This window comes from Nocardiopsis quinghaiensis, assembly GCF_008638365.1.
GTDB lineage: Bacteria > Actinomycetota > Actinomycetes > Streptosporangiales > Streptosporangiaceae > Nocardiopsis > Nocardiopsis quinghaiensis.
Genome location: NZ_VWVU01000033.1, coordinates 1 through 57,381, shown reverse-complemented (window position 1 = coordinate 57,381; position 57,381 = coordinate 1). Strand labels below are relative to the sequence as shown.

Here is a 57,381-nt window from a genome sequence, read left to right as displayed (position 1 = left end):
CCAGCCCGAGGTGCTGCGCCGGTGCTCACGCTTCCTGCCCTACCGCCAGGACGCCGAGGAGGCGTGCCAGGACGCGCTGCTGCGCGTGGCCCGCAAGATCGACAGCTTCAAGGGCGACTCCCTGTTCACCACCTGGTTGTACACGGTGGTGTCCAACTCCGCGCGGCAGACCTACCGCTCGATGAAGCGCCGTTCGGCCGAGTTCCCCACCGAGGCCGAACGTATGCCCCACCAGAGCGATCCCCGCACCACCAGCGTCATCGCCGGTTCCCGTATCGACCTGTTGGAGGCCCTCGACCAGTTGGAGAAGGACCGCCCCAACCTGGTGGCCCCGCTGGTCCTGCGCGACCTGTGCCAGATGGACTACAACGAGATCGCGTCCGAGCTCAACCTGGCCCTGGGCACCGTGAAGTCCCGTATCCACCAGGGACGCAAGCATGTGCGCAAGTCCCTGACCGTGACGTGACATCCGGGGGCGAACTACGCTGGAGCCATCCCCGTCAACACATCCTTTCCAGCGGTGTGCTGTCCCTATCCAGCTCTGAGAGGTTTCGCCAATGGGGCTCCGTGACCCCCTGTACTGGCTGTACGAGCGGCGTATCGAACGTCGGCTGACCAGCCAGGAGATCCCCCGCCACGTCGGAGTGGCCATGGACGGAAACCGGCGCTGGGCCAAGATCAGCGGACTCCGGGCGGCCGAACAGGGCCACCAGGCGGGCGCGAACAAGATCTTCGAGCTGCTGCGCTGGTGCGACGAGGTGGGCGTGCAGGTGGTCACCCTCTGGATGCTGTCCACCGACAACCTCACCCGCGACGAGTCCGAGCTCGGCCCGCTGGTGCGCATCATCGAGCAGACCATCGCCCGGCTGCGCGAGGAGGGGTGGAACACGCGCCCCGTCGGAGCGCTCGACATCCTGCCCGCCTCCACCGCCCGCGAGCTCAAGGAGACGGAGGCGGCCACATCCGGCAACCCGGGCCTGGTTGTCAACGTCGCCGTCGGGTATGGAGGTAGACGTGAGATCGCTGATGCGGTTCGGTCCCTCCTGCACGAGGAGGCGGCCAAGGGCACCGATGTCCAGGAGCTGGCCGAGCGCCTGGACATCGAGGACATCGCACGGCATCTCTACACGCGCGGCCAGCCCGACCCCGACCTGCTCATCCGAACGTCGGGGGAGCAGCGCCTGTCCGGTTTCATGCTGTGGCAGAGCGTGCACTCGGAGTTCTACTTCTGTGAGGTCTTCTGGCCTGCGTTCCGCAGAGTGGACTTCCTGCGCGCACTGCGCTCGTACGGCGCGCGCAACCGCCGCTACGGATCCTGATCCCCGGGTCCTTCCGAAGACCGCCCTCTTAACACGGAGTTCACCGCGTGGAGAGGGAGGTTCCTTGGAAACGGGAGCACGGACGCGTAGCGTCGGAAGTAGCGGGTGGCGTTCGCCCACCCGTTCGGGAGGCCCCGGCTCATTGATCTCCTCCGCCCTCGCGGAACGTCAACGAGGAGGGCCGGACCCGGCCCTCGCGGGTCAGGTCCCGGTCCTCCATGATCCCGTGACAGTAGGGTGCCCCAGTGGTGCCCAAGGGGAGAACGAGTGGCTAGTTCCTCTACCGATCACCGTGACACCCAGTCCTCCGCCGACCCCCACACGGAGGTAGGAGAGGGTGGGCGCGTCCACGTGCTCGACACCAGCGTCCTGCTCGCCGACCCTCAGGCCATGAGCCGGTTCGCCGAACACGAGGTCGTCATCCCCGTGGTGGTGATCACCGAACTGGAGAGCAAGCGTCACCACCCGGAACTCGGATACTTCGCACGCAACGCGCTGCGCCGCCTCGACGACCTTCGGGCCGTCCACGGCCGCCTGGACGTCCCGGTGCGGGTGAACGACCAGGGCGGAACGCTGCGCGTGGAGCTCAACCACAGCGATTCGGGGATCCTGCCGGCGGGCTTCCGGCTCGGCGACAACGACACCCGGATCCTCACGGTGGCCCGCAACCTCCAGGAGGAGGGCGCGAACGTCGTCCTGGTGAGCAAGGACCTGCCGATGCGGATCAAGGCGTCCTCGATCGGCCTGGCCGCCGACGAGTACCGCGCCGAGCTGGCCATCGAGCACGGCTGGACGGGCATGGCCGAACTGGACGTGCCCGCCCACCAGATCGGTGAGCTGTTCACGAACGGCGAGAGCGACATCGAGGAGGCCCGCGAGTTCCCCTGCCACACCGGAATGGTGCTGGTGTCCGAGCGCGGCAAGGCGCTGGGCCGGGTCCAGCCCGACAAGTCGGTGAAGCTGGTGCGCGGTGACCGGGACGTGTTCGGTCTGCACGGCCGCAGCGCCGAGCAGCGCATCGCCCTGGACCTGCTCACCGACCCCGAGGTGGGCATCGTGTCCCTGGGCGGACGCGCGGGCACCGGTAAGTCCGCCCTGGCCCTGTGCGCCGGCCTGGAGGCCGTCCTGGAGCGCCGCCAGTACCGCAAGGTGATGGTGTTCCGGCCGCTGTACGCGGTCGGCGGCCAGGAACTGGGCTACCTGCCCGGGACCGAGAACGACAAGATGACCCCCTGGGGCCAGGCGGTGCACGACACCCTGTCCGCGGTGACCAGCGAGGACGTCATCGAGGAGATCGTGGACCGGGGGATGCTGGAGGTCCTGCCGCTCACGCACATCCGGGGGCGCTCGCTGCACGACGCGTTCGTGATCGTCGACGAGGCCCAGTCCCTGGAGCGCAACGTGCTGCTCACGGTGCTGTCCCGCCTGGGCGAGAACTCGCGGGTGGTGCTCACCCACGACATCGCCCAGCGCGACAACCTGCGCGTGGGCCGCCACGACGGCGTGGTCGCGGTGATCGAGAAGCTCAAGGGCCACCCCCTGTTCGCGCACGTCACCCTGACCCGGTCCGAGCGGTCGCCGATCGCCGCCCTGGTCACCGAGTTGCTGGAGAACTAGCCGCAGAACGGGCCCGCCCCGCGCGCCGGCGCGCGGGGCGGGCCCTTCCGCTGCCCACGGGCCGGCGGGACCGGCGGTTCCGTGCCCTCGACCCGGAGTCCCACGGGGCTCACGGGAGTCGTCGGGGTGCCGGTGGGGAGCGTGTCCCCAGGTGCCGAGCAGGTCGTGGGCCGACTCGTGCGGCTCCCCCGCGAACACCGGGTGAACGAACCGGGCATGAGACCACGGCTGCATATCGAAAGGCTCGCTTCCGGAACCTCCACACCGTTTCCGGTGTCTGTCCACGTGGCATGTCACCGCACACTGAGGAGGCCGCGATGCGGCAGTTCGGACGTCATCGAATCATCGGAGCGGCTCTGGGAGCGCTGCCCCTGGTCCTGTCCACCGGCTGCTCGTTCGACTTCGGTATCGGTGGCCCCGCCGCCGTCGACGCCGACCAGGTCGCCCAACGGTCGAGCGAGATGCTGACCGAGCAGATCGGCCAGGCCCCGGACGGGTTCACCTGCCCCGAGGACCTACCCGCGGAGGTGGACGCCGAGATCCGCTGCGAGCTCACCCACGGCGGCGAGAGCCTCGGCGTGACCGTCACGACGACCTCGGTCGACGGTGACGACGTCCAGTGGGACGTCCAGGTCGACGAGGCCCCGGCCGGCGACACCGCCGCCGAGGAGGACGGCGCGGCCCAGGACGACGCCGAGGAGACCGCCGCCACCGACAACGCCACCGCCGTGGCGAGCGAGGGCCAGGTTTCCGCCGCAGAGGTCGTTGAGCAGTCAACCGCAGCGCTGCAGGCTGCTGGCCGTTCCCCCCAGAACTTCGCCTGCACCGCCTCCCACCTCCGCGCGGAGGTGGGAGCCGAGATGAGTTGCAACTTCTTCGAGGGCAGCGTTCTGCACAACGTCACCATCACGACGACCGCTGTCGACGGCGGCACTGTCACGTGGGACATCCAGGTCGACGAGAAGTCCTCGTAGCGCCGACGGTATCGTCCGGGTTCCCTCCCCCAGGCCGGGAGCGACGGCCGGGGAAGGGCTCGGACGACGGCACTCACCCACCACGGGCGCGCCGCCGTTCTCCAGCGCCAGGGGCACCCGGGGCCGGCGGCCGCGTTACGGGCCCTGACCAACCCCGCGCTCACACTGGCCCACCAGCGGTCGCGGAGGCGGGCGAAAACCTCTGTCGGGATCAGACGGCGGTCCGCGCGGCTCAGCGCATGCCCATCACCAACCGGCCCAGGCGTCGCAGCCGTTCCAGGCTCGCCTCGTAGCGGGCGCCGATCACCAGCAGCAGCACGCCCGCCACGGCGAACGGCAGCCAGTTCGGTACCAGCCGGGTCAGGTCCCACAACGGCGGTCCGAACGCCCGCAGCGACGTCGCCACCAGCACCACCCCGCCCAGGACCAGCGCCGCCTGGAGCCGTCGACGCAGACCCCACACGACCACGGCCAGCCCCAGCACGAGCACGGCGGGCACCCTCCAGACCATGCCTCCCTCCAGGAACACCAGCACCACCGTGGGCAGGAGCAGCAGCGTCAGTCCGCCGCCGTAGGCGGACCAACTAGACGGTGTCCCGGCCGCCTTGCGGCTCCACTCCCAGCCGATGGCCAGCGCGGCGAGGGCGGGTGGCACCGTGTACGCCTCGGGTACGGCCACGTCCCACGCGGCCAGCACCGTCCACAGCGCGGCGAACATCAGCAGGGCGCCCACCAGCGCGGACCAGCGCCGGTTCGGCCGCACGGCGGTCGCCAGCGCGACCACCCCGACCACCGCCAGCGCCAGCGCGACCAGTTCCAGCCGTGCCCCCGCCGACACGGTGGTGACCAGCGCCGCCACCGCCCACAGGCACGCCGGGACCTCCGCCGCCGGCACCAGGGGACCGCGCAGCCTCGGCGCCGCCGCGGCCACCGCGGCGACCATCGCGATCGGAGCCAGGGCCGCGTACTCCACGGGAGCCCCCAGCAGCAGCGGCAGGGCCAGGGCGAACGCCCCCGTCGCCGCCGTGGCCACCGCCGTGGCGCCGACCGCCGGAACGGGGGTCCGCGCCAGCGCCGCCACCACCGCGCCGACCACCGCGACCGCCATCAGGGCACCGGTGTTCGCGTGCTCCTGCGCGAGTGCCCAGCTCGACCCCAGCACCAGGGTGAGGAGTCCGGTCGCCCCCGCCAGCGGGCCGGCCCACCGGTCCCGGGTCAGAGCCGACCACAGGGCCAGTGCCGAGCCCACCGCGAACGTCCACACCAGTACGACGAGGAACGGCGCGTCCAGGATCAGCGGCAGCGGAACCAGCGCGGGCGGCACGACGAGGGCGGCCGTGTGCGGAGCCCATCGCCGCGCCAGCAGCGCGGCCGCTCCCGCGGCCAGCAGCCCGGACACCAGCACACCGACCGCCGCGGCGACGGACGCCTCCAGAGGTCCGGCCAGGCCGAGGAAGGCGTGTGCGGACTCCACCAGGGCCGACGGAGGGGCCGAGGCCGGGGGATGGGCCCGTGAGAACAGCGCCAGCGCGGGCAGCGTGCGCGGCCCCACCACCAGCGGGACGGAGGCCAGCAGCAGCATGCCGACCACGGTGAACGGCGATATCACCGGAGCCGGACGGGACACCGCCGGGGAGACCGAAGCGCCGGGAGCCGACGTGCCCGAGGACGACGGCGGAGACGGCACCTGCCCGACCACCATCGAGGCCGACGCGACCAGCAGCAGGGCCGCGCCCAGGAACCACCAGGACACCGGGTCGGCCACCGCGTCCAGAGCGAAGGTGGAGGCCAGGGCCACGAGGCCGGTGGGCAGGGTGAGCGCGCCCAGGACCAGTGTCACGGTGCGCACCAGCGGCACCGGTCCTCCGGGCCACCGACCGTTCAGACGGTGCAGCACCAGCGCTTCGGCCAGCGCGGTCGCGGCCACCAGCACGAGCGCGACCAGGGTCGTGTACCACTCGGGCAGTGCCCAGACCAGGCCCAGCACCAGGGTGAGCAGCCCCGAGACCGCCGGGACCCAGCCGGACCCGTGTCGGGCGGCGGGCGCGGCGCACAGCACGAGAACCGTCCCCACCAGCACCGTCCACACCACCGCCACCACGTACGGCAGCCCCAGGACCAGCGGCAGGGGGACCAGCGCGGTCGGCGCGGCGAGTGCGGCGGCGGTCGCCGTCCGGTGCCGGTCGAGCAGCCGGACCAGCGCCACCGCCGCGGCACCGGCCGCGAGCACCCCGACCGCCGTTCCGGCCGCCGCCGCGCCGCCCGCCTGCGCCGACAGCCCCAGGACCGAGTACGCGGGGTCCGACATCGCCGACACCGGCTCCGACCACGGTTCGGTGCGGGCGAGGAGCGGCAGGCCGGGGCTCTGGGCGCGCCCGGCCAGCAACGGGGCGGTCGCCAGCAGGAGCAGCCCGAGGAGGGTGAACAGCGCCCGCGGGCCGGGTACGGAGCGGTCCGCCCGAGCGAAGGGGGCGGGTACCCGGCCGAGCACCAGCGCGGTCGCCCCGGCCGAAAGGCCGGCGACGGCGATCAGCCACCACGCCGGGGGCGGCACCGCCTCCGAGATCACGAGCCCCAGCAGGAAGAACGCCCCGGTCAGCAGGGCCAGCGACCACAGGAGCAGTCCCGCCCCGTACAGCGCCGCCGGGGCCTCCCCGGGTGCGGTACGGCGGTACAGCAGCACGGTGACCAGTGCGGTCACGCCCAGGAACAGCAGCGCTCCCAGGGAGGTGTACTGGTGCGGGAGCGACCACAGCAGACCGGTGGCCAGGGTCAGGGTCCCGGTGGCCGCCGGGACCCAGGCCGTGCGCCGGCGCGGCGGCAGGGCCGTGCCCAGGACCAGCGCGGCGCCGACCAGCAGTGCCCACACGGTCGCCACCACGTGCGGCAGCCCCAGCAGCAGCGGAAACGACAGCAGCGTGGGCGGGACGACCAGGGCAGCGGCGGGCACGAGCACGTCGCGGCGCAGCAGGACCACCACGCCCAGGGACAGGACGGCACCGACCAGGACGGCGGCCAGGTGGAGCGTTCCGTGGGCCTGAGCGGTCATCGGGCCGGACAGTTCCAGCACCCGGAGCGCGGGCTCGGTCACGGTGGAGGGACCGCCGCTCCACGGGGCCGCGGGCACCCGTGGCAGCACGGGCAGGTGCGCGGGCCCGGCGGCCAGCGGCGTCATACCCAGAGCCAGGAGCGCGATGACCGTGGGGGCGCTCGCGGGGGCACGGCTCCCGGCGGCGGTGCCGAGGGGGCGGCGGGCGAGCAGCAGCCCGGTCGCACCCGACAGCAGCAGGGCGGCGGCCAGGGCCCACCGGGTCTGCGGAGCGTCGGATCCGGGGTCGGCGAGGACCAGCGCGGCCGTCAGGAACAGGGTGAGCGCCCACAGCACCGTCGCGGTGACGTGGAGGGTGCGCACGGGGCGGCCCGGTCGGGGCCCACCGAGCCACCTGACCACGAGCAGGTCGCCGAACGCGGTCGCGGCGAGGACGGGCAGCGTCCAGAGCCACACCTCCCCGGGGGGAAGGGAGAACATCAACAGCACCGGAACCGGCTGACACAGCAGGACGGCGATGACGCGCGGGGACCGTAGCGGCACGAACACCGGATAGAGCACCATCAGTGAGCCGATGGCGGCCAGCGCCGCGGCCGTGTAGCCGGGGCCGCCCCCGAGCCGGTCGGACATCAGCAGCCACAGGGCGAGGGCGTCGACGCACAGCAGCGCGGCGGCCAGGCAGCCGAAGGTCTCGGCGGTGGCCCTCAGACCGCGCCGGTGCAGGGGGAGGGCCAGGGCGGCGAAGGCCATGGTGGTGACCCCGAGGACTCCGGCGCGGGCGCCGGTGCCCATGTCGCTCCACGTCCAGATGGCGAAGACCAGTGCGGCGATGCCGACGAGCAGGCCGCCCAGCCCGAGGATGACGTTCTGCGCGGAGCGCCGGGTGACCTCCCCGGTCAGCGGAGCCTTCGGGGGACGCGAGGGCGCCCGCACCGCCTCTTCCCGCTGGTGCTCCGGGGCGGCGCGGGCCGGTTCGGGCGCCGGTCCCTGGGGCCGTTGCTCCGCGACACCGGCCGCCTCGGCGGAGGCGGGGGCGCCGACGGCACCTGCGGCGTCGGCCCGGGTGCCCGCATGGGAGGCGGCCCGTGCCGACTCCTCCCGCAGGAGTCCCATCACGGAGGCGCGTTCGCCGTACAGCTTCTGCTCGCGGTCGTTGAGCAGCGCGATCTCGGAATCGATCCGCCACAGGCGCTGGGCCGTGCCGCCGACGAGGAGGAGTCCGCACCGCGGGCAGTTCCGGAGCTGGACGGGCAGGGGAGCGCGGCAGTCCGGACAGCTGGACCGGAGGCCCTCGGGGAAGGGCGGGGATCCGTGGACGTTCATGGCGCCATCCTCGTCCCTGGTGGAGCCGCGCACATCCGTACGGGTACTCAGGAGCACCGCGTCCGGTGGGACGTGTCCTCCGTGAGGAGCGCCGAGACCCTCTCCGCTCCCCGGAGTGCTTTGGCCATCTCCTGACTCTTCGTGTCGAACGCCAGGTCAAAGCCCCGCATTTCGGATGCATTCCGTGATGTGAGCCAAGGCACAGTAAAACCGGCGTTACTTCATCGTGACGATGGTGCAGTCTGGAACCGCTGCGCACACATCCCCTCCCACGTGATGCGCCCCGTGCCGCGGTCGGTCGAACGGCAGGTCCGTCCCCCCGCGCACACCACCCCGGGCCACGTGGTCAGCAGCGGCGAAGCACAACACACGAAGGCCCGTGGGGCACGTGTGCGTCTACGCGAAAGGGCGATCTTGCCACCCAGTCTGTTCTCACTGCGTCACGCGGGTGCCGTCGGCGCCGCGGCCCTCGTCGCCGGAGGCACGTTCGCGGTCGCCGCGACCTCGTCGAGCGGCGTGGTCGGCCCCGGACAGCTCACCTCCTCCGCGGCGGTACCCGAGCAGTCGGCAGTGCTCCAGAAGCCTGCAGGGGGAGGCGCCGACGACTTCTTCGCCGCGCAGCCCGACCACGGCGACCGGGAGGACCAGCGCGAGGAGAACCGGGTACGGGCCGAGACGGCGGTCGACGCGGCCGTTCGGTCCGCCAGCGGGGAGGGCAGTGAGATCCCCGAACCCGAGCCCGAACCCGAGACCGAGGCCGACTCCTCCGGCGGTTCCGACTCCTCCGGCGACGTATCCACCGCGCCGGCTCCCTCCGGGTCGCCCAAGGAGATCGCCCTCCAGATGGTGCTCGACGAGGGTTGGGGCGAGGACCAGTTCAGCGGCTGCCTCGAACCCCTGTGGGAGAAGGAGAGCAACTGGAACCACACCGCGCAGAACCCCAGCTCGGGCGCCTACGGCATCCCGCAGTCCCTGCCCGGCAGCAAGATGGCCTCCCACGGTGACGACTGGCAGACCAATCCCGCCACCCAGATCGCGTGGGGCATCGACTACATCAAGGGCCGCTACGGCGATCCGTGCGGAGCCTGGTCCCACTCCCAAGCCAACAACTGGTATTAATAAGGCTTTCCCCGCCCATGACCCCCCTCTTGGGAAAGGCAATCGTGCTACTCAACCGAATGTCGCTGCGCAGTACGGCGGCGGTCGGTGCGGCGACCCTCGTCGCGGGTGCGACCTTCGCCGTCTCCGCTTTCGCGGATGACGACGTCGCCCCGGACGTGGCGGCCAGTGCCGCCACACCGGACGCCGAGGAACCCACCGCCGACACCGAAACCGGGGAGGCCGCCGACACCGAGGCCGAGTTCTTCTCCGAGCAGTTGAGCCAGGAGGAGCTCCAGGCTCTGCGCGGCCAGGCTCAGGAACAGCGTGACGCGGCTCGCGGCAACGGAGTCCAGACGACCCAGGTCGAAGGGAGTGACATCGAGGAGGAGAAGGAGGAGGAAGAGGAAGAGCCCCCCGTCTTCTCCGGGGACCCCAAGGGCATCGCCCTCCAGATGGTGCTCGACGAGGGTTGGGGCGAGGACCAGTTCAGCGGCTGCCTCGAACCCCTGTGGGAGAAGGAGAGCAACTGGAACCACACCGCGCAGAACCCCAGCTCGGGCGCCTACGGCATCCCGCAGTCCCTGCCCGGCAGCAAGATGGCCTCCCACGGTGACGACTGGCAGACCAATCCCGCCACCCAGATCGCGTGGGGCATCGACTACATCAAGGGCCGCTACGGCGATCCGTGCGGAGCCTGGTCCCACTCCCAGTCCGTCGGCTGGTACTGATCCCGGCTGGTACTGAACCGGGGTCGTCCACAGCCCCTACCGCCGACGCCCCCCCACGGGGCTGGATGGATACAGGGGCCCACCGGAACCGCCGGCCTCGTGCCGCTCCGCATCACGCCAACGGCCCCCGCGATCCCGCGGGGGCCGTTCTCCGTCGGCGGTGCGCGGCGGACAGGCGCCCGCCCGCGCTCAGAGGTGCGGGGTGAACGTCTCGATGACGTCCTCGTGCAGGTCGTCGTAGTGGTCGGCGTCCCCGCGCGGCACGTTCACACTGACCAGGTAGAACACCCGGCTGCCCTCGTAGTCCATGCTGATCGCGTAGGCCCAGAAACGCCGCTCCGGGGTGGCCCAGGTCTCGTTGGTGAGGTCGGCCTCCACCAGCGCGACGTCCCACCCCTCCCCGAAGTCGTCCTCGTCGAAGTCCTCCAGCTCCAACTGCGTGAAGCCGGTCGTGACGTCGCCGGAGACGCCGGTGCCGCCCCTGGTCTCCTGGAGGTACTCGGCGCTCGTCCCGGTGAACTCCTCCTCGGTCCACCCGGTCACCCACACCTGGCGGTCGCTGCCGGGCGCGACGAACACCGCCAGGGTGTCGTCGATCTGGCTGTCGTCCACCTCCCACCCGGCCGGGTAGTCCACGGTGAACCACTCCGAGTCGAAGGTCTCCAGCTCGTCGTAGGACGGCGGCTCCCCGCTGTCGTCCCCGTCCTCCCCGTAGTCCCCGCCGTCATGGTCCTGTCCGCCGTCGCCCTCCTGGCCGCCGCTGCCGTTCCCGACGTTGGCCTCCTCGCCGTCGGAGGACGCGGTCGGAGGAGCCTGGCTCTCGGACGGGCTGACCGGCGTGGCCGTTCCGCCCGCGGTTTCCTGGTCCGGGAGCAGGAGCACCACGGCCACGACCGTGGCGATGAGCAGCAGAGCCACCGCACCCGCGCCCACACCGAGCAGGACCTTGGTGGTTCCCGAGCCCGGCTGTGCGTTCCCGCCCACGGGAAGCGGACCGTGGCCCGGGGCGGGACCTCCGGGACCACCCGGGCCGCCGTGGCCTCCGGCGTGCACCGGCTGGTGCTGGTAGGACGGCGCCGACCGGTGCCCGGGGCCCTGCGGGAACGGCGCCTCCGGGTTCGGCGGCCCGCCCGGCCCACTCGGTTCGTTCGGCCCCGCCGCTCTGCCGGGGCCGGTGGGTCCCATGTGCCCCGGAGGAGGCCCCTGTGGCAGCGGGGGCCGTGTGACGGGGTGGCCGCCAGGCGGCCCGCCGAACGCGGTACGCCCTCCGCTCGGCGCGTGGTGGACACTCTGCGGACCGCTGCCGAATCCGGGGGCTCCACCGCTCGGACCGCCGCGTTCGCGCAGCAGGGCCAGCGCCCCGTCCACGGTGAGCCGCCGGTCCGGATCGCGTTCCAGCAGTCCCGTGATGACCGGCTTCAACCATCCGGTGTGCGTCATGGGCGGCAGCGGCGCGGAGATCACCGCCGCGATCGCCGCCGTGAGGCTGTCCCGGTGGAACGGGGACGCCCCCTCCACGGCCGCGAGCAGGGTCACGCCGATACTCCACAGGTCGCCCCGGTGATCCGCGGGAGCGCCCTCCAGCCTCTCCGGCGGCATGTACTCGGGGGAGCCGACCAGCGCACCGGTACGGGTGATGCTCGGTCCGCCCTCCACCGTGGCGATGCCGAAGTCGGTGAGGACCACCCGGCCGTCCAGGGACACCATGATGTTGCCGGGCTTGATGTCCCTGTGCAGGACTCCGGCCGCGTTCGCCGCCTGCACCGCCTTGAGCAAGGATTCCGCGATCTCCGCGACGACGTCCACCGGCAGGGCGCCCCGCTCGTCGAGCCGTTCCTGGAGGGACCCGCCCTCGATCAGCTCCATGACCACCCACGGGTTGCCGCCGTACTCGAGGACGTCGTGGACGGTGATCACCGTGGGATGGCTGATCCGCGCCGCCGACCGCGCCTCGCGCCGGACCCGGCCGTGCGCGTCCGCGCGCTCGGAGTCGGTGAGGTGGTCGGGGAGAAGCACCTGCTTGATCGCGACGACGCGGTCCAGGGACGGGTCGAAGGCCTCCCAGACCACGCCCATACCGCCGCGTCCGAGTTCGCGGCGCAGAACGTAGCGGTCCGCGACGACGCGTTCACTGTCGCTGTTGCTCGACATGTACTGCCCTCTCGAAAGGCGGGCTTCTCGGTGCTCTTTCCAAGAATGTCGGATGCCTCCCGTGCGTGGAAGGTTCCCGAAGCGGGGAACGCGCCGCACCCCCGTCCGGCTCCGCCCGGCCCCGACAGGGGAACACCCCGCGCACGTGCGCGGGGTGCCCCGTGACCGCTGTCGGCGACCGGTCGCCCGGACCGCCGTGCCGCCCGGCTACTGGGAGTTGGTCATCCTCAGCACGTCGAGGGCCTCGTCCAGCTGCGCCTCGGTGAGCTTGCCGTCCTCGACGTAGCCGCGCTCGACGACCACCTCGCGGATGGTCTTCTTCTCCTTCAGCGACTGCTTGGCGACCTTGGAGGCCTCCTCGTAGCCGATGTAGCGGTTGAGCGGGGTGACGATCGACGGCGAGGACTCGGCGTAGACGCGGCACTGCTCGGTGTCGGCCTCGATCCCGGCCACGCAGCGGTCCGCGAACACGCGCGAGACGTTGGAGAGCAGGCGGATCGACTCCAGCACGTTGCGGGCGATCATCGGCAGTTGCACGTTCAGCTCGAAGTTGCCGCTCGCGCCGCCGAAGGCCACCGCGGCGTCGTTGCCGACGACCTGCGAGGAGACCTGGAGCATGGCCTCGCACAGGACCGGGTTGACCTTGCCCGGCATGATCGAGGAACCCGGCTGGAGGTCGGGCAGGAGGATCTCGCCCAGGCCCGCGGTCGGACCGGAGCCCATCCAGCGGATGTCGTTGGCGATCTTGGCGAAGCCGATCGCGATGGTCCGCAGCTGGCCGGAGAGCTCGACCAGGGCGTCGCGGGCGCCCTGCGCCTCGAAGTGGTCGCGGGCCTCGGTCAGGGGCAGGCCGGTGTTGGCGGCGACCTCGGCGATGACCCGGGCGGAGAAGCCCTCGGGGGTGTTGATGCCGGTGCCGACGGCGGTGCCGCCCAGCGGCAGCTCGGCCACGCGCGGCAGCACGGCCTCCAGCCGCTCCACGCCGTAGCGCACCTGGGCGGCGTATCCGGCGAACTCCTGGCCCAGGGTGACCGGGGTGGCGTCCATCAGGTGGGTACGGCCGCTCTTGACCACGGAGGCGAACTCGGCCGACTTGCCGGTCAGCTCCTGCTCCAGGTGCCGCAGCGCCGGAACGAGGTCGTTCTGGACGGCCGAGGTGGCGGCGATGTGGATGGAGGAGGGGAACACGTCGTTGGAGGACTGCGACGCGTTGACGTGGTCGTTGGGGTGCACCGGGGAGCCGAGACGCTCGGTGGCCAGCGACGCCACGACCTCGTTGGTGTTCATGTTGCTGGAGGTGCCCGAGCCGGTCTGGAAGACGTCGACCGGGAACTCACTGTTCCACTTGCCCTCGGCGACCTCCAGGGCGGCCTCGCGGACGGCCTTGCCGAGGTCCTCGCCGATGACGCCGAGCTCGGCGTTCACCTTGGCCGCGGCGGCCTTGATCTGGCCGAGGGCGGCGATGTGGGCGCCTTCGAGGCCCTGGCCGGAGATCGGGAAGTTCTCAACGGCACGCTGCGTCTGGGCCCGCCACTTGGCCTCGGCCGGAACCCTGACCTCACCCATCGAGTCGTGCTCGGTACGGAACTCGCTCATCGCAACCCATCTCTCCTGGGAAAACCTGTGAGCTCCAGCCTGCCAGACGCACGGGAGCACACCGCCACCTCACCCGGGCTTGGCGGTGTTGCGCGCGTCATGTTGACAACGCCGCAGGTCGCCGCGGGCCAGGGATCGGGACGGGGCCCGCCACCGCCCCCGTCGGCCGTTCCGCCGACCGGCCCAGCGAACCGCTGGGGCGACGGCTTCCGGATCCGGTGCCGCTCCGCCTCAGGCGCCGATACCGCGGCGGGGCTCCCGGCGTCGCCAGCCCAGGAGGCCGCGGCGCCGGGGCGCGCGCACGCGCACCACACCGAGGAGGGAGAACCCGTCGATCTCCAGCACGGGAGGGCGGGACATGTGCGAGCGGCGGGCGGTGGTGGTGCGCCTGCCCAGGAACGACCAGCCGTTCAGCCGCACCTCGACGCCCTCGGGGACGTCGATCTCCACGCGGCCCAGGACGGCGGTCACGGTCATCCGGTGGTGGTTGCGCATGAGGAGTGCCTCGCGCATGTCCACCTCGACCCTGCCGAGGAGGGCCACGGCCCGCTCACCGGGATAGGCCACCCAGCGTCCCCCGCGCCTGACGTCGCCGAACAGGCCGAGGACCGGTTGCGGATCCAGCCGGATGGGCTGTCGGTCGGGGGGCAGGAGGTCGGCGGTGATTCCGGGCAGCTCGCCGAGGGTGCGCGCCTGGTGCGCGAGGGAGGACCGCTCCTCGAACTCCTCCAGGTCCAGGCGCCCGTCGGCGACGGCGTCGCGCAGTGCCTTCAGAACCCGTTCGCGGTCGGTGTCGGAGGCACGGAGCCGCTCAGGGGACACTTCCTCACTCACACCACCAACCTTAGGCGAAGCCGTGGGACGGATCTCTCCGGACGGGACCGTTCTCCGGCGGGGCGCGGGGCGGGCGGAGCCGGGACCCGCCGGGCCGAAACCCGGTGGAAAATCGTCCTACCGCGTGTCTACCGTGGTCCCATGACCACATCTGACCCCGGGCACCGCCTGCCCGGGAGTGCTTCCATGACCTCCCTCGACACCTCGGCCGTGCCCGCTCTGCTGCTCCGGGGCGTCGTCAAGCGCTTCGGCTCCCTCACCGCCGTCGACGGACTCGACCTGGAGGTTCCCCAAGGGGTCGTCCTCGGGCTCCTCGGGCCCAACGGCGCGGGCAAGTCCACCACCATGAAGATGCTCACCGCCCAGTCCCTGGCCGACGAGGGCGAGATCCGCATCCTCGGCCACGAGATCCCCGCCGAGTCCAAGTGGGCCCGGGCCCGTATGGGGGTCGTCCCCCAGCACGACAACCTCGACGAGGAACTCACCGTCGAGCAGAACCTGCGGATGTTCTCCTACCTCTACCGGGTCCCGCGCCGCCAGCGGGGCGAGGCCATCGCCCGCGCCATGCGGCTGGCCCAGCTCGGCGACCGGGGCGCGACCCTGGTCGACGACCTGTCCGGGGGGATGCGCCGCCGCCTCCTCATCGTCCGTGCCCTGCTGCACCGGCCCGAGCTCGTCCTCATGGACGAGCCCACCGTCGGCCTGGACCCGCAGGTGCGCCAGGACCTGTGGAGCGCCATCTCGGCGCTGCGCGACGAGGGAGTCACCGTCCTGATGTCCACGCACTACATCGAGGAGGCCGAGCGCCTGTCCGACGAGGTGGCGCTCATGGCCAGGGGCAGGGTCGTCGAACGCGGCACGCCCGTCGACCTCGTCGCCAAGTACGCGGGCGCCACCGTGGAGGAGTACCTCCCGGACGAGGAGGGGGTGGACGCCTTAGAGCGCCTCCTCCACGGCCACGGCTTCACCACTCGCCGCACCGGTACCACCGTGTCGGTCCTGCGCGCCGAGGAGCTGCCCCAGTCCCTGCGAGACAGGCTGGACGTACCGCTGCGCAGGGCCAGCAACCTGGAAGACGTGTTCGTGACCCTGACCGGGGAGAGTGTGGAATGACCGTCCAGCAACAGCAGGCCCGGGAGGACGCACGTCCGGAGGTCCACGCCCGCCCCGGCCGGTTCGAGGCCGACGCGGTCATGGGCGTCGTCGCCCGCGAGTGGATCCTGTACGGCCAGTCCTGGCGGGCGACCACCTTCGCCGCGGTGGTCGAGCCGACCCTCTACCTGCTCTGCTTCGGCTTCGGCATGGGCGCCCTCATCGGAACCCTGGCCGGGTACAGCTACATCGACTTCCTCGGCACCGGCATCGTGGCGGTGTCGGTGATGTTCCAGTCGATGATGCCCGCCGTCATCAACACCTTCATCAAGCGCCGCTTCCTGCACACCTACGAGGGCATCCTCGCCACACCCGTGGACGTACGCGAACTCGTCACCGGCGAGGCCCTGTGGCTGGCGATGCGCTCGGGCGTGTACGGGTGCGTCCCGCTGCTGGTCGCGATGGGGTTCGGGCTGCGCCCCGGACCCGGCATGCTGCTGGTGCCGTTCATCGCCTTCCTCGCCGGGTTCGCCTTCGCGCTCTTCGGCATCTGGATCTCCGCCGTGATCACGTCGGTGCGGTCCATGGACTACGTGTTCAGCGGCCTGTTCACCCCGCTGTTCCTGGTGGCGGGCACGTTCTTCCCGCTCACCGAGCTGCCCGGCTGGGTGCAGAACGCGGCCATGGCCAACCCGCTCTACCACGCGGTCGAGCTGATCCGCGGAGTGGTCTTCGGCGGACTCGGCGCCGGTCCGGCGCTCGTCCACGTCGGAGTGCTGCTGGGATTCATCGTCCTGATGTGGTTCCTGGCCGGTTTCCAGATGCGTCGCCGAGTCGTCGGCTAGGGCGCGTCCGGCCGGAGACCCACCGGCCCCGGATCCCTGAGACGCGGACGGCGTGGGAGGCCACCGTCCTCCCACGCCGTCCGCGCGCCGCAGCCGCCCTGCGCGGCTACTCGCCGCCGCTGGGCGACCACCGCAGTTCGAGGCCGCTGCGCCGCCCGTCCTCGGTGACGCTCAGCGCCATACCCAGGGCACCCCACTGGTCGGGGTCGCGCACCTCGGTCCCGGTCAGCACCTGGCGCATGTCGAAGTACCCGGCGACCACCGCGTCGTCCATCTCCTGCATGGTCTGCTGGAAGACCGGGTCGTCGCCCAGACGCCCCGTGGCACTGCTGCCCTGGGACACCACCACGGCGTCGCCGTCGGTGTCCACGCCCGGGGGAGTGGCGTAAGGGTCGGTCATCATGTTCCCGACGAAGTCGCCCAGGACCTGCTCGTCACCGCCGACCGCGCGGTACTGGAACGAGAACTCCTCACCGTCGTAGGAGGAGCCGAAGAAGCTCTGCATGTCGATGCCGGTGACACCGAAAGCGGTCGAGGAACCCAGCAGCCGGGTGAAGCCCTCCGGCAGTCCGGCGCCCATTCCGTTGAACGTGCGCTCCATCTCCTCCAGCTGGCCGCTGTTGGTCACGAAGGGGAGTTCGTCGTTTTCGTAGGCGTCGGCCAGCGCCGTGTCCAGGCCGCTGGCGCCGAGCGCCATGACCGTGTTCTCGGGGAGCGACTCCAGAGCCGCCACGCTCGCGCCCGGGGTCTCGGACAGCCACGCCATACCGGCGCCGTCCACCTCGAAGTCGAAGACGTCCGTCCGCGCCTCCAGGTATTCGCCGTCCACGCGCAGGGTCGCGGTCGCCCGGCCGCTCATCTCACCGGTCTCGGCGGCCATCTCGGACTCGAAGCTCCGGGCGAACTCCTCGACCTCCATCAGCCGCGCGAAGTCCGACCACCCCACGGCGAGGCTGCCGCTGGGCACGTCGGCCATGTCGCCGGAGAAGGTGTCCGAGTCCGCCAGGGGGCCGTGCTCGTCCACCTGCGCCTGACGGTCGTCCAGCGCCGCCCGGGAGTTGGTCAGGAGTGCGAAGCCGTTGACCACCTCGAAGGAGAGTCCGTCCCCGTCGCCGATCGCGTTGAGCCCCTCCTCGGCCAGCTGCTCGTCCTCCACCGCGAGCGCCACCACAGCGGCCACACCGGCCCCGTCCTCTAGCTGGGCCTCACCACTGGAGGGCCACATCGCGAAGCCCACGCGCTGGCCGATCCACTCCGCGACCTCGTCCTGGCTCTGCGGGGTCTCGGGGAAGGTCTCCAGGAACCCCTCGGCGAACAGGTCCCCCATGTCGTCGTCGGGCTGGTCCATCTCCTCGGTGACCTCGTCCGGGAGCCGGTCCACGAACTCCATCAACTCGATCGCCTGGGAGCCGTCGATCGACAGGTCGAGCTTGGCGAAGGCGATCGAGTTCGCCGGAAGCACCTCCTCCGGCTGCGGCCCGCCGAAGTTGACGAGGGAGACGGTGGCCCACACGGTCGTGGCCATCACGACGACCGCCGCGCCCGCGGCGACCGGGATCAGCCAGCGCTTGCGGTGACCGCCGCCGCCACCGGGCGGCACGTGTCCGCCCGGGTGAGGCCCTCCCGGGAACTGGCCGCCGGGTGGGGGACCGCCGGGGAACTGGCCACCCGGTGGTGGGCCACCGGGACCTCCCGGGCCCGGGAAGTGCTGACCGGGGCCCTGCGGCGGGGGGAAGCCCTGGCCGGGCCGCCCGGGCTGCTGGGGCCCCCAATGGGGCTGCTGTGGGGGATCTGGATAGGACATCGGACCTCCGGCCGGGAGTGACTTCGCACGTGATCGCACAACCAATGCCGGGTCTGATGCCGGCGCACCCCGGTGTGGTTCGCGTCCCGTGCCCGCTTTACGGGGGGCGGTCGGGAAAGAGGCCCCTTCGGGTGCCCCGTGCCGGCGGTGACGGGGCACCCGGGCCGCGGTGCGGGTCAGGACTCCTTGCCGCGCTGGGGGGCGGAGGTCAGGTCCACGCCGCTGTAGGAGGCCAGCTTGCCCAGGCGGTGCTCGCTGAGCACCTGACGGACGGTGCCGCTGCGTCCGCGCATGACGAGGGAGTCGGTGATCACACGTGAGGCCTCGTACCGGACACCGCCGACCAGTTCGCCGTCGGTGATGCCGGTCGCGGCGAAGAAGACGTCGTCGGAGCAGACGAGGTCGTCGGTGTACAGCACACGGTCCAGGTCGTGCCCGGCGCCGATCGCCTTCTGGCGCTCCTCCTCGTCCTTGGGCCACAGACGGCCCTGGATGGTGCCGCCCAGGCACTTCATGGCGCACGCGGTGATGATGCCCTCGGGGGTGCCGCCGATGCCCAGGAGCAGGTCCACACCGGTACCGGCGCGGGCGGCCATGACGGCACCGGCCACGTCGCCGTCGCTGATGAACTTGATACGGGCGCCCACGTCGCGCACGTCCTGCACGATCTGCTTGTGGCGGGGGCGGTCCAGGATGACGACCGTCACGTCCTGCGGCGACTTGCCCTTGGCACGGGCCACGGCGCGGATGTTGTCGGCCACGGGTGCGGCGATGTCGACCACGTCGGCGGACTCGGGGCCCGTGGCGAGCTTCTCCATGTAGAACACCGCGGACGGGTCGAACATGGTGTTGCGCGGGCTCATCGCGATCACCGCGATGGCGTTGGGCATACCCATGGCGGTCAGGGTGGTGCCGTCGACCGGGTCGACCGCCACGTCCCAGTCGTGGCCCCCTCCGTCGCCCACGCGCTCGCCGTTGTAGAGCATCGGGGCGCTGTCCTTCTCGCCCTCGCCGATCACCACGGTGCCGTTCATCGACACGGTACTGATCATGTGCCGCATACCGCGCACCGCCGCACCGTCCGCACCGATCTTGTCGCCCCTGCCGACCCAGCGGGCCGCGGCGAGCGCGGCGGTCTCGGTGACGCGGACCAGCTCCAGCGCGAGGTTGCGGTCGGGTGCCGTGGACTGCTCGGACGGGTTGCTGGGCTGCGACATGGGTGTGACACCTTCCGTCAGGGAACAGGGCGGAGTTGCAGGTCTTAGGGTAGTCACCCGACGTGATTCCCGAGCGGCCACGGGTGCTTCGGCACCACCCGCCCCCGCCGCCGCTTGGCGGGGAAGGTCTACTCTGGCGGGATCGGCCGGACTGGAGTGAGGGCGTGACAGTGGACAAGACGGACAAGCCCGCGAAGCCCGCACGGATCTCCCCGCGCGGCGCGGCCACCCGCACCGCCCTGCTCAAGGCGGCCGCCCAGGTGTTTCGCACGGTGGGCTTCGCCAGGGCCGGTGTGAGCGAGGTCGTGTCCGTGGCCGGGGCCAGCGTCGGCAGCCTGTACCACCACTTCACCGGCAAGGCCGACCTCTACCTCGCCCTGTACGAGGAGTTCCAGCAGCGTCAGCAGGAACGTACCCACCAGGCGGTCGTGGAGGCACGCGCCGGAGGGGAGAAGGACCCCACACGGCTGATGAACATCGCCGCCCGCGCCTACCTGCTCGGGTGCATAGAGGAGAGGGAGACCACGCGGCTGTTCTTCAGCGGTGACGGCCCGCCCGGGTTCGACTACCAGCTGCGGTCCCGGCTCACCCGGTGGACCGACCGCAACGTGGCACTGTTCCGCAAGGCGGACGAGCCCGTGGACGAGGCGCTGCTCATCGTGGTGAGCGGTGCCATGCTCCTGGCCGTGGCCGAGGTGGTCCAGCGCGACGACGCCGAGGCGCACAAGCTCGCCGACGACATCACCCGGCTGCTCACCCGGCTCGAACCCCGGCGCTAGGGAGTGTTCTTCAGAGGGCTTCCGGGTCGGTGGGCGGCCGTCCAGGCGATCTCCCGCGAGGCGATGTGCGGAGCCCGGCCTGGCCCTGCTCCACGCGCGCGGAGGCGTAGCGAGAGGCAGCCCGGCGGACGCGAGTCCGGAACGACGCAAGAAACACGGCCTAAGGACACCCCGGGTCCACGGGGTCCCGGACCTGCGGCAAGCTGGACGGTGTCATGAGTGAGCACAGCCGGTCCAGAGCGACCTTCAAGAACTACGCCATCTCCCTCGGGCTCATCGTCGGCATCGTCCTGGTCCTGGTGTTCGTGGTCTCCACGCGCTCGGGAGAGAACATCCCGTCGGTGAACTACCGGTCGGACGCCGACATCCTGAGGAACTCGGCGGACTACCCGGTGACGGTGCCCTCCGAGGCGCTCGCGCGGGAGGGGTGGACACCCACCAGCTCCACGCTGGAGGTGGCCGAGTCGGGCCCGGCCGCGTGGAGCGTGGGCTTCGCCACCGCGAAGGACAGCCACGCCATGTTCACCCAGAGCGACGCCGACCCGGACGCGGTCGTCCAGGAGAGGACCAAGGGCGCCGAGGAGGCGGGCACGGTCTCCGTCGGCGGCGGTGAGTGGGAGCACTACGGCTCCGAGGACTGGGACGCCCTGGTCCGGCGCGGAGAGGGCGTGACCCTGGTCGTCGCCGGCCCCGCCGACCTGGACGAGCTGACCCACCTGGCCGAGGGCCTGGAGACCGATCCCGCCGGTGGTGACGCGGAGCCTGAGTCCGACACGGAGCCCGGAGACGGCGGAGCCTAGCCACGCACACCGGAGATCCGGCTCGGTGGCCTTCCCTTGCCTTGACGTGAACGGCAAGGTCTACGGTCGTCGCATGCGCATCGGTGAACTCGCCAGACGTACGGGGACGACGACGCGCGCACTGCGCTTCTACGAGTCCCAGGGGCTGATCGGGGCGCGGCGCTCGGCGAACGGCTACCGGGAGTACGGCGAGGAGGAGTACCGGCTCGTCCGCGAGATCCTGGCCCTTCAGTCGGTCGGGTTCAGCCTGGAGGACACCAGGCCGTTCGTGGACTGCCTGCGCTCGGGCCACGAGACGGGGGACTCCTGCGCCGACTCGATCCAGGTCTACCGGCGCAAGCTCGCGGAGATGGACGCCTTCCTGGAGCGGTTCGAGGCGATGCGCGGCAGTCTCGCGGCCAAACTGTCGGAGGCCCTGGCCAGACGTGCGGGGGGACGCGGCGCGGCGGGACTGTGCACCGTTGAAGTGAACGACACGGAGGAGCCGTGATGTCACCCGTGAACATGCCCGTCGACGTACCCGCGGTGACGGACGATACCTTCGAACGTGAGGTCCTCGGCCGCGACGGACCCGTCCTGCTGTACTTCTGGGCACAGTGGTGCCCCTCCTGCCGCATGGTCGCTCCGGTGATCTCCCGGATCGCGGAGGAGCGCGCCGGCTCGCTCACCGTCCGCAGGATCAACGCCGACGAGAACCCCCTCACCACACGGAACCAGCAGGTGATGTCGCTGCCGACGCTGATGCTCTTCCTCGACGGCCGACCGGCGCTGACTCTGGTCGGCGCGCGGTCGAGGGCCCGGCTGCTGTCGGAGGTGGACGCCGCCCTGGAAGGCTGAGAGGCCGCCCGGACACGGCGAGGCGCCCGGCCGGTTCCGGCCGGGCGCCTCGTGTGCCCGTTGGTCCTCCGCGCCGCGGGGAACGCGCGCTGAGACCCCCTCCGCGCTACTCGGCGCGCAGGTCGCGGCGCAGCTCCTTGGGCAGAGAGAAGGTCAGCGTCTCGTCGGCGGTCGTCACGGGGGTGACCGTGCCGTACCCGTGACCGGACAGCTTGTCGAGCAGCTCGTGCACCAGGATGTCGGGCACGGAGGCGCCACTGGTCACGCCGACGGTGGTCACGCCCTCCAGCCAGGAGTCGTCCATCAGCGAGGCGTTGTCGATCAGGTGGGCGGTGTCGGCACCGGCTTCCAGCGCGACCTCCACCAGGCGGACCGAGTTCGACGAGTTGTCGGAGCCGACCACGATGACCAGTTCGCACTCGGGCGCCATCGCCTTGACCGAGTCCTGGCGGTTGGAGGTCGCGTAGCAGATGTCGTCGCTGGGCGGGTCGAGCAGGTTCGGGAACTTCTCGCGCAGAGCGTCCACCGTCTGGTTGGTCTCGTCCACCGACAGGGTGGTCTGAGACAGCCACGACACGTTGTCCGGGTCGCGCACCTGGACCTTGTCGACCTCGTCCGGGCTCTCCACGATCTGGATGTGCTCGGGGGCCTCGCCGCTGGTGCCCTCGACCTCCTCGTGGCCGATGTGGCCGATGAGGATGATGTCCCGGTCCTCGGCCGCGAAGCGCTTGGCCTCCTTGTGGACCTTGGTGACGAGCGGGCAGGTGGCGTCGATGGTCTTCAGGCTGCGCCGCGCCGCCTCCTCGTGGACGGCCGGGGCGACACCGTGCGCGGAGAAGACGGTGATGGCGCCCTCGGGCACCTCCGCGGTGTCCTCGACGAAGACCGCGCCGCGCTCCTCCAGCGTGCGCACCACGTGGGTGTTGTGCACGATCTGCTTGCGCACGTAGATCGGGGCGCCGTACTGCTCCAGGGCCTTCTCGACGGTGATGACAGCGCGGTCGACACCGGCGCAGTAACCCCGGGGATTGGCGAGGAGCACACGCCGTTGGTTCGTGGCAGTCGTCATCGCAGTCATGCGTACATCCTAGGTTGCTTGGGCGGTGTACGACCCGGGTGTGGGATAAGGCACCGCGGCGGTCGAACCGGCGTGAAACCGGGGCCAGAATGACGGTATCGCAACGAGGTATCCCCGGTTGGGCTCCGAAGTGGCGAAATCGTTCACTTATCTCCTGCTCATGGTGTTCGTCCCTCCTCTATCCTGGTTCACCAATCGCATCTGTTACAGGCGGTCCGCCCTCAACTCGGCCCTGCTGGTTTGCTGGACGCGTGCCGCTCACCCCACCCGCCGACAGCATCAGGAGCCCCCGTCCTATGTCGAATCCGACACTCGCCACGAAGCTGGTCACCCTGGTCAAGGGGATCTTCGGGCGCAAGGAAGCCGTCCCCGCGTCCTCGGACGCGGCCCAGGAGACGACTGAGACCACCGCGGCCCCCACCGCGGCAGAGAAGACCCGGGGCGAGGCCCCCGCGGAGAAGGCCGCGGCGAACGAGGCCCCCGCCGAGGAGAGCGGGAAGGCCGAGGAGGCCGAGCCCGCCGGGTCCGCCGAGGCCGCGCCCGCCGACGGCGGGAAGGCCGAGGCCAAGAGGGCCGAGACCACCGGGACCTCCACCAAGGCCGGGGCGAAGGAGACCCCCGCCGGGAAGCCGGGGAAGAGCGGGCCCGTCGAGGCCGCCGCCCTCGTCGAGAGCGCTCCCGCCGGGGAATCCGTCGAGTCCGCCAAGGCCGAGCCCGAGCCCGAGGCCGAGTCCACCAAGCCCAAGGCCAAGGCCAAGCCCGCCAAGGCCAAGGCCAAGCCCGCCGAGGCGGAGAAGGCGGAGAAGGGCCAGGACTCCCGGACCGGCTCCGCCGCTCCGGCCACCACGGACGTCTCCGAGGAGAGCTCGGCCATCGCCGAGGAGTTGGAGGTCGCCGAGGCGCACACCAAGGTCACCAGCGACGAGGTCCTGGAGCAGGTCCGCAAGGGTGCCGCTCCCTCGGCCGAGGATCTCGCCGTCCCCACCTACGACGAGCTCACCCTGCCGTCGGTCCGCGCCCGCCTGCGCAAGCTCACCATCGAGCAGGTCCGCGACCTGCGCGCCTACGAGGTCGCCCACCAGGGCCGTTCCGAGTTCATCAAGATGTACGACAACCGCATCAGCAAGCTGGAGTCCGGGGCCTGACGTGCGCGTACGGTTCGACGTGGCGGGAGGGCCGCCGGTCCGCAACCGGCGGCCCCCGTCCGGCACGGGAACCATAGTGCGGCGCGGTACGTCCTATCGGGCGGAAAGAGCACACCGACGCCCTCCGTCCTAAGGGGACTGATTCATGCGTTCCACCACCTCCGCCGCCGCGCTTCTCGCGGCCTCCGCACTCTGGCTGACCGGATGTTCGGTCGGCATTCCGGGGACCGACCAGGAGGTGAACGTCGACTCCGAAGGCGTGTCCGTCGGTGGCGAGGACGGTGAGGTCTCCGTCGAGTCCGACGGCGACGTCTCGGTCGGCAACGGGGACGGCGGCGTGACCCTCGACGAGGGCGGGGGCGTGTCCGTGGACAGCGAGACCGGCGACCTGACCGTCGCCGCCGTCGAGGGCAGCGTCACCGAGGACTGCGAGGGCAGGAACGTCAAGGTCACCGCCGGCAACGCCGAGGTCGTCCTCAACGGCGAGTGCGGTGAGGTCTCCGTCCTGGGCAGCGGGCTCACGGTGCACGTCGGCAGCGCCGACTCCATCCACGTGACCGGCGCCGACAACACCGTCCACCACGCCGAGGGCGAACCGGAAGTGACCGACATCGGTGTGAACAACACCGTCTCCGCCGGCGGCGACGCGACCGGCTGACCGCGTCGCCCGTACCGCGTGGCGGGCCTGCCCCGAACTGTCACCGCCCTCGCCTAGGCTCGGTTGCCATGGGCATGGAGAGTTCCGCCGATGCGCCGCAGCCGGTACGCGTCGTCCTCAACGCAGTCGGCCAGTGGATCGGTCGCCTGGGCCGGATCTGGGTCGAGGGCCAGATCGCCGAACTGAACCGACGGGGTCGCATGGCCTACATCACGTTGCGCGACCCCGTCGCCAACGTGTCGGTACGCGTGGTCTGCCAGACCTCGGTGCTGGACGCGCAGAGCCCGCCCCCCGAGGCCGGGGCGCGCGTCGTCGTACACGCCAAACCCGACTTCTACGAGGTCCGCGGCACCTTCTCGCTGCGCGCCCTGGAGATCCGCCACGTCGGTCTGGGCGAACTTCTGGCCCGGCTGGAACAGCTGCGCCGCACCCTGACCGCCGAGGGGCTCTTCGACGCCGAGCGCAAGCGCCCGCTGCCCTTCCTGCCCAACACCGTCGGCCTCGTCTGCGGCCGCGACTCCGCCGCCGAACGCGACGTGCTGGAGAACGGGCGCCGCCGCTGGCCCGCCGTGCGCTTCGAGGTGCGCCCGGTCGCGGTCCAGGGCGACCGCGCGGTCCGCGAGGTGCTGGAGGCGCTCAAGGAGCTGGACGCGCACCCGGACGTCGACGTCATCGTCATCGCCCGGGGCGGCGGCTCCCTGGAGGACCTGCTTCCCTTCTCCGACGAGGCCCTCGTGCGCGCCGTCGCCGCCGCGGGCACTCCCGTGGTGAGCGCGATCGGGCACGAGCAGGACGCCCCGCTGCTCGACCACGTCGCGGACGTGCGCGCCTCCACCCCCACCGACGCCGCCAAGAAGACCGTTCCCGACGTCGGCGAGCAGCTGGAGATCATCCGCCAGCTCCGCGACCGGGGCCGACGCGTGCTCAAGGGCGGGGTGGAGCGCGAACTCGCCTGGTTGGAGGGCATGCGGTCCCGGCCGGTGCTGGCCAGCCCGGTCCGCGAGATCGACCGGCTCACCGAGCAGGTCGGGGACCTGCGCGACCGGGCCCGCCGGAGCCTGACCGTGTCGCTCGACCGGGCCGCCGACGGACTCGGCCACACCCGGGCGCGCCTGCACGCCCTGTCACCGGCCACCACGCTGGCGCGCGGGTACGCGATCGTGCAGCGTGAGGACGGGTCGGTGGTGCGCTCCGCCGGGGAGCCGGACGTGGGGGAGGCCCTGCGCGTGCGGTTCGCCGAGGACAGCCTGACCGCCACCGTGGAGTCAGTCCACACCGAAGACACCGCCGAGGGGGAGTAGAGATGGCCGACAAGGGAGCCAAGACCCAGGACAAGGGCGCCGCCGAGCCGGAGCTGAGCTACGAGGAGAGCCGGGAGGAGCTGAACACCGTCGTGCGCCAGCTGGAGTCCGGCGGGCTCAGCCTGAAGGAGTCGCTGGCCCTGTGGGAGCGCGGCGAGGAGCTGGCCCGCGTGTGCGAGCAGTGGCTGGAGGGGGCCCGCGCCAAACTGGCCGCCGCGATGGACGAGCGCCGGGACGACTCCCCGGAGGACGGGGACACGCCCTTCTGATCCCCTGCCGGCCCCTGGCCGGTGGCCGGACGGTCCGTGCTACCTGCGGCCGTTCAACTCGTCCCCCAGATCGCGGATGTTGCCGGGCAGGCCCCGGAACACGCCGATCACCAGTACCAGCGCCGTACCCAGGAACAGCCAGGGCGCGACCTCGGCCAGGCGCGAGGCCAGACCCAGGAGCAGCGTCCGCATGAACCCCTCGCTGCCCAGGGCGAGCAGGCTCTCGGCGGCGACCACGGCCGCGAAGAAGGCGATGGGCGGGCTCACCGACAGCGACAGCAGGTCGCCCGGCCGGACCAGCACCGCGCCGAACAGGCAGGCGAGGGTGAAGGCGACGCCCGGGGCGGCGGGGGTCCCCGCCCAGTGCGCGACCATGGTCCCGGCGAAACTGAACACGACGATGGCCAGGACACCGCCGCGCCCGGTCAGGCGGGCCGTACGCCGTGGGCCCGCCTTCGGCCTCGGGACCGCGCGGCCCCGGCTCCCTGCGCGCGGTACGTTCCGGCCTCGGCCGTTGGGCCGCACGAAGTACGGTGCCTGCCCGGGATCCGGACCGTGCGCCTTTCGCGGGGGCATGGCTGTTCTCGCCTCCCAGATGTGCTACTCAATGTACTCAGTGTGTCACTTGCAGTGAATATACGATGTCTTTCCCGGGGATCGTGTCGATCTCTCGGGTACCTGCCCCAGCCGTCACGAACACGCGTTCCTCCCCTTGGACACCGGGAGGGCCCGTGGAGGTTCCGTGTTTCACGGCCGGGCACCCGGGTCGCCTTCGCGGGCGGACCCGCACGGCTCCCGGCCGCTCAGGGGCCGTGGACGCTCTCGCCCCGCTCCTCGCGGGACGGGCCCGCGTGGCCGTTGCCCACGCGCCGGACCCCGCCCCAGCCGGGGACCTCCCCGTCCGCGCGGGGCGTCCCCCCGCCGGGGTCCGCCCCGCGGTCCGCGTCCGGTTCCCGGGCGCCCGGACCGGACAGCTCGGGAGCGGCCGTCGTGCGCGGCCGCTCCTCCACCCCCGAGAGCCGGTCCAGCTCCCCGTCCACCAGACCCAGTTCACCGAACCGGCGCGCGGTCACCAGCACCCGGCTCTCCAGCGATCCCACGGTCTGGTTGTAGGCGCTCACCGTGCGGGTCAGCGCCCGGCCCAGCCCCTCCACGTGTCCACCCAGCGTGCCCAGCCGCTCGTGGAGCTGCTTGCCCAGGTCGAACACCGCACGCGCGTTCTCGCTCAGCGCCTCCTGCTGCCAGGCGTACTGCGCCGTCCGCAGCAGCGAGATCAGCGTCGTCGGCGTCGCGATGTGCACCCGCCGCGCCATCGCGTGCTCCAGCAGCTCCGGGTCGTACTCCAGGGCCGGGGCCAGGAAGGCCTCCCCGGGGATGAACAGCACCACGAACTCCGGAGCCGGGGTGAACGACGTCCAGTACGACTTCGCCGCCAGCTGGTCCACGTGGGTGCGCAGGTGCCGGGCGTGGACGCGCAGGTGCCGGGCGGCCTCGTCCTGGCCCGCCTCCACGGCGTCCAGGTAGGCGGCCAGAGGGACCTTGGAGTCCACGATGATGTTCTTGCCGCCCGCCAGCCGAACGACCATGTCCGGCCGTCGGGCCCCGTCCCGCGTCGCGGCCTGCTCCTCGAAGTCGCAGTGCGGGCCCATCCCCGCGAGCTCCGCCACCCGGCGCAGCTGCAGCTCGCCCCACCGGCCGCGCGCCTCGGGCCGTCGCAGCGCCGTCACCAGCGACTGCGTCTGCTCACGCAGCCGCTCCGAGCCCTCCCGCACGTACTCGACCTGCTTGGCCAGTTCCGCGTGCGCGGCGGCCCGCCCGGCGTCCACCTCCCGCAGTTGGCGCTCCACCCGGTTCAGGGTCTCGGTCAGCGGTTCGACCATGCGCTCCACCGCGCGTCGCCGTTCGTCCAGGTCGCCCCCGGCCTCCGCGTTGACCGCGCGCATCCGTCCCTCGGCCAGTTCCAGGAAGCGCTGGTTGCTCTGGTCCAGGGCCTGCGCGGACAGGGCGCGGAACCGGTCGGCGAGCTGCTCCTCCACGTAGGAGGCCCGCTCCTGGGCGGCACGCGCGTCGGCCCGGGTCTCGGCGTTCCGGGCGCGGGCCAGGACCCAGCCCAGGGCGGCGCCGACCGCCAGGCCGATCAGGAGCACGAGTACGAGTACGAGGCCGTTCATGGCGGTCCATGGTGTCAGTTCGCGTCGGGGCGGGGCTCCCCGCCACGCAGGGCACGGGTGCGCAGACCCAGCAAGTCCGACATGTCCACCACCCCGGTGCCGCACTGTGCCGGGGCGTCTAGCAGGGGGTGACGACGGGCTCGGGGAGATCGGGGATACGCGGCCACTTCCGGTCACCCACTTCCCTCGCGCGAAAGTTTTCGAGACCCTGGAGGTTCTGTTCCCGCGGCGGCCGGTCCCTCACCGGCCCACTTCCCGGCAGCTCCTCACTTCCCCAGGAGGCCTTCTCCCATGAAGCTGGAGACCTACACCAGCGGTACCGGTGACCGAACCGTCCTCCTCGTCCACGGATCCATGTCCAGCCACGAGACCTGGCACGCCGTCGAGGCCGAGCTCGTCCGACGCGGCCGCCGGGTGGTCAGCGTCGATATGCGGGGCCACGGAGCCAGCCCGCGCGGGGACTACTCCGTGGCGGCCCTCGGGGATGACCTGGCGGACTCCCTTCCGACCGGCGCCGACGTCGCCGTCGGCCACTCCATGGGCGGTGTGGCGCTCTCCCTGGCCGTGGAGCGGCTGCGTCCGTCCCGCGCGGTCTACGTCGACCCGGCCTTCCGCCAGCCCCCCGTGCGGGCCGACGCCGGTGAGCGCATGCGCCGACTCTTCGCCGTCGCCGACGCCGACCATGTCCGCGAGCGCAACCCCAAGTGGAGCGACGCCGACGTCGAGAGCGAGGTCAGGGGCTTCGCGGACTTCGACCCGGAGTTCTTCGACTTCGTCGCGGCCGAGGTCGCCGGGAACGACTTCCTCCCGGACGAGCCGGTGGTCCCCTCCCTGGTCCTGCGCGGTGGGAACAGCGTCACCGTCACCCCGCAGGACGCTCGCGAACTGGAGGGACGCGGCTTCACGGTCCGGGCCGTGGAGAACGCCGGGCACTGTGTCCACCGCGACGACCTGCCCGGTTTCCTCGCCGCTCTGGAGGAATGGCTCTAGGAGCCGTTCTCCAACGGTGTCAGGAGCCCCCGTGGGCACCGGGGACGCAGGCATTCAGGGCCCTGCGCCAGTCGCGGACCGAGGGCCAGAACCCCTCGGGCACGGGCCCCGGGGCGAACAGCCACATCCGCTCCCAGGCGGGGGAGGCGCGCCCCGAGATCTCCGAGCGCGGCTCGTAGGGCGGTGGTCCGCCCACCGGGTACCAGGTGTACTCCAGCGGGTCGAGCAGCGCCATGAGCCGCTCCTCCACACCCCGGTCGGGGCGGACCTTCACCAGCATCCACGGACGGTACCTCCGCAGGACCTCCAGGCCTCCGGCGACCACGTCCGGCTCCGTGCCGACGGTGTCGATCTTGAGCACCGTGGGGAAGGCCGCCGCGGTCTCGTTCCACCGCGACAGGGTGGTCACCCGCACGGTGGTGTGCGACAGGTCGGTGCGGGCCGAGCGCACCAGCGTGTTGCACATGTCGTTGTGCCGGGCACGGCGCAGGTGGGCGGTGCCGGTGTGGTTGCTCAGCGCCAGCTCCACCACGGTGAAGCCCAGGTCCGCGGAGGAGGACACCACACGGGCCGCCGAGGCGATCTCCGGAGTCGGCTCGAACGCGAACACCGGACGGCGCGTGCGTGCGGCGGCCAGCATCGAGTACACCCCCACACCCGAGCCCACGTCGAAGACCGCACCGGGCCGGGTGTGTTCGAGCATCGCCATGAAGCAGGCCAGACTGTCGGGCTCGTGCCTGGCCAGCCCGAACGCGGCCAGCCGCCGGGGCACGGTGAGGTCGCCGGGCAGCCGCAGGGTGAGGCCGTCCGGGCCGATCCGGCGGGTGTCCGACTCCAGCCGGGGAAGGGAGAGGGCCACCCGGCGGCTCCACGGCGGGACCTGCTCGGGGTCCAGCCCGCCCAGCCGTCTGGGCAGGCGGACACGGAGCTTCCGGGTCGCGAAGTGGACGAGCGGATAGCGGCGCATGAGCGCCCTCAGTTGGTCGGTGACCACAGTTGTCTCCCCCCAGGAACGAGGCCGCCACGGGAGCGACCGGCCGCTCTCCCGTGCCAGAGGTCGTGTTCCGGTCCGTGGACGGGGCCGGGGCGCGTGACGAGTGGCCCGTGCGCACCGGGCGAGCACCGTCCCCGGATCCCTGGCAGCGTCCGTCGAACCTACTGGGAGTAGTGGTACCTGCGCACAGTGTTTCGGCGATTGGCCCTGTTTTCCGTCCGGGTCTGCCCGCCAGGGACGGATCGTCCCACCTGTGGGGCCGCATAGACTCTGGTCTTGTGAGTCTGTCTATCGGGATCGTCGGCCTGCCCAACGTCGGCAAGTCCACCCTTTTCAACGCGCTGACCAAGAACGACGCTCTGTCCGCGAACTACCCGTTCGCGACCATCGAGCCCAACGTCGGAGTCGTGGGCGTGCCTGACGCACGGCTCGGGAAGCTGGCCGAGATCTTCGGCTCGGCGAAGATCCTCCCGGCGACAGTGGACTTCGTCGACATCGCGGGCATCGTGCGCGGCGCCTCCACCGGTGAGGGCCTGGGCAACAAGTTCCTCGCCAACATCCGCGAGAGCGACGCCATCTGCCAGGTGATCCGGGCCTTCGACGACCCCGACGTCACGCACGTCGACGGCGACGTCGAGCCCTCCCGCGACATCGAGACGATCAACACCGAGCTGATCCTCGCCGACCTCCAGACCCTGGAGAAGGCGATCCCGCGCCTGGAGAAGGACGCCAAGCGCAACGCCAAGGACAAGGACGCCCAGGAACTGCTCCAGGCCGCCCGCGACGCCGAGGAGGTCCTCAACCAGGGCACCTCGCTGTCCGTGGCCAAGGGTGTGGACGTGGGCCGCCTGCGCGAGCTGAGCCTGCTCACGGTCAAGCCGTTCATCTACGTGTTCAACCTCGACACCGACGAGCTCGCCGACGAGGCCCTGCGCACCAAGCTCCAGGAGCTCGTCGCCCCGGCCGAGGCGATCTTCGTGGACGCCAAGATCGAGGCCGAGCTGGTCGAGCTGGACGAGGACGAGGCGCAGGAGCTGCTGGAGTCCATGGGCCAGACCGAGTCGGGCCTGGTGCAGCTGGCCCGGGTCGGCTTCGCCACCCTCGGCCTGCAGACCTACCTGACCGCCGGGCCCAAGGAGGCCCGAGCCTGGACGATCAGGAAGGGCGCCACCGCCCCCGAGGCGGCCGGTGTCATCCACACCGACTTCCAGCGCGGCTTCATCAAGGCCGAGGTGGTCTCCTTCGACGACCTGGTCGAGGCGGGTGACATGCAGGCCGCCCGCGCCGCGGGCAAGGTCCGCATGGAGGGCAAGGACTACGTGATGGCCGACGGCGACGTGGTGGAGTTCCGCTTCAACGTCTGACCCGGCCACGGGCCGAGGAGGGGCCGCGGGACGCGCCGAGCGCGACCCGCGGCCCCTTCGCGTGTCCCGGGCCTGGTGTTCCTCAGATCGATCGTCGGGCCCGGACGCGGGTCAGCCGGCGCCGCCCTCCTCGCGCAAGCGCGGTTCGACGCGACGCTCCGGGCTGTGCCCCGCCTTGTCGGCGTAGAAGGAGCGGATGCGGTCCATGTCCTTCGCGACGTCGCCGGTCAGCTCGAAGGTCGGGCCAAGCCCGGTGGTCCTCGTGGTGCGGTCGACGAAACCGAGCGTCACCGGCATCCCCGTCTCGCGGGCGACGCGGTAGAAGCCGGACTTCCAGTGCGTGTGCGCCCTGCGGGTGCCGTCGGGGGTGATGACCAGGCCGAAGGTCTCGCCGGACCGCACGCGCCGGACGACGTCGTCGACGACCCGGCCGGGATTCGCGCGATCGACGGGGATCCCACCGAGCGCGCGCATGACCGGGCCGCGCCAGCCCGTGAACAGGCTCTGCTTCCCCAGCCAGTGCAGCTCCAGGCGGAGGCGCCAGGAGATGGCGAGCATCAACACGAAATCCCAGTTGGAGGTGTGCGGAGCACCGATCAGCACGGTGGGGCGGTCGGGCTTGGGCCCGGTGTCCAGCTTCCACCGGCTGAGGAACCAGAACACCCGGGCTGCGAGGTATCGGAGCATGACGTCAATCTAGGACATGTCCCCGGGCGCGCACGGTGGACCCGCGCTGGGGACCGGATCGGCCCGATCGGTCGATCGGTGACGCCCGGGCAGCGGTTCCCTGCCCCCCGGGGGACACATCTTGCTCTCCGCAGGGAAACTAACCCCTTTCCGGTCCGACCAGAATTGCGCCGAAGTGCACAACCCCAGGGTGAGTTAGCTGGACTATTGCCGTATTGTGCACCTTTTGAGAAGTTCAACCAGTGCACGCAATGTGCGGTTGAGGGGGAAACGCGGAGTCACCAAGGACGCTCCCAACCCGCACAATGCCTCACTATAGGGATGGGGTAGACAAGGCATGGCGGATACGCCGCCCGAAGCGGGCGGTACGGAACTGTGTGCAGGAGGCGGGGATGGCGAGTGCGTCACGGCGCGGCACCGCCGCGCGTGACCGGGAGGACGGCGGCGGGGAGTTCGACGCCCCCCGCGCCCGGAAGCTGCGGGCGGGAGCCGGCGGACGCTGGTGGGTCGGCGTGGGACGCGCCGTCCTGTGGGCGTTCATCATCGTCGTCGTCTTCAACGGCATCTGGTTCCCCCTGCGCGGCGGCCTCGCCCTGCCCGACACGGCGGAGGAGCCCGGGAGCGGCGACACCGTCACCTACCCGGAGACCGCCGCCGCGGGCTTCGGCCTCCGGTTCGCCGAGACCTACCTCAACACCGCCGACCCCGAGGAGCGCCTGTCCGACCTGGCGGCGTTCGTCCCCGAGGGGGAGGCCGCCGACCTCGACGTCCCGGCCGACAGCCTCACCGGCGAGAACCTCGCGGTCGCCGCGGTGGACGTGGCGGACGACCACAACGCCCTCGTCGTCGTGCGTGCCGACGTCAACGGTGAGCCCATGCGCCTGGACGTGCCCGTCTACGCCGACGGTGACGCCCTGGTGGTCTCCGGCAGCCCCGCCCTGCTGGCCGCGCCCGCCCAGGCCTCCCTGCCCGAGGGCTCCTCCTTCGAGACCGATCCGCGCGCGCAGGAGCAGCTCGAGGAGGTGCTGCCCGGCTTCTTCGAGGCCTACGCGGGGGAGTCGGCGCACCTGGAGCGCTACCTGGAACCGGGGGCCGCGATCGCCCCACTTCCGGAGAACAGTCTGGAATTCGCTGAACTGTCCGATATTACGGTGCCATCCCAAGCCTCGAACGGGAATGATGACATACGACAGGCGGCGGTCACCGTCCAGTGGAACCTCCCGGCCTCCGACGGGGACGAAGCCGGACAGCTGACGCAGAACTACCTGGTCACCGTCGTGGACTCCGGCAGTGAGTGGCACGTGCGTGACATCCAGGGCGCCCCACGCTCGTTCGGCGAGTGACGGGGTCCGTAGGCAAGGAGAAGAGAAGGACCATGCGCACACCAGCAACGACACCGGGGGGTGGCTCCTGACATGCTCCCCCTGATGTCCTCCACACCGGACGTGTTCCACGCCGCCGGAGGTGCCGACCTGCTCTTCCTCGCGGCGGAGGCCACCCAGGACGCCCCCGACACCGGCGGCCTCGCCGACTTCCTGCGCGGGTTCTTCGGGCCCCTCTTCCTCGTCATCGTGTCCATCGTGGCGGTGTTCTTCCTGTTCACGAGGGAGATCACGCGGTTCGCGCAGTTCATCATCCTGGCGATCTTCATCGGGATCGTCTTCTACGTCCCCGGCATCATCGAGGTCATCGCGGTGGCGATCGCCCGAGCGATGGGCGTATCGACGGAATAGGCGAGGGAGGCCGGGAACGTGGATCTGCCCACGTACACCAACATCTGGCGTATCGAGAAGCGGCTCTACAAGCTCTACGATTTCCGGCTGCCCATGCCGCTCCCGGTGGGCACCTTCGGGGTGGCGCTGGGCGTGTTCGCGCTCTGGGTGGTCCTGCTCAGCGTCCTCAACGCACCGTTCGTGTTCGGCAACGGCTGGCACCTGGTCCTGTGGGTGGTCCCGCCCGGAGTGATCACGGTGCTGGCCACACGGCCGGTGGTCGAGGGCAAGCGCCTCACCGAACTGCTCATCTCGCAGGCGCGCTTCCTCACCGAGGCGCGGGTGTACAACCGCCTGGCGCCCGAGTACGAGCCCGCCGAGGTCCGGGTGGCGGTGCGCGTGTGGCACCGCCACCCCGAGGCCGGTCCACTGCCCCTGACGGGGCGACGCCGCCGTGCCGAGCGCGAGGCGGCCGTACCCGAGGTCGGCGGGGCCCCGGCCAAGGGCGCCGCCGCCCGCTCCGAGGCGCCCCCGCTGCGGGGGGTGGCCGCCCCCGCCGACCACGATCCGGTGGTCGAGGACGAGCCGGTGTACACACCGGTCGGGCCCGGGAGGGCCCCGGCCGAGGCGCCCGCGAGGTCGAAGAGCGCGAAGGATACGAAGAGCCGGGAACGAACGGCGGGAACACCCGCCAGGTCGGGCGCCGCGCCCCTCAGGCCGGACACGCCCGAGCGGAGGGCCCCGGCCGGGGCGGAGCGGGTCCCCGTGGCCGTCGCCGCGCGCCCGGATCCCGAGGAGCGGCGGGGTCCGTCGTCGCGCCTTCCCGAGGAGGCGCCCGGCACACCCGAGGCCTTCGGCGGCGGCACCGGTACCGGCGACGGAGGCCGGCCGCCCCGGCGCGGGATCGGCCGCCGCGTACTCGACTACTTCGGCCTCGGCCTCGGACCGGAGGCGTACGGGACTCCGGAGGAGGTCCGCGGTCCCGAGCCGGACGGGCGTGACCGGCCCGGCGGCCCCGACGACGACTTCGCCGGGGAGGCGGTCTACGAGACCGAGGGCGAGGAGCAGCGCGACAGTGACGCGTGGTTCGCGCGCCTGCGCGCCTCCTCCGGCCAGACCCCCGTCGGCCTGACCTCCAAGAGCGCCTACAGCGTCGGCGACACCGCCGCCATGAGCCGTGACGAGATGGCCGACGCGGTGGCCGAACGGCAGCGCTCCCGCGAGCGGTCCCGTGAGCGCGTCCGCGCCGAGGAGGTGGCGCACGCTCCCGTCTCCGACACCGACGAGGAGACGCCCGCCGCCCGGCGCCTGCGCGGGCGGACGCAGGGCATCCAGGTCACCAGGGACCTGGAGGAGCGCCGTTCGGAGGGGACGCGCGAGCGCGGCCCGAAGGAGCGGCGGGCCGTCCGCGCCCGCGGACAGGGGCTCCCGGACACCGGTGACGCTCCGGAGGAGCCCCGGCGCAGGGAGGACCGTCCCCACGCCGCACCCTGGGAGCTGGGGGAGAGGGAGGAGAAGGCCGACCCCGCGGGCTACGCCGACATGTCGGACTACGCGGCCCGTTACGCGGCGGCCACCGGCCGTTCCGCGACCGACGCCGGTGCCGCGGGTGCCGCGGGTGCCGTGCCCTGGCTTCCCCCCTCCGAACGGGAGGGCACCGCGCCCGAGGACGCGGACGCGCCCCGCACGGGGGAGGACGCGGCCGGTGCCGCCGCCGAGGAGGCCGCCGGGCCCCCACCATCCCCCAAGCCCGCCCTGCAGTTGGACCACGGCACCGGCGAGCAGGAGGCCATGTCCGCGCAGCCGCGCGAGGAGCCCGAGGACCGTGGCCCGGAGTGGAACGAGCACATGTCCGTGCTCGACCAGCACCTCAGCACCGCGGACACCCCGGCGCCGCCGCGCCCCAAGTTCGCCGACGCCGCTCCCGCGCGGGAGCGCGGAGGTGAGGTCAAGGACCCCTCGGAGTGGTTCGAGGACGGCAGGAAGCGCCATCCGGACCAGCCCAAGGTCGGCGATCGCGGCAACCCGGTCATCCCCGCCAACGAGCTGCGCGAGGAGGACGCCGCCCCATCCGGGTCCGAGGACGCCCCCGACGCGGGGGAGCCGACCACCGGGGCGCCGGTGGAGGCCTCCGCGCGTACCGAGGAGTCCAAACCGCCCACCCAGCTCGACCACGGGACCGGTGAACTCGTCAGCTTCGTGGAGGTCCGGGACGACTCCGGGCGCGGCGACGCCAACGTCCGTGCGGACGCTGACACCGAACAGGACCGTCGCCGTACCGCCGCCGACCTTGAGAAGGACGAGGCAGCCGCCCTGGCGCGGCGCCGTGAGGCCGCCCGGTCCGCCTCCTCCGGTGAGTCCCGTGGCGAAGATCCCTCCCCGGACCGGGGCACCGCGGCCTCCGATCCCGGGGACCCGCGTCCCGCGTCCCGCGGCGGAGGCGGCGCCGTCCGCGATCCCCGGGCCAATCCCAGCATGGCCGAGGCCCTGGCCGCCGAACGGTCCTTCACCCGGGCCACCTACGGCGAACCGCGGACGGAGGACCGGGACCCGTCCGAGAGCACCGCCCCGGAACGGCCCGCGCACTCCGAAGGCGCGGACCAGGACACGCACGAGGCCGGCGGTCCCCACGACGGCGTCTTCCACCGGGTCGCGCAGAACGCCCGCAGGATCGGCCACCTCTTCGGCCAGCCCGCGCCCGGCGAGGAGCCCGGACCTTCCGGGTCCGGGTCACCCGGGCCCGATCCGGCCGGGTCCGGGCGCGAGCACGAGTCCGGTTCCGAGCCCAGGCCCGCGCTGGAGCTCGACCACGGGACCGGCGAGCAGGAGCGCCTGGGGGACACGCCCAACGGCGTCCCCTCGCAGGCTTCCGGACCGGCCGAGGCCCGGCCGGAGGAGCCCGCCGGCGACTCCGGCGGCACCCGCGGCTGGCGGCGCCTGGCCAAGGTCGTCACCGGCGGCGCGGCACCCGTCCGCTCCGACCTGCCCGCCAGCGACATCGAGCGCCTGCGCACCCCCCTGGACGGCCCGCGCAGCCTGGTCGTGCTGGGCTGCACCGGCGGTGCCGGGCAGACCGTCACCACGCTGATGGTCGGCCACACCCTGGCCGCGCACCGCGACGACCACGTCGTCGCGGTCGACGTCAACCCCGGGCCCAACGGGCTCTCCCGCCGGATCGGCGCCCAGACCCCCGAGACCCTCACCGCCCTGCTCGCCAACGCCGGGACCGTCCAGGACTACTCCCAGATGGGCGGCTACACCAGCCGGACCGGGACCGGCCTGGAGGTCGTGCAGACCCTGGACGACCCCTACGTGCAGACCCTGGACGACCGCGACTACGGTCACCTGGCGTCCCTGCTCGGCGGCTTCTACGGCATCACCCTGTTGGACCCGGCGGCCACGGGCGTGGCGCGCGCCCTGCCGGTCGCCGACGGGCTGGTGCTGGTGGCCCCGGCCAACGCCGACGCCGAGCGCGCGGTCTCCATGACCTTCGACTGGCTGGACGGCAACGGCTACGGTGCCCTGCGGGCCAGGTCCGTGCTCGTGGTCAACGGGGTCAGCAAGCGCAGCCTCCAGGCCGTGGACGCCGCCGAGCGGGTGGCGCGCGGCCGTTGCCGTGCCATCGTCCGCATCCCGTGGGACGACCACCTGGGCTCGTCCTACACCAGGATCGACGTCGGTGCCCTGCGCCCGGCGACCAAGCGCGCCCACGGCGCCCTGGGCGGGGTCCTGGTCAACTCCCTGACCTCCCTCACCCAGCAGTAGCCGGCGCAGCGGTGGCCGGCAGCCGGTGGCGGACGTCGGTGGACGGTCCAGGCACAGCGGAGCCCCCGTGCGGGGCGGGCTCGGGGCCCGCCCCACACGGGGGCTCAGGGTGTCGGATCAGCGACCCGCAGGGGTGAAGTCACGCGCGGAGAGGAACTCCGGACGCGGGCTGGGGGCGCTGAACGGCTTCTCGCAGGCGTTCTCGACGCTGTTGAACACGATGAAGACGTTCGACCGCGGGTACGGCGTGATGTTGCCGCCCGAGCCGTGCATGCAGTTGGAGTCGAACACGGTCACCCCGCCCGCCGGGCCGGTGAGCACGTCGATGCCGTGCTGGTCGGACAGGTAGGTCAGGGACTGCTGGTCGGGCGTGCCCACGTGCTGGCTCTTCAGCGAGGACCGGTAGTGGTCCTCCGGGGTCTCGCCCACGCACGAGACGAACGTCTTGTGCGAGCCCGGCATGATCATCAGGGCGCCGTTGTGCGTGTAGTTTTCGGTCAGCGCGACGGAGAAGCTGACCGCCCGCATCCTCGGCATGCCGTCCTCGGCGTGCCAGGTCTCGAAGTCCGAGTGCCAGTAGAACGAGCCGCCGCCGAAACCCGGTTTGTAGTTGACGCGGCTCTGGTGCACGTACACGTCCGAACCGAGGATCTGGCGGGCGCGCTCGACCAGGCGTGGATCGTTCACCAGGTCGGAGAAGACCTTGCTGATCTTGTGCACCTCGAACACCGAGCGCACCTCGTCGGAGGTGGGCTCGACGATCACGCGCTCGTCCTTGCGCAGCTGGGAGTCGGAGCTGAGCCGCTTCAGCTCGGCGCGGTAGGCCTTGACCTCGTCGGCGGTGACGATGGACTCGACCTGCGTGTAGCCGCGGTCGTCGTAGCCCTTGATCTCGTCGGAGGTGAAGGGGCCGTCACCAGCGCCCCAGACGGCGGGGTTCTTGCGGTACAGCAGAGCGGGTTCGCCGCTCTTGCGGGTCGGGTACTCGTCCGCGGTCGTTGTCGGAAGATCCATCTGCAGAGTCATGATCGATCCCCTTCCGGGGTTCATCCTCTCTGAGGTCGACGGTTTTTCCTACGACACGCAAACTTAACAAAGGCTAGGCATCCCTCATTCACCGCTCCGGAAAAGCTTTGTTTAGCAAAGTTCTTTCTGGGTATGACAGTTATACTATATGGGAGGATATATTATTTTCGGTGTGGGCTTTTTCGTGCCTCGTCCTCTCCTTTCTGGCTGCATCCGACCGCTTACCTGCATTTCCTCACCCCGGGTGACTATGGGCGGATTGGTTCGTGCATCGTCGCAGGTCGTCCGGTTGCGACTGTCGCCATTGCGGAATGCCATTACAGAGCGCACCTTTCCTGTGCACTAAATCACACGGACATGGTTCAGAGGGTGGTTCATAATCTTCGTGTGCCCGGGGCGTCATCCCGGCTTTGCGGGGAGTTCTCCCCGGAGGGATGGCGCGAAAGGCCGGGGCGTCGCACAGTAGTGGGGTCTTTGTTTCCTCCGCCCGCTCGATGAGGAGAAAGCATGTCCCCCTTCCCCCGCGCGCTCTCGGTCGTCGCGGCGGTCGTCCTCGCCGTCGTTCTCGGCTGGACCTCCCCGGCCTCCGCCCACCACGTCCTGCCCCCGGGTATCCCCGGCACCTCCGCCGCCCAGAGCCAGCTCAACTCCCTCACGGTCCGGGCCAAGGGGCCCCAGACCGGTTACGACCGAAGCCTCTTCCCGCACTGGAACGTCGTCGACAGCCCCTGCACCGCCCGCCAGCACGTGCTGGTCCGCGACGGCCACAGCGTGGTGACCGACGGCAACTGCCAGCCGACCTCCGGCCGCTGGTACAGCGCCTTCGACAACGTGTGGTGGGGCGGCGACGTCTCCCAGATCAGCGTCGACCACATGGTCCCGCTCAGCGAGGCGTGGAAGACCGGTGCCGCCGACTGGACGACCAACCGCCGCCGCGCCTTCGCCAACGACGTCGACTCACCCCAGCTGTGGGCGGTCACCGTCAGCAGCAACAGCTCCAAGGGCGACAAGGACCCGTCCCAGTGGATGCCGACGAACAGGTCCATCCACTGCGACTACGTCAAGTCCTGGGTCAACGTGAAGCACAGGTACGGGCTCACCGTCACCCCGTCGGAGAAGTCCTCCATCCGGAGCACCATCAACACCGACTGCTAGGACGTGTCCACCGAACACGTACCGGCCCTCCGGTAGGTCGGGCCCGTCTCCGGGAGGCGGGCCCGATCCCGTTCCCCGCCGTCTCCCTATGTCCCTCCGCGCCCATCCGCGCCCTCTCCGGGGCCTTTCCGCGAAGATTCTGGCGCGCCGTAACCCGGTCCGCTTCTGTGGCTCCGGCACGATGCTCCACTATGGGGGCGTGGCACAGGCGCCCGGCCGGGCACGCCCTCCGGGGAGCGTCCCTCGAACCCCGGGACACCCCGCCACGTGACGCGACCAGAAGGGCTACCAGATGACCGGCACCAGGGGGACCCGCGGAGCGACCCGCCTCGCGGTCCGCTACTTCGACGACCGCGTGCTGTTCAGCGACAACGAGGCCTGGGCCTACTTCCGCCTGCCGACGGTCTCCTACGAGTTCACCACCCCCGAGGAGCGTCAGGCGCTCGCCACCAACATCACCATCGCCCTCGCCGCCATCCGCATGAACGACGCCGAGGTCCACCTGCGCGTCGCCCACCGCACCTACCCGGCCGCCGACTGGGCCACCCGGCTCGACGGCACCTCCGACTCCGGCCCCGGCTGGTACGACTACCTCGACGAGATGTACCGGCACGTGTGGGCCAAGGACTTCTGGACCAAGGAGGTCTACCTCGGAGTCCGCCTCGGCCAGCGCAACCCCGGCGCCGGCCTCGGCCTCTTCTCCCAGCTCTTCGGCGCCTACCAGCGCACCGAGCAGGTCCTGGGCGTCAACGACGACGCCGTGGACGACAGGGAGATCGCCCGCTGGACCGACCAGTCCGAGCGTCTCGGCCGTGCACTGGCGGCCAGCTCCCTGCACGCCCGCCACGCCACCTCCGACGAGATCGCCTGGCTCGTCCGGCACGCCGTCAGCGGCACCGCCGAGGAGATCCGTCCCTCGGCCGTGGGCCGGCGCACCTGGGGGCGCGGCGAGATCGAGGCGCTCGTCGACGGCGTCGTGCACAACGGCCGCTCCACGCTCCGCCTCGAACAGCCCGCCGGGTCCACCCACGTCGCGTTCCTGTCCTTCGCGCGCTTCCCGGACCTGATGCCCTTCCCGGACGGCGAACCGTGGATGCACCACGCCGACGCGCTCCCCTTCCCGGTCGAGATGTCCCTGCGCATGAAGCTCATCCCGCCCGCCAAGGCCTCCAAGGACGTCGGCCGCAAGCTCGCCCACGCCCGCGACATGGACGCCCACATCCGAGAGGCCGGGGTGGAGGCGCCCCTCGCGCTCGCCGAGCAGATCGACGCCGCCCGCATGCTGGAGCACGGCATCACCAAGGAGCGCCTGCCCTTCGTCTACGGCTGGCACCGCCTCATGGTGTCCGCGCCCACCGAGCGCCTCCTCGTCCAGCAGGTCGAGGCGGTCGTGGAGCACTACCGCGACATCGGCATCGACGTCATCAACTCCACCGGGGACCAGTTCTCCCTGTTCAACGAGTCGCTGCCGGGCGACCGCATCCGCCTCAACGCCTACGCCCAGCGCCAGCCGCTGCGCACCATCGCGGGCGGCATGCCCACGGCCACCGTCGACGTCGGCGACCGTGTCGACCACACCGGCGGCGGCTGGGTCGGCCCCTACATCGGCGAGACCCTCGGCCGCGCCCGCTCCATCGTCCACTTCGACCCCATGGTCGCCGCGGCCCGCAACCGGCCCACCGCCATCGCCATCACCGGCGAGCCCGGCGGCGGCAAGACCACACTGGCGCTCCTGCTCATCTACCAACTCGCCCTGCGCGGGGTCACCGTGGCCGCCATCGACCCCAAGGGCGATGCCGAGTCCCTTGTCGAACTCCTGCGCAGACGCGGCCGCAAGGCCCGCATCATGTCCCTGGGTTCGGCCGAGCCCGGCCTGCTCGACCCCTTCGCCTTCGGCGACGACCTGCCCGCCAAGAAGACCATGGCCACCGAGACCCTGCGCCTGCTGCTGCCCCGTATGAGCGAGGAGCGCGAGTCCGCCATGATCCAGGCGGTCGCCGCCGTCGCCAACCAGCCCCAGCCCTCCCTGGCCAAGGTCGTGGACCACCTCGTCTCCTCCTCCGGGGCGGCCTCGCGCAACCTGGGCGCCGTCCTGCAGTCCATGTCCGAGATGCGGCTGGCCAGCCTGTGCTTCGATCCCCAGGGCGACGCACAGATCGACACCGAGGGCTGGACCACCGTGTTCACCCTGGGCGGGCTCACCCTGCCCGACTCCGGTGTGGGGCGCGACGACTACTCCTACGAGCAGCGCCTGTCCGTGGCCCTGCTCTATCTGGTGTCCCAGTTCGCCCGCCGCCTCATGAACGGCCTGGACCGGCACCTGCCCAAGGCGATCTTCCTGGACGAGGCCTGGGCGGTCACCTCCACGCCCGAGGGCGCCAAGCTCGTCCCCGAGGTCTCCCGCATGGGCCGCTCCCGCAACACCGCGCTCATCCTGGTCTCCCAGAACGCGGGCGACCTCCTCAACGAGCAGGTCACCAACTGCCTGTCCTCGGTGTTCGCCTTCCGCTCCAGCGAGCGCTTCGAGGTGGAGAGCGTCATGTCCCTGCTGGGCATCGAGCCCAACGAGGACCACCTCGCGGTACTGCGCAACCTCGGCAACGGCGAGTGCGTGTTCCGGGACCTGGACGGCAGGTCCGGGCGGATCGGCGTCGACCTGGTCTCGGAGAACCTGACGCGCTGGCTGGACACCAACCCCACCCGCCAGCGCCCCGGCGAGGAGGACGAGGGCCTGGTGCCCTCGGGCGGGCGCGACGGGCAGGTGTAGGGGCCGACCGGAGGCGCCCGACAGCGATGATCTTGCCCGTAGCGGCGGCGTCGGCGGCCGAGCACGCCAGTACGGGCAAGATCATCCGGTGAAGGTTTCGGACCACTCGCGGACAAATCGCGGCAAAGGCATGCAAGATGCCAGGTTCGGGGCGCGCCGGTGATGGGCATCTCCTACCCAGTCGGGTTCCTCCCCGAGTGCCCGCCCCCGCATCCCCGACCGACCCAGCACTCACAAGGGACCGCCCATGAGTGAGGACGTCATCCGGCCGCGACCCGTCGTCGACCCCGACCTGCCCGAGGACCAGCGCGAGGAGGTCCGCCGGAAGGCGGAGTCCCCTCCCCTGTTCTCCCCACGCGGAGGCGGGGAGGTCCTCACCCGCCTGGTGCGGATACGCGAGTGCGGCGTCCACCTGTTCGGCGTCGGGTTCACGACGGCCCTGGCCCTGCTCACCGCGGGCTGGTACCTGGGCATGGTGATCACCAGCATCAGCCTGGTCGCCTACGTCGCCGCCATGGCCTGCCGCCGGGACACCCGTCCCGCCACGCGCGCCGCGGGCGTCCTCGTGGGCGCCGGCACGATCGCCTTCGCTCCCGCGTGGCTGACGGACACCCTCCCCCAGGACCCGTTCCCGGGCATGCCCTGGGTGCTGTTCGGACTGCTCGTCATCACGGCCGTCGCCGACACCCTCACCACGGGGGCGCCGGGGCGCGCCGGGGAGCGGTACCGCGAACACGTGGTCCTGCCCGACGACCTCAGCGGAGGCGACCACGCCCTCCTCCTGGAGGTCCAGCACGTGATCGACCTCGTGGACGGGGCCCGCGACGCACTCGGCGGCGAGGCCCTGGACACCGACCGGGCGCTGGCCGTCCTGCGTGAGGAGGAGTGGCGCATCGCCTCGCTCCTGGCCCGCCAGCGCGAGCTGCGCCGCGCCCACCTGCGCCGCTGGCAGAGCGCTGTCTCGCCCCGGGTCAGGGAGGCGCTCAAGCCCCAGCGGGAGCACCTGCACGCCGTGGCGGAGGCGGTGCGCTCCCGCGTCGCACAGATCAGCGAGTACGGGCGCCTGGTCAGGGGGGCCGCGGCGGCCCACCGGGAGTGGGAGCAGTGCCAGGAGGCGGTGGACTCCACCGCCGAGTACGCCGACCACCTGGCCTCGGCGTCCTTCCTCGGCGCCCGCTCGGCGGAGGTCTCCGAGCTCGCCGCCACCGCCGCGATCGCCCGCCGGGTCCGCGACGAGCGCGTCGAACAGGTGCTCCTGGTCGGCTGCCGCCTGGTCGCGTCCAGCGAACCGGACGACACAGGGGCGCCGGGCACCGCCGGGCCGGACGGCACGGAGGCGGAGGGCCCCGGGCTGGCCGTGCGGGGCTGAGCGGGGCTGAGCGGGAGGGGCCCGCCGGGACACCTTCCGAGGGGCGGCCGTCGAGACGCGGATCACCGGGGTAACGCCCCAGGCGCCCACTGTGACCAACCGTGCGGTGACCGTCCGGTTGCGGACAGCGAGCTCCCGGGCAATCCGCCCCAAACACTTTCGGCTTCTGACACATTGGGCGAATGAGTGAAGTCTGTGAGAGCACCCGCCACCCCCTCACCACCGCCACAGAGGCCGTGACCGTACGTGTGGCCTCGGGCAGGGACGGGTTCGTCGAGATCCTTCGGCACGCCCGACAGGACCTGGTCGACGTGCTGGAGAAGGACCAGGACCCCGACTCGCCCGAGGTCCGCGAGGCGCTCTCCCAGCTGCACGACCACGTGGACCGGGCCATGGCCGACCACGTCCACCGGCAGCGCCGGTGGCCCGTCCGTACCGACGGCGAGCGCCTCACCCGCGCCTTCCGCGCCCTGGACGAGTCCGGTGTCATCGCCCGCGAGGAGTTCGGCTGCTGCGACGGCTGCGCCAAGGCCGCCCTGAACGGCGAGCTCGCCACACGCAACTCGGTCCCCAGCGGGCAGGCGGTGCGCGGCTACGCGTTCTACCACCACCAGGACAGGAAGAACGCGGTCGCGGGCGCTCCGCTGACCGTTCGCTTCGAGGCCAGCCACCCGCTGCGTCGCGCCGCCGTCGGTGAGGAGGTCGCCGAGATCCTGCGCGCCCACGGGCTCACGGTCGACTGGGACGGCGACCCCGACCGCGGGCTGCGCATACCCATGGACTGGAGCCGCCGCCGCTTCGGCCGCGGGGCGGCCTTCCCCGGACCCGCCGTGGACGGCGAGCCCATGGTCCGGGTCTCCTTCAACGACCCCGGCCCCTACGACGTCCCCGGGTGGCTCTCCCGCTACGAGGGCCGGGTGAGCGTCCGCGAGCTGTCCCGGATGGTCCTGCCCTGGCTGCCGCGCTCCTTCGTGGCCACCCTGGACAGCGGCCACGGCCAGACCATCGTCCTGGAGCGCGACTTCGACCTCCTGCGCGTGGACCGCGGCCCCGCGCTCTCGCGGGAGCGCGTCGAGGAGCCGCTCAGCCGCTGGGCGGTCGGCGCGGTCTGGCCGCGCGAGGAGGCCCGCTCCTCCCACACCGGCCTGCTGGAGGTGAACTACGCCGACACCGCCGAGGAGGGCATGGGGTTCATGGACTACGCCGAACCCCTGGAGACGGCCGCCGCCCGCCAGCTCGTCTACCAGCTCACCCCCACCAAGGGCACGTTCGCGGTGTTCACGGCCTCGAACGGCGAGGTCGTCCAGATGATGTGGGAGAGCGGTCCCCTGCTGTGGTTGGAGAGCCCCTCGCCCGCCGAGGGCGTGTCCCGGGGCCGCCACGTCACCCTGCCCGAGGCCGAGGAGATGGTGCGCGTCCTGGCCGAGGAGGGCCGCGTCGCCCTGGCGGACCTGGGGGAGTTGCGGGTCACCTCCTGGTGAGGGGCGTCCCCCTCAGCCGAGGTCCGACCCGAACCCGAAGAACGCCCGCGCCCTCGACGGGACCAGCAGCAGCCCGGCGATCACCAGGTTGAACACCAGCATCAGCACGTAGAACGGCAACTGCTCGGGCGTGTAGATGAACACCGAGAACATGCTGAACACCAGCACCACCGACATGACGATCTGCACGAGGACCACGGCCCCGTACAGGAGGCGCGAGCGCGTCATCACGCCCAGCGCCGCGGCCGCCGAGAACAGCCCCCACAGGCCCAGCGCGGCTGGTGGGCCCCAGCCCGTGTCCCCGGATCCGTCGAGGGCCGCCGCCCCGGCGAACATCACCGCGAGCACCAGCAGGTAGACGGCGTTGAGCCCCAGCATCATGGCCGCGGTGACCACCGAAGCGGGCATGGCGGGCCGGCCCCGCCTCCACGGTCCCCGGCCGTCCGCCGTCACGACGCCGTGCCCCGCGGGCCCGAACGCTCCCGGGTGTCCCGCCCCGCCGCCCGGTCGCCCGGGCAGCGGAGCCCGTCCCGTCGCCGGGCCCGGCGGGGGATAGCCGGTCATCCCGCCCCATGCGGCGGCCGTGTGCGGACCTGAGGGCATGGTCCCCGGGCCGTACGGCGGCTGCCGCGGCACCGAACCGGGTGCGTTCGGATACGGGGTGCTCGAATGCGGTGTGCGGAGTCCCGGGCGGTGTCCTCCCGGCACGTTCGGCACGGGCGCCGCACCTTCGACCGCACGCTGCGGACCGGTCCCCGGAGCAGTTCCCGGGACAGGTCCCAGAGCACCGCGCGGACCCGTACCCGGAGCGCCACCACCCCGCTCACGTCCGTGCCTCTCCCGCTCCAGCAGGGCGAGCGCCTCCTCGGGCCCGGGCCGCGTCGACACGTCCCGGTCCAGCAGCGCCCCGATCAGAGCCCGCAGCGGCGCGCTCTCCGGGCTCCGCGACCTCCCCTCCGACGACAGCCGGGGCGGTACCGGCGCGGTCAGCACCGCACTGATGATCCCCGTGATGGTGTCCCGCTTGAACGGCGAGCGTCCCTCCACCAGCGCGTACAGCGTCACACCCAGGCTCCACAGGTCCGACGCGGGCAGCGCGCGCTCCCCCTCGAACCGCTCCGGCGCCATGTACTCGGGCGAGCCGATGTACACACCGGTCTGGGTCAGGGCGGTGCTGCCGTCGACGTTGGCGATGCCGAAGTCGGTCAGCACGGTCCGGCCGTCGTCGGTGAGCATGATGTTGGCGGGCTTGACGTCCCGGTGGGTGACACCCGCCGCGTGCGCCGCCCGCAGCCCTGAGAGCAGGGACCTGGCGGCCTCCTCGACCCGTTCCACCGGCATCGGCCCGTGCCGGTCCAGGCGGTGTTGCAGTGACACCCCGCTGAGCAGTTCCATCACGATCCACGGGCTGTCCCCGTGTTCGAGGACGTCGTGGACCGTCACCACCGACATGTCGCTGATCCGTGCGGTGGCCTGCGCCTCGCGCAGCGTGCGGGCGCGGGCCTCGGCGCGCGCCTCGGGGTCCATGTCCTCCGGGAGCAGGACCTCCTTGACGGCCACGTCGCGCTGGAGGGAGGGGTCCCAGGCACGCCACACCGTGCCCATCCCGCCCGCGCCGAGCCGCTCCCGCAGCTCGTAGCGACCGACGGGGGAACGACCGGGAGTGGACATAGGTGTGCGTCCCTTCTGGGGCGGGGAGGGGAGAAGAGAGGGGGCGGCACGGGGGCACGGTGTCCGCAGGCCAATCTATCCAAGAGAAGCCCTACTGAGGGGCTTCGTGGTGATCGTCCGCCTTCGGCCTCACCTCGCCGATCCCGCGCCACCCTCGTGCGGGACGACGTCACCGTCCCGCACGCACGCGTGCGCGTAGTCCTCGCAGTAGGCGGCCACCTCCCGTGTCCACCGGGCCTCCTGGCGGCCGGCGAGGGTCTCCCCGCTCGCGGAGAGCAGCGAGGACACCACCGCCACCGCGCACACCGCCGCCCAGGCCCAGCCGAACGCGCGGCCGTGGCTCACGGCCAGCACGGTGGCGGCGACGGCCCCTTGGAAGGCCGCGGTGAGCGGCGCGCTTCCGAACCAGCCGGTGTCGAAGGCGAAGGTCAGGAACGCCACATGGGCGAACGCCAGCACGACCGATCCCGTCAGCAGGATGGCGACGGCACCCGGACGGGGAACGCGCACCCGCCGCAGGAGCGACAGCAGGAGCCAGTGCGCCCCCGGGAGCAGCACGCACAGGACGAGCGCGGTGCCGACGGCGAGTCCGGTGGCCCCGCTGGTGAGGGCGAACAGGAACAGGGCCCCGGCCACGAGGAGGACGCCCGAGGTCACCAGCGGGTACAGGACGGCACTCACGAGGAGCGCGACGGTGCCCCCGGGGGACAGGGGCCGGTGGGCGGGGCCCGGGAGGGCCGGGCCGTGCGGGCCGGATGGATCGGACGGGTCGTGCGGGGGAGTGGGCCCAGCGGCCATGGCGGGTCCTCCGGTCGTGGGGCGGAAGCGGGTGGGTCTCCCCCTTGTGATGCCCAGGAATCCGGTGCTGTCGAAGCCGGGACTGGTTGGGACGCAAGGGACACGGGTGGTGTGGCCGTGGTCCTACGTCAGGTTTCGGCCCTGCGCCAATGGGGACTCGGGCTCTCACCGAAGGCGGTACTGGTACTGGGTATCAGCCTGGTTTGAGGCGTGGTGTCCATTTTTTGGCAGAAAACTAAGTGTGATGCCCCTCATAGTGCCGATGTGGGTAGTAAATTGTGGCCTTGCGTTTTCCGGGTGTTTCGGAAGGCCGTTCACGTCTACTACCTGCACAAACGTTGGCAAGAGTCGGCTTTGTACCCCGCATTCTGGTCGTGTGGACTGCAGGAGGCGGAAAACCCGTCGCGTTGCATCCATCTCCTCAGCGGGTGATGACGCACCATAGAGGATGGGGTAAAGACATGCGGGGGCCCTGCGGTCGCGCACGGCCGCGTGCGACGAGCACGCGTGCGCGGGTATGACCAGCAGGGCCCCGTGTCTGCGAACGTCCACCTCGGCCCGAACCACGACGCAGGAGCCAGCAGATGACGCATCAGCACGTCCGACGGCGCGGATGGCGACGCATCCTGATGACGTTCCTGATGCTGGCGGGCCTGACCGTGCTGCCGCTCAGTGGGGCCCAGGCGGCTCCACTGTGCCCGGGCGAGCCCGCGCCGCTGCCGGAGGCGGCGGGAAGCGGTTCGGACGGCCTGCTGGTGCCACCGCAGTCGCAGTCCTCCATCGAGGGGTCCCCGGACGGCCTGCCGCCCGACGCCAGTATGTACGGCCAGTACGGCACGGCCGGCCAGCAGTGGCACATGATCACCGAGTCCTGCGTCGACGGGATCAGCAACGGAGCGCAGGCCACTCTCGCCAATACGGCCTGGGACCTCTCCAAGACCATCAACCAGTCGACGATCACGGTTTACCAGGCCGCCACCTCCGACGGCCTCCTCGCCAGCTTCAACGAAATGGTCGAGAACGTCGTGGTCACGCTTCGAGAGGGAATCTGGCGGCCGTTGATTCCCACCGTCGTCATTCTCGGCGCCCTGTGGCTGGGCTGGTACGGGCTCATCCGGAAGAGGATGACGCTCACCATCGAGTCCAGTATCTGGATGGTCGCCGCGACGGCGCTCGGTCTGTGGATCATGGTCAACCCGGCACAGATCATGGGTATGGCCAGCAGCCTGGTGAACTCCGGAAGCCAGTTGGTGACCAGTGCCGTCGGGCAGGTGCCCTACGGGGGTGGGTCGGGGACCTGCCCGCCTGGTGCCGACGCGCCGGAACGAGCGGACTGGGAGTCGGAAGGCGACTTCCAGGTCAGGCGCAACGCGAACATGCTGTGGTCGAGTCTGGTGTGCCAGCCGTGGATCGCTGGCCAGTTTGGAAGCGGACCTTTTGCGAGTAGCGCCGTTGAAGATCATGCAGAGGAGCTAATATCAGCTCAAGGCGTGAGTCGGATTGAGCAACAACAGATCAGGGAGGGTGAGCTTGAAGCTAATGCGCTGATCGAGGAAAAGCAGGAATCATACGAGGCTATCGCGGCTGATGTGCAGGAGTTTTATCCAAGTGTCTACCCGCTCTTTTCTGGGGAAGACCAGGGCAGTCGTCTAGGAGTTGCTACTCTTGCTCTATTTGCTTCAATCTTCGCAGGCGGATTGATTCTTGCGGGTTCCGTAGCACTCATCGTATTGAAGATCGCTTTTCTCCTCCTCTTCCTCCTCTCACCGATCTTCCTGCTCATCGGCATCCATCCCGGCTACGGGCGCATGGTCCTGTTGCGCTGGGTCGAGTTGATGATCGGCTTCCTGCTCAAGCAGATCTTCATCGTGCTCCTGATCTCCCTCTTGGTCATGTGCTATGGCATGGTCATGTCAACCAGTCTTGGTTGGGGCCTGCAGATGATCCTGTTGGCTCTCTTCACCGTGGCCCTGTTCGTCTATCGCAAGCCCTTCGCCTACCTCTTCAGCTCGGTCAACGCGAACACCTTCACCTCGCGCATCGTCAGCGACGCCGCACAGAGCCAGGCGCTCAGCAGGAGTGCGGCGGTCCTGCCTCCGGTCGCCAACCTGAAGGCCCAGGCCTGGGGTCTGCGGCGGGGCCCCCAGATCGCCGGAGTGGCTGCTGGGATTCCGGCGGGCGGCGGCGGAGTACCGGCTGCTGGGACCGACGGCGGTGCCGCCGAGGATGCTTCGACCGATGGCGGCCCGGTCCGCGCGGAGGGAGCACGGGCACGTGGAGCCGCCGGGTACGGCAGGGTGCGGGACAACGCGGCTCCGCCCCTCAACGTCACCAGGAGCGCCCCTGCGGGTGGCGTCAGCGGCAGTGGCACGCCCAGCCGCAGCGGCGACCAGGCTCCGAGCCTCTCCGGTAGCAGGGCGGGCGCGGGTTCCATCCCGCCCCGTCCCAGTGGTGGCTACACCGGTACCGGGGACAGCGGTTGGTCCTCCGTGTTCGGGGCCAGTGCTGGAAGCCGCGGCGGCTCCGACCGGCGCAGCGGTGACAGCGGCGGTGGCGGCGGCTCCATGTCCGGCGGCGCACCCTTTTCCGGAGGCAGCCGTGCGGCGAGTTCGGAGCGGCCCGAGTCCGGCAGTGGGCGAGGCATCTTCAGCGGACGCGAGAACACCCCGCCCCGGGGCAACCCCAACGCTCGCGGTTCACGCTGGAGCGCCCCGAAGGAGAGGCGCGAGCGTCCCGCTCCACAGCGTCCGGCCCGGCCCGCACCCGCCAGCGAGAGCCGCGGCCGGGGTGACGGCGACGGCGGCTGGCTGACCGGCTCCAGCAAGCGCGGGGACAACGCGCCCATCACCCCCTTCTGGGGGGAGAGCAGCTCCTCTCCCACCAGGGACCGGAAGCGCGATGTCCCCTTCTGGTTGAACGACGACTGACGAACAAAGGCCCGAAGCGATGCCCAACCCTCTCCCCGAACGCGCCCAGCGGGCTGTCTTCATCGGACTGATCATCGTGCTGGTCGCGTTCGGGCTGTACCTGAGCTTCGGTGATTTCGGCCAAGAGGCGGAGGAGGATCCCGAAGCGGCTCCTTCGGCATCCGAGGTCTCTCCGGGACAGGAAGGCGCGGAAGGTCCCGGCCCGGATGCGCTGTCCACCGTCGAGCCGAGCCCGATCCCGACGACCGCCGCCGATGACGTGAGCGTTCTCGACTGGTTCCCCTTCACCGAGGAGGAGTTCCGGACGGCCGGGGCGGCCGCCCGTACCTTCGCCGAGGCGTACGGCACCATCGACTACACCCAGTCACCCGAGTCCTACTACACCTCGATGGAAGGACTGGCCACCGACGAGTTCGCGGAGGTCCTGTCCGAGACGAGCAGGGTCGGCGCCTTCTGGGACCAGATGTCCGGGGCCGAGGCCGTCGCCGAAGGGCGGGCGACAGTCGACTCGGTACGGACCTTCGGAGAGGACTCGATCACCTTCGTCGTGACGGCGCAGTCCATCACCGAGACCGAGAACGCGGAGTTCGACGAGGAACTCGGTGAGTTCGCCGTCACCGTCGTGCGCAGCGGCGACTCCTGGCAGGTCTTCGACTTCCAGCCCGCCGACGTCGGACAGTTCGGAGGGGAGGAGTGATCCCTTGATCTCCCTGTTCACCCGCAAATCCTCCGACCGGGGAGCGGCCGGTCTCTGGTTCGGTGCCGCCGTCACCATCGCGGTCTCCCTGATGATCATGGCGGCGATGTTCGTGCTCCCCGTGATCAGCAACACCACACAGCAGATCGGTTCCCTGGTGACGAACGGTCTCACCTGTGAGCCGGACGCGGACGCCGAGCAGCCGGACGCGAGCGGCTACGCGACGGGCTCCATCCCGGAGAACTACCTGGATCTGTACATCGAGGCCGGGGAGGATCGCGGGATCCCGTGGAACATCCTGGCGGGCGTCGGCCAGGTGGAGTCCCACCACGGGCGCTGGGAGGGTCCGGGCATTACCGAGGGGCACAATGACTGGGGTGCGGCCGGGCCGATGCAGTTCGGCGCCCTGGACGACTCCGCGGCGGGCAACAGCTGGGGAGGCGAGCCGATCCAGGCCGTCGAGGAGCGGCCGGAGACCGGGTACGGCGTCGACGGCAACGGCGACGGGATCGTCAACGTCTACGACCCCGCCGACGCGATTCCGGCCGCCGCCGACTACCTGATCGCCCACGGCCTGAAGGAGGAACCCCGGCAGGCCGTCTACGGCTATAACCACGCCTGGTGGTACGTGGACGACGTCATGGGATGGGCAGAGGAGTACGCGGACGGGAACTACGACACGTCGGGCTCCGTTCAAACCGCAGTCGCGTGCCAGTTCGACGAGGCGGGAACGCTGATCGGACAGGCTCCCGACGACCTCTCCCAGGCAGTGGTCGACTGGGCCCTGGACCAGCGCGGAAAGCCGTACATCTGGGGTGGTATCGGACCAGTCGGGTACGACTGCTCCGGTCTGATGCAGAAGGCCTACGAGAGTATCGGTGCCTCGATCCCGCGTATTTCCCAGAACCAGTGGAAATTCGGCCCCGAGGTTCCCAGTGGAGAAGAGCAGCCAGGTGACCTGGTGTTCTTCGATGTGAGCCGTGCAGGGGAGCCAACGGGACCCGGACATGTGGGAATGGTGATCGGCGACGGGCTGATGGTCGAGGCCTGGTGCACCGACTGTGGACCGATCGCGGTGCGCGAGTACGATGACCCCAGTCGTTCGGACATCGTGGGTTTCACCCGTCCGCTTGAGCACCCGGATGTGAAGGCCCAGTTGGAGGCACAGGATCGCCGTGGTTGAGGAGAAGGCACCGCCCAGGAAGCAGGGACTGCGTGGGTGGAAAGCCGCCGCAGCGGTCTTCGGCTGCGGAACGCTTGCGGCTTTCGGTGTTTTCGGTGTTATCTTAGGGGTGCTCAGTCTCTTCTTTAACACGGTATCTTCAGGATTAGCATCTGAATCAGGATCTCCTTCTTTAGAAGTGGTTCCTGAGCAGACGATTAAGCCACGCGGTAGCATGCCCACAGGATCTCTGGATCTATGTGGTAAGACGATCCCTCAGGTGCAAGAATTCAGTGCTAATCGAATTGACTCCAAGGGTAATTATAGTGACCCTGGAGAGGGTGAGGCTCCCCGCTCGGTTATTGACGAATGTACGTGGGATGTAATTCCATCTGGGGCTAGGTCTTCAGTATGGAACCTAAAATTCTCCTATGAGGCTTTCGTTGCTGACAAAGAGGGTAATGAGGCGAGCGATCAGGCTTCTTCCCAGTTCGATGAGAGTGTATCTCGTTTCAACGGCCTTGACCTGGAATCAAAGTCCGAAGGGTCGGCGGATGTTGCTGATGTGTCTCACTACGTACATGGCCTCACTGAAGAAGGAACGACTGTCTATGCGATAGTCGTGCGATCTGGTGACACTGTTTACGAGATGGATTTTGAAACTGATCGAGGTTTTCCCAGTGGCGAACTGGTCCCTGCTGATTTGTTTGAACATGAGCGGGATGCACTCGTCGACTATATCGAGGTGAGGTTGGGGATAATCGGACCTGGCTGAGGAGCGTGTGACATTCAAGTGCCTCCGCTGGCTCAGGCGACTCCGGCCATGAAGTGGTGGCGGCACAGGGTCGCGTACGACTCGTTGCCGCCGATGTGCACCTGCTCACCCACGTAGACCATCACGCCGTCCACCACCCGGGCGTTGTGGGTGGCACGGCCGCCGCACCAGCAGCGCGCGGACACCGGCAGGACCTCGACCTTGTCGGCGAGTTCCACCAGGCGCTGAGAACCGGGGAACAACTGCCCCTGGAAGTCGGTGAGGATCCCGTAGCAGTACACGTCGATCTTCATCCCGTCCACGACGCCCGCGAGCTGTCCCACCTGCTTGAAGGAGAGGAACTGGGCCTCGTCGCAGATGACGTAGGGCACGTTGAGGTCGGCGACGTCGTCGTACAGGTCCAGGTCGTCGGTCACCTCGATGGCGGGGGACTTCAGGCCGAGCCTGGACGAGATGATGCCCTCGCCCGCGCGGTCCTGCCTCGTGTACAGCGCGCCTTCCCCACCGCGTGAGTGGTGCTCCTGCAGGGCCATGGTGCTCTTGCCCGAGTTCATCGCCCCGGTGAAGTACTTCAGCTCCGCCATGTCTCTTCCTAGATCGGAGGTGGGGGTCGGGGGCGCTGACGTGGCGCTGTCGACGGCTCGGGCTTCCTGCCGTGGCCAGCAGAGAACATACCAGTGACCGGTAGGGCGTTTCGAACCGCTGTCCGCCCGTAACCGCCCCATCCGTCGGGAGGACTTTCCCGGGAAAGCGGGACGTTTCCGACGTCTGAGGCACCGATACGGCGCAGCCGCAGCGTTTGCGGTCTCACTGCTGCTAGTTGTTGCTCAGGCCGAAAACGCGTCTGTGGGATGCCGCACCCCGGATTCCTTCTCCAGGCGGCTTTTCTGTGGCTGCCGGACCCGGGCGAGGGCGTAGCTTCTGGGGTGCCGTCACCAGGTGGAACAGTGTTGGCAGAGATGCCGAAGAATCACCGGAGACGTATGAGAACATCCGCGCGTCCAGCCGGGGATGGTGTGCAGTAGGGAAATGAAGTCCGCTTCGGTATATTTGGATGCTCCATGTCCGAATAGGAGTGGAATTGTGGAGGGGGAAGTGGCATTGAGGCGTGAACAGGTCACTCAGGTGGTCGAGAGCCGATGGTTCTCCAACACCATGCTCCTGGTGATTCTGGTCAATGCTGCGATTTTGGGTTGGGCGACCTACGGGGGTTCGGCGCTTCCCTATTTGCTCGTCGCGGAGCACACCGTCGTCGGGCTGTTCACCGTCGAGATGGCCCTCAAGATCTACGCCTGGCGGGGACGCTTCTTCCGGGACGGCTGGAACTGGTTCGACTTCTTCGTGGTCGCCGTCTCCCTGGTCCCGGCCGTCGGCCCGTTCGCCGTACTCCGCATCCTGCGGGTGCTGCGGATCCTGCGGGTGATCACCGCGGTTCCGCAGATGCGGCACATCATCACCGCGCTGTTCAGGTCCGTACCCGGGATGGGCACGGTGATCGGCCTGCTCCTGGTGGTCATCTACACCGCGGCGATCATCGCCAACCAGCTGTTCGGTGAGGACGTGCCGGAGTTCTTCGGCGACCTGGGAACCTCCCTCTACACGATGTTCCTGCTGATGACGCTGGAGAACTGGCCGGACGTCTCGGACGCCGTGCTGGAGGACCACCCGCTGGGCTGGACGTTCTTCGTGCTGTACATCGTGCTGACGACGTTCGTCATGCTGAACCTGGTGATCGGTGTGATCGTGACGTCGCTGGAGCAGGAGGTCAGCGAGGTTCGCTGGGCCGAGGACCAGGAAGTGGAGGAGGTCCAGCACGAGGCGGTCATGGCCCGCCTGACGGAACTCGGACAGCAGGTCGAGCGTCTGGAGCGGATGCTTCGGGAGCGTGACGCCATCCCCGGCACGCACGGCGCCGGTGTCCCGGAGGCCGTCCCGCCCGTTGAACGCGTCGGAGAGGGGAGCGGGGACACCGCCCAGCCGCAGCCCGGAAGGTGACGGTGGCCAGGCAGACCACAGACCACAGTCCACCGCGACCGCTCCGTGTGGTGCGAGGCGAGCGCGGCACACGCCCGCGTCATGTCCTGACCAGACCTCAGGCGCGGTCCAGATGGGAGAAGTGTTCCGCGAAGCTGCATCATCAGCACGTTGGCCGGTCTGGAGCCGCGGTGCACGATGACCGCCTCGTGCACGGCCACCAGCGCTGTCGCGGTGGCCACGGCCAGCCGGTGCAGTTCGGTTCCCGGGCGCGGTCCGTTGCGCCGGACGTCCTCCCGGTGTGAGGGGCCCTCGACGTACTCGCTGACGATATGGGGCGCTCCACCTCGAAGGACGTGTCGAGCAACTGGGTGGTGCAGAACGAGGCGACACGCTGGGCCGCAGCGGTCTCGCGCTGGAACCGTTGCCGACATCGCCGAGCGCTTCACCGCCAGGGTCGCTCCCCAGGGCTTTCCGCGCCGGTCGACGTGCCCTCACGCGTACCCGTGTACGAGTTCCCGTTCCGGCCTGAGCCAAGAGTCGGCAAGGACTGACCGTCATCGCCCGTAGCGGTGTGTACTGAACAGCCGGTTCGGGCAGGGGAGTCGCGGCAGCGGAAAGCGCGACACCAAGGAGGTTGTCATGGCTTCGGAGCCGGAGAGCCCGCTCAAGGACAAGAACTACAACCTGGTCTGGGCCGTTCACCAGTCCCTGGAGAACGTCTGGAAGCTGGAGACCTACATCCAGGACGCCGAGCGCCAGGGCGACGACGAGCTCGCGCAGTGGTTCCGCCGGATCCAGGAGAACAACAAGAAGGCCGGCGACCAGGGCAAGCAGATGCTCGTCAAGCGCATCCAGAAGGAGAACGGCTGAGGCACGGTCCTTCAGGCGGGCAGCCGTCGGCTTGACCCGTCCTCCCGCTCCGGACGGCGCCGCCGACGTCGTCTGATCCCGGAGATGAAAAGGCGTCCCCGGTTCCTACCGGGGGCGCCTTTCCGCTTACCACCACACGCCGCATCGCGGCCTCCGACACCGTCCGGCCCCCTCCTCTCCGCGCACCACTGAGGACGTGTTCGCCTATGCCCGGGCCGCAGGCGTCGAGCCGCGGTTTCTTTGGCCATGGTAGGTGGGCCGACTCACGAAGCCTCCGTGTCCCTTCGAAAGCGGGGACGGGTTCAGAGGGCTGCAGGATTCACAAGAGCACTTTCCACCGGCGCGTTCCAGTGGCCTGGAAGCGGGGCCATGGCCTGGTCCTAGGTGTACTGACCTGAGAGGTTAGGTACGCGCATGGCGGGAGGGCCGCTGATCGCGGTGTGGAACCGGTGGTGATTGTAGTGATGCAGCCATCCGGTGAAGGCCTCCCGCCGTTGGGACTCGGA

Annotated in this window: 46 protein-coding genes and 1 pseudogene (1 of these 47 only partly in view); 31 read left to right on the top strand and 16 right to left on the bottom strand. The window is 70.7% G+C overall.

Features of this window, described 5'->3' with window-relative positions; translation table 11 throughout:
- The 4 genes from FYX01_RS23985 to FYX01_RS23970 form a co-directional block, all read left to right on the top strand.
- Positions 1-466 carry the 3' portion of an RNA polymerase sigma factor gene (locus FYX01_RS23985; RefSeq protein WP_150245414.1) on the top strand. Its footprint begins 146 nt before the window's first position, so 466 of the gene's 612 nt are visible here — the last part of the coding sequence; its start codon lies off the left edge, out of view; it ends in the stop codon at positions 464-466.
- Between the two features lie 91 nt (positions 467-557).
- Positions 558-1,319 carry an isoprenyl transferase gene (locus tag FYX01_RS23980; RefSeq protein ID WP_150245411.1) on the top strand — a complete coding sequence of 254 codons (762 nt, stop codon included), beginning with the start codon at positions 558-560 and terminating at the stop codon, positions 1,317-1,319.
- A gap of 267 nt (positions 1,320-1,586) precedes the next feature.
- On the top strand, positions 1,587-2,936 hold the full coding sequence (locus FYX01_RS23975) for a PhoH family protein (RefSeq protein WP_223830621.1): 1,350 nt from the start codon (positions 1,587-1,589) through the stop codon (positions 2,934-2,936).
- A 317-nt stretch (positions 2,937-3,253) separates the two neighbouring features.
- On the top strand, positions 3,254-3,910 hold the full coding sequence (locus tag FYX01_RS23970) for a DUF4333 domain-containing protein (RefSeq protein ID WP_150245406.1): 657 nt from the start codon (positions 3,254-3,256) through the stop codon (positions 3,908-3,910).
- 232 nt (positions 3,911-4,142) lie between these two features.
- Here the strand turns inward: FYX01_RS23970 and FYX01_RS23965 are convergent, their stop codons facing one another.
- On the bottom strand, positions 4,143-8,282 hold the full coding sequence (locus FYX01_RS23965; RefSeq protein ID WP_150245403.1) for an SCO7613 C-terminal domain-containing membrane protein: 4,140 nt from the start codon (positions 8,280-8,282) through the stop codon (positions 4,143-4,145).
- Positions 8,283-8,696: 414 nt separating this feature from the next.
- Here FYX01_RS23965 and FYX01_RS23960 point away from each other — a divergent pair, with 414 nt between their 5' ends.
- Positions 8,697-9,401 (top strand): aggregation-promoting factor C-terminal-like domain-containing protein, encoded by a 705-nt coding sequence (locus FYX01_RS23960; RefSeq protein WP_150245400.1) that lies wholly within the window; start codon positions 8,697-8,699, stop codon positions 9,399-9,401.
- Positions 9,402-9,445: 44 nt separating this feature from the next.
- Positions 9,446-10,111 (top strand): aggregation-promoting factor C-terminal-like domain-containing protein, encoded by a 666-nt coding sequence (locus FYX01_RS23955; RefSeq protein ID WP_150245397.1) that lies wholly within the window; start codon positions 9,446-9,448, stop codon positions 10,109-10,111.
- Positions 10,112-10,300: 189 nt separating this feature from the next.
- Here the strand turns inward: FYX01_RS23955 and FYX01_RS23950 are convergent, their stop codons facing one another.
- The 3 genes from FYX01_RS23950 to FYX01_RS23940 form a co-directional block, all read right to left on the bottom strand.
- On the bottom strand, positions 10,301-12,262 hold the full coding sequence (locus FYX01_RS23950) for a serine/threonine-protein kinase (RefSeq protein ID WP_150245394.1): 1,962 nt from the start codon (positions 12,260-12,262) through the stop codon (positions 10,301-10,303).
- Positions 12,263-12,469: 207 nt separating this feature from the next.
- Positions 12,470-13,858: a class II fumarate hydratase gene (locus FYX01_RS23945; protein WP_150245391.1), complete on the bottom strand. Its 1,389-nt coding sequence runs from the start codon at positions 13,856-13,858 to the stop codon at positions 12,470-12,472.
- A gap of 231 nt (positions 13,859-14,089) precedes the next feature.
- The gene (locus FYX01_RS23940; RefSeq protein ID WP_150245499.1) at positions 14,090-14,680 is read right to left on the bottom strand and encodes a DUF1707 SHOCT-like domain-containing protein; all 591 of its coding nucleotides are present in this window, start codon (positions 14,678-14,680) and stop codon (positions 14,090-14,092) included.
- A gap of 198 nt (positions 14,681-14,878) precedes the next feature.
- Here FYX01_RS23940 and FYX01_RS23935 point away from each other — a divergent pair, with 198 nt between their 5' ends.
- Positions 14,879-15,805 carry an ABC transporter ATP-binding protein gene (locus tag FYX01_RS23935; protein ID WP_150245495.1) on the top strand — a complete coding sequence of 309 codons (927 nt, stop codon included), beginning with the start codon at positions 14,879-14,881 and terminating at the stop codon, positions 15,803-15,805.
- Positions 15,802-16,629, top strand: a complete 828-nt coding sequence (locus FYX01_RS23930; RefSeq protein WP_150245388.1) for an ABC transporter permease — start codon at positions 15,802-15,804, stop codon at positions 16,627-16,629. The genes FYX01_RS23935 and FYX01_RS23930 overlap by 4 nt, the downstream gene beginning before the upstream one ends.
- A gap of 106 nt (positions 16,630-16,735) precedes the next feature.
- On the opposite strand, the gene FYX01_RS23925 is transcribed toward FYX01_RS23930, so the two are convergent.
- Together FYX01_RS23925 and glpX are read right to left on the bottom strand one after the other, a co-directional pair.
- Positions 16,736-18,433, bottom strand: coding sequence for a hypothetical protein (locus FYX01_RS23925; protein ID WP_190394465.1), 1,698 nt, complete (start codon positions 18,431-18,433; stop codon positions 16,736-16,738).
- A 176-nt stretch (positions 18,434-18,609) separates the two neighbouring features.
- Positions 18,610-19,650 carry a class II fructose-bisphosphatase gene (gene glpX, locus FYX01_RS23915; protein ID WP_150245382.1) on the bottom strand — a complete coding sequence of 347 codons (1,041 nt, stop codon included), beginning with the start codon at positions 19,648-19,650 and terminating at the stop codon, positions 18,610-18,612.
- Between the two features lie 170 nt (positions 19,651-19,820).
- On the opposite strand from glpX, the gene FYX01_RS23910 reads away from it, so the two are divergent.
- The 4 genes from FYX01_RS23910 (at position 19,821) to FYX01_RS23895 (ending at position 22,066) form a co-directional block, all read left to right on the top strand.
- Positions 19,821-20,429, top strand: a complete 609-nt coding sequence (locus FYX01_RS23910) for a TetR/AcrR family transcriptional regulator (protein ID WP_150245492.1) — start codon at positions 19,821-19,823, stop codon at positions 20,427-20,429.
- Between the two features lie 215 nt (positions 20,430-20,644).
- Positions 20,645-21,229 carry a DUF4245 domain-containing protein gene (locus FYX01_RS23905; RefSeq protein ID WP_150245379.1) on the top strand — a complete coding sequence of 195 codons (585 nt, stop codon included), beginning with the start codon at positions 20,645-20,647 and terminating at the stop codon, positions 21,227-21,229.
- A gap of 73 nt (positions 21,230-21,302) precedes the next feature.
- Positions 21,303-21,719 carry a MerR family transcriptional regulator gene (locus FYX01_RS23900; RefSeq protein WP_150245376.1) on the top strand — a complete coding sequence of 139 codons (417 nt, stop codon included), beginning with the start codon at positions 21,303-21,305 and terminating at the stop codon, positions 21,717-21,719.
- Positions 21,719-22,066 (top strand): thioredoxin family protein, encoded by a 348-nt coding sequence (locus FYX01_RS23895; RefSeq protein ID WP_150245373.1) that lies wholly within the window; start codon positions 21,719-21,721, stop codon positions 22,064-22,066. Before FYX01_RS23900 ends, FYX01_RS23895 begins: the two co-directional genes overlap by 1 nt.
- Positions 22,067-22,172: 106 nt before the next feature.
- On the opposite strand, the gene FYX01_RS23890 is transcribed toward FYX01_RS23895, so the two are convergent.
- Positions 22,173-23,144 carry a 4-hydroxy-3-methylbut-2-enyl diphosphate reductase gene (locus FYX01_RS23890; RefSeq protein WP_190394464.1) on the bottom strand — a complete coding sequence of 324 codons (972 nt, stop codon included), beginning with the start codon at positions 23,142-23,144 and terminating at the stop codon, positions 22,173-22,175.
- 296 nt (positions 23,145-23,440) lie between these two features.
- Here FYX01_RS23890 and FYX01_RS23885 point away from each other — a divergent pair, with 296 nt between their 5' ends.
- The 4 genes from FYX01_RS23885 to FYX01_RS23870 all read left to right on the top strand — a co-directional run bounded on the left by FYX01_RS23885 (position 23,441) and on the right by FYX01_RS23870 (position 26,517).
- On the top strand, positions 23,441-24,289 hold the full coding sequence (locus FYX01_RS23885; protein WP_150245370.1) for a DUF8129 domain-containing protein: 849 nt from the start codon (positions 23,441-23,443) through the stop codon (positions 24,287-24,289).
- 145 nt (positions 24,290-24,434) lie between these two features.
- Positions 24,435-24,947: a DUF3060 domain-containing protein gene (locus FYX01_RS23880; protein WP_150245368.1), complete on the top strand. Its 513-nt coding sequence runs from the start codon at positions 24,435-24,437 to the stop codon at positions 24,945-24,947.
- 68 nt (positions 24,948-25,015) lie between these two features.
- The gene (xseA, locus tag FYX01_RS23875) at positions 25,016-26,248 is read left to right on the top strand and encodes an exodeoxyribonuclease VII large subunit (RefSeq protein ID WP_190394463.1); all 1,233 of its coding nucleotides are present in this window, start codon (positions 25,016-25,018) and stop codon (positions 26,246-26,248) included.
- A gap of 2 nt (positions 26,249-26,250) precedes the next feature.
- Complete coding sequence (locus FYX01_RS23870; protein WP_150245365.1) at positions 26,251-26,517, top strand: exodeoxyribonuclease VII small subunit; 267 nt, start codon at positions 26,251-26,253, stop codon at positions 26,515-26,517.
- Positions 26,518-26,556: 39 nt separating this feature from the next.
- On the opposite strand, the gene FYX01_RS23865 is transcribed toward FYX01_RS23870, so the two are convergent.
- Together FYX01_RS23865 and rmuC are read right to left on the bottom strand one after the other, a co-directional pair.
- Positions 26,557-27,093: a DUF6542 domain-containing protein gene (locus FYX01_RS23865; protein WP_150245362.1), complete on the bottom strand. Its 537-nt coding sequence runs from the start codon at positions 27,091-27,093 to the stop codon at positions 26,557-26,559.
- A 227-nt stretch (positions 27,094-27,320) separates the two neighbouring features.
- Complete coding sequence (rmuC, locus tag FYX01_RS23860) at positions 27,321-28,688, bottom strand: DNA recombination protein RmuC (protein WP_150245359.1); 1,368 nt, start codon at positions 28,686-28,688, stop codon at positions 27,321-27,323.
- A 291-nt stretch (positions 28,689-28,979) separates the two neighbouring features.
- Between rmuC and FYX01_RS23855 the strand changes: the two genes are divergently transcribed.
- Positions 28,980-29,678, top strand: coding sequence for an alpha/beta fold hydrolase (locus tag FYX01_RS23855; protein WP_150245356.1), 699 nt, complete (start codon positions 28,980-28,982; stop codon positions 29,676-29,678).
- Positions 29,679-29,697: 19 nt separating this feature from the next.
- On the opposite strand, the gene FYX01_RS23850 is transcribed toward FYX01_RS23855, so the two are convergent.
- Positions 29,698-30,672 (bottom strand): FkbM family methyltransferase, encoded by a 975-nt coding sequence (locus tag FYX01_RS23850; RefSeq protein WP_150245353.1) that lies wholly within the window; start codon positions 30,670-30,672, stop codon positions 29,698-29,700.
- A gap of 278 nt (positions 30,673-30,950) precedes the next feature.
- Between FYX01_RS23850 and ychF the strand changes: the two genes are divergently transcribed.
- Positions 30,951-32,036: a redox-regulated ATPase YchF gene (gene ychF / locus FYX01_RS23845; protein ID WP_150245350.1), complete on the top strand. Its 1,086-nt coding sequence runs from the start codon at positions 30,951-30,953 to the stop codon at positions 32,034-32,036.
- Between the two features lie 111 nt (positions 32,037-32,147).
- On the opposite strand, the gene FYX01_RS23840 is transcribed toward ychF, so the two are convergent.
- Positions 32,148-32,723, bottom strand: coding sequence for a 1-acyl-sn-glycerol-3-phosphate acyltransferase (locus tag FYX01_RS23840; protein ID WP_150245347.1), 576 nt, complete (start codon positions 32,721-32,723; stop codon positions 32,148-32,150).
- 392 nt (positions 32,724-33,115) lie between these two features.
- Here FYX01_RS23840 and FYX01_RS23835 point away from each other — a divergent pair, with 392 nt between their 5' ends.
- The 3 genes from FYX01_RS23835 (at position 33,116) to FYX01_RS27115 (ending at position 38,200) form a co-directional block, all read left to right on the top strand.
- Positions 33,116-34,066, top strand: a complete 951-nt coding sequence (locus FYX01_RS23835; RefSeq protein WP_150245344.1) for a conjugal transfer protein — start codon at positions 33,116-33,118, stop codon at positions 34,064-34,066.
- 72 nt (positions 34,067-34,138) lie between these two features.
- Positions 34,139-34,456 carry a hypothetical protein gene (locus FYX01_RS23830; protein ID WP_150245341.1) on the top strand — a complete coding sequence of 106 codons (318 nt, stop codon included), beginning with the start codon at positions 34,139-34,141 and terminating at the stop codon, positions 34,454-34,456.
- Positions 34,457-34,474: 18 nt separating this feature from the next.
- Positions 34,475-38,200: a TcpE family conjugal transfer membrane protein gene (locus FYX01_RS27115; RefSeq protein WP_150245338.1), complete on the top strand. Its 3,726-nt coding sequence runs from the start codon at positions 34,475-34,477 to the stop codon at positions 38,198-38,200.
- 117 nt (positions 38,201-38,317) lie between these two features.
- Here the strand turns inward: FYX01_RS27115 and thpD are convergent, their stop codons facing one another.
- The gene (gene thpD, locus FYX01_RS23820) at positions 38,318-39,226 is read right to left on the bottom strand and encodes an ectoine hydroxylase (protein ID WP_190394462.1); all 909 of its coding nucleotides are present in this window, start codon (positions 39,224-39,226) and stop codon (positions 38,318-38,320) included.
- 507 nt (positions 39,227-39,733) lie between these two features.
- Between thpD and FYX01_RS23815 the strand changes: the two genes are divergently transcribed.
- The 4 genes from FYX01_RS23815 (at position 39,734) to FYX01_RS23800 (ending at position 45,998) form a co-directional block, all read left to right on the top strand.
- Positions 39,734-40,381, top strand: coding sequence for an HNH endonuclease family protein (locus FYX01_RS23815; protein ID WP_150245335.1), 648 nt, complete (start codon positions 39,734-39,736; stop codon positions 40,379-40,381).
- Positions 40,382-40,673: 292 nt separating this feature from the next.
- Entirely contained in the window at positions 40,674-43,148 is a 2,475-nt protein-coding gene (locus tag FYX01_RS23810; protein WP_150245330.1) for an ATP-binding protein, read from the top strand.
- 247 nt (positions 43,149-43,395) lie between these two features.
- Positions 43,396-44,517: a hypothetical protein gene (locus FYX01_RS23805; RefSeq protein WP_223830620.1), complete on the top strand. Its 1,122-nt coding sequence runs from the start codon at positions 43,396-43,398 to the stop codon at positions 44,515-44,517.
- A gap of 182 nt (positions 44,518-44,699) precedes the next feature.
- Complete coding sequence (locus FYX01_RS23800) at positions 44,700-45,998, top strand: DUF6891 domain-containing protein (RefSeq protein ID WP_150245326.1); 1,299 nt, start codon at positions 44,700-44,702, stop codon at positions 45,996-45,998.
- Between the two features lie 12 nt (positions 45,999-46,010).
- On the opposite strand, the gene FYX01_RS23795 is transcribed toward FYX01_RS23800, so the two are convergent.
- Together FYX01_RS23795 and FYX01_RS23790 are read right to left on the bottom strand one after the other, a co-directional pair.
- The gene (locus FYX01_RS23795; protein ID WP_150245323.1) at positions 46,011-47,669 is read right to left on the bottom strand and encodes a serine/threonine-protein kinase; all 1,659 of its coding nucleotides are present in this window, start codon (positions 47,667-47,669) and stop codon (positions 46,011-46,013) included.
- A gap of 129 nt (positions 47,670-47,798) precedes the next feature.
- On the bottom strand, positions 47,799-48,467 hold the full coding sequence (locus FYX01_RS23790; RefSeq protein ID WP_150245320.1) for a hypothetical protein: 669 nt from the start codon (positions 48,465-48,467) through the stop codon (positions 47,799-47,801).
- Between the two features lie 584 nt (positions 48,468-49,051).
- Here FYX01_RS23790 and FYX01_RS23785 point away from each other — a divergent pair.
- Genes FYX01_RS23785 through FYX01_RS23770 form a run of 4 tightly spaced genes read left to right on the top strand, consistent with a single transcriptional unit; the run spans position 49,052 to position 54,028 of the window.
- Entirely contained in the window at positions 49,052-51,394 is a 2,343-nt protein-coding gene (locus FYX01_RS23785) for a TrbL/VirB6 family protein (RefSeq protein ID WP_150245317.1), read from the top strand.
- A 19-nt stretch (positions 51,395-51,413) separates the two neighbouring features.
- Positions 51,414-52,091: a hypothetical protein gene (locus FYX01_RS23780; protein WP_150245314.1), complete on the top strand. Its 678-nt coding sequence runs from the start codon at positions 51,414-51,416 to the stop codon at positions 52,089-52,091.
- A 4-nt stretch (positions 52,092-52,095) separates the two neighbouring features.
- Positions 52,096-53,274: a C40 family peptidase gene (locus FYX01_RS23775; RefSeq protein ID WP_190394461.1), complete on the top strand. Its 1,179-nt coding sequence runs from the start codon at positions 52,096-52,098 to the stop codon at positions 53,272-53,274.
- Positions 53,267-54,028, top strand: a complete 762-nt coding sequence (locus FYX01_RS23770) for a hypothetical protein (RefSeq protein WP_150245311.1) — start codon at positions 53,267-53,269, stop codon at positions 54,026-54,028. Before FYX01_RS23775 ends, FYX01_RS23770 begins: the two co-directional genes overlap by 8 nt.
- Positions 54,029-54,060: 32 nt before the next feature.
- Here FYX01_RS23770 and FYX01_RS23765 read toward each other — a convergent pair whose 3' ends face one another.
- Positions 54,061-54,612: a thymidine kinase gene (locus tag FYX01_RS23765; protein ID WP_150245308.1), complete on the bottom strand. Its 552-nt coding sequence runs from the start codon at positions 54,610-54,612 to the stop codon at positions 54,061-54,063.
- A gap of 517 nt (positions 54,613-55,129) precedes the next feature.
- On the opposite strand from FYX01_RS23765, the gene FYX01_RS23760 reads away from it, so the two are divergent.
- Both FYX01_RS23760 and FYX01_RS23755 read left to right on the top strand, forming a co-directional pair.
- Positions 55,130-56,023: an ion transporter gene (locus FYX01_RS23760; RefSeq protein ID WP_223830619.1), complete on the top strand. Its 894-nt coding sequence runs from the start codon at positions 55,130-55,132 to the stop codon at positions 56,021-56,023.
- 621 nt (positions 56,024-56,644) lie between these two features.
- On the top strand, positions 56,645-56,875 hold the full coding sequence (locus FYX01_RS23755) for a hypothetical protein (protein WP_150245301.1): 231 nt from the start codon (positions 56,645-56,647) through the stop codon (positions 56,873-56,875).
- A gap of 380 nt (positions 56,876-57,255) precedes the next feature.
- Here FYX01_RS23755 and FYX01_RS23750 read toward each other — a convergent pair.
- Positions 57,256-57,381, bottom strand: a pseudogene (locus FYX01_RS23750) (IS481 family transposase); the annotation flags it as partial.

What these genes read in the sequence shown, in the direction of transcription:
- FYX01_RS23980 (WP_150245411.1), top strand. Translation starts at nt 558, where the DNA reads ATGGGGCTCCGTGACCCCCTGTACTGGCTGTACGAGCGGCGTATCGAA.
- FYX01_RS23970 (WP_150245406.1), top strand. Translation starts at nt 3,254, where the DNA reads ATGCGGCAGTTCGGACGTCATCGAATCATCGGAGCGGCTCTGGGAGCG.
- FYX01_RS23965 (WP_150245403.1), bottom strand. Translation starts at nt 8,282, where the DNA reads ATGAACGTCCACGGATCCCCGCCCTTCCCCGAGGGCCTCCGGTCCAGC.
- FYX01_RS23950 (WP_150245394.1), bottom strand. Translation starts at nt 12,262, where the DNA reads ATGTCGAGCAACAGCGACAGTGAACGCGTCGTCGCGGACCGCTACGTT.
- FYX01_RS23945 (WP_150245391.1), bottom strand. Translation starts at nt 13,858, where the DNA reads ATGAGCGAGTTCCGTACCGAGCACGACTCGATGGGTGAGGTCAGGGTT.
- FYX01_RS23935 (WP_150245495.1), top strand. Translation starts at nt 14,879, where the DNA reads ATGACCTCCCTCGACACCTCGGCCGTGCCCGCTCTGCTGCTCCGGGGC.
- FYX01_RS23930 (WP_150245388.1), top strand. Translation starts at nt 15,802, where the DNA reads ATGACCGTCCAGCAACAGCAGGCCCGGGAGGACGCACGTCCGGAGGTC.
- FYX01_RS23925 (WP_190394465.1), bottom strand. Translation starts at nt 18,433, where the DNA reads ATGTCCTATCCAGATCCCCCACAGCAGCCCCATTGGGGGCCCCAGCAG.
- glpX (WP_150245382.1), bottom strand. Translation starts at nt 19,650, where the DNA reads ATGTCGCAGCCCAGCAACCCGTCCGAGCAGTCCACGGCACCCGACCGC.
- FYX01_RS23905 (WP_150245379.1), top strand. Translation starts at nt 20,645, where the DNA reads ATGAGTGAGCACAGCCGGTCCAGAGCGACCTTCAAGAACTACGCCATC.
- FYX01_RS23900 (WP_150245376.1), top strand. Translation starts at nt 21,303, where the DNA reads ATGCGCATCGGTGAACTCGCCAGACGTACGGGGACGACGACGCGCGCA.
- FYX01_RS23895 (WP_150245373.1), top strand. Translation starts at nt 21,719, where the DNA reads ATGTCACCCGTGAACATGCCCGTCGACGTACCCGCGGTGACGGACGAT.
- FYX01_RS23890 (WP_190394464.1), bottom strand. Translation starts at nt 23,144, where the DNA reads ATGACTGCGATGACGACTGCCACGAACCAACGGCGTGTGCTCCTCGCC.
- FYX01_RS23885 (WP_150245370.1), top strand. Translation starts at nt 23,441, where the DNA reads ATGTCGAATCCGACACTCGCCACGAAGCTGGTCACCCTGGTCAAGGGG.
- FYX01_RS23880 (WP_150245368.1), top strand. Translation starts at nt 24,435, where the DNA reads ATGCGTTCCACCACCTCCGCCGCCGCGCTTCTCGCGGCCTCCGCACTC.
- xseA (WP_190394463.1), top strand. Translation starts at nt 25,016, where the DNA reads ATGGGCATGGAGAGTTCCGCCGATGCGCCGCAGCCGGTACGCGTCGTC.
- FYX01_RS23870 (WP_150245365.1), top strand. Translation starts at nt 26,251, where the DNA reads ATGGCCGACAAGGGAGCCAAGACCCAGGACAAGGGCGCCGCCGAGCCG.
- FYX01_RS23865 (WP_150245362.1), bottom strand. Translation starts at nt 27,093, where the DNA reads ATGCCCCCGCGAAAGGCGCACGGTCCGGATCCCGGGCAGGCACCGTAC.
- rmuC (WP_150245359.1), bottom strand. Translation starts at nt 28,688, where the DNA reads ATGAACGGCCTCGTACTCGTACTCGTGCTCCTGATCGGCCTGGCGGTC.
- FYX01_RS23855 (WP_150245356.1), top strand. Translation starts at nt 28,980, where the DNA reads ATGAAGCTGGAGACCTACACCAGCGGTACCGGTGACCGAACCGTCCTC.
- FYX01_RS23840 (WP_150245347.1), bottom strand. Translation starts at nt 32,723, where the DNA reads ATGCTCCGATACCTCGCAGCCCGGGTGTTCTGGTTCCTCAGCCGGTGG.
- FYX01_RS23835 (WP_150245344.1), top strand. Translation starts at nt 33,116, where the DNA reads ATGGCGAGTGCGTCACGGCGCGGCACCGCCGCGCGTGACCGGGAGGAC.
- FYX01_RS23830 (WP_150245341.1), top strand. Translation starts at nt 34,139, where the DNA reads ATGCTCCCCCTGATGTCCTCCACACCGGACGTGTTCCACGCCGCCGGA.
- thpD (WP_190394462.1), bottom strand. Translation starts at nt 39,226, where the DNA reads ATGACTCTGCAGATGGATCTTCCGACAACGACCGCGGACGAGTACCCG.
- FYX01_RS23815 (WP_150245335.1), top strand. Translation starts at nt 39,734, where the DNA reads ATGTCCCCCTTCCCCCGCGCGCTCTCGGTCGTCGCGGCGGTCGTCCTC.
- FYX01_RS23810 (WP_150245330.1), top strand. Translation starts at nt 40,674, where the DNA reads ATGACCGGCACCAGGGGGACCCGCGGAGCGACCCGCCTCGCGGTCCGC.
- FYX01_RS23805 (WP_223830620.1), top strand. Translation starts at nt 43,396, where the DNA reads ATGAGTGAGGACGTCATCCGGCCGCGACCCGTCGTCGACCCCGACCTG.
- FYX01_RS23800 (WP_150245326.1), top strand. Translation starts at nt 44,700, where the DNA reads ATGAGTGAAGTCTGTGAGAGCACCCGCCACCCCCTCACCACCGCCACA.
- FYX01_RS23795 (WP_150245323.1), bottom strand. Translation starts at nt 47,669, where the DNA reads ATGTCCACTCCCGGTCGTTCCCCCGTCGGTCGCTACGAGCTGCGGGAG.
- FYX01_RS23790 (WP_150245320.1), bottom strand. Translation starts at nt 48,467, where the DNA reads ATGGCCGCTGGGCCCACTCCCCCGCACGACCCGTCCGATCCATCCGGC.
- FYX01_RS23785 (WP_150245317.1), top strand. Translation starts at nt 49,052, where the DNA reads ATGACGCATCAGCACGTCCGACGGCGCGGATGGCGACGCATCCTGATG.
- FYX01_RS23780 (WP_150245314.1), top strand. Translation starts at nt 51,414, where the DNA reads ATGCCCAACCCTCTCCCCGAACGCGCCCAGCGGGCTGTCTTCATCGGA.
- FYX01_RS23765 (WP_150245308.1), bottom strand. Translation starts at nt 54,612, where the DNA reads ATGGCGGAGCTGAAGTACTTCACCGGGGCGATGAACTCGGGCAAGAGC.
- FYX01_RS23755 (WP_150245301.1), top strand. Translation starts at nt 56,645, where the DNA reads ATGGCTTCGGAGCCGGAGAGCCCGCTCAAGGACAAGAACTACAACCTG.